The 57,671-nt window shown below is 38.1% G+C and carries 46 protein-coding genes, 2 tRNA genes and 2 pseudogenes (1 of these 50 running past the window's edge); 25 read left to right on the top strand and 25 right to left on the bottom strand.

Annotated elements, in window-relative coordinates:
* The 6 genes from ahcY to HLH16_RS04950 all read left to right on the top strand — a co-directional run.
* On the top strand, positions 1-280 hold the end of the coding sequence (gene ahcY, locus HLH16_RS04975; protein ID WP_171528488.1) for an adenosylhomocysteinase. The gene continues 1,103 nt to the left of window position 1, outside the view; 280 of the gene's 1,383 nt are visible here — the last part of the coding sequence; the start codon falls outside the window, past its left edge; its stop codon occupies positions 278-280.
* A gap of 160 nt (positions 281-440) precedes the next feature.
* A complete protein-coding gene (metF, locus tag HLH16_RS04970) occupies positions 441-1,277 on the top strand; it encodes a methylenetetrahydrofolate reductase [NAD(P)H] (protein WP_171528487.1) in 837 nt (278 codons plus the stop codon).
* Between the two features lie 29 nt (positions 1,278-1,306).
* Positions 1,307-2,023 (top strand): 16S rRNA (uracil(1498)-N(3))-methyltransferase, encoded by a 717-nt coding sequence (locus HLH16_RS04965; protein WP_171528486.1) that lies wholly within the window; start codon positions 1,307-1,309, stop codon positions 2,021-2,023.
* Between the two features lie 171 nt (positions 2,024-2,194).
* The gene (locus HLH16_RS04960; RefSeq protein WP_171528485.1) at positions 2,195-5,056 is read left to right on the top strand and encodes a bifunctional diguanylate cyclase/phosphodiesterase; all 2,862 of its coding nucleotides are present in this window, start codon (positions 2,195-2,197) and stop codon (positions 5,054-5,056) included.
* Between the two features lie 149 nt (positions 5,057-5,205).
* Complete coding sequence (locus tag HLH16_RS04955) at positions 5,206-7,479, top strand: NADP-dependent malic enzyme (protein ID WP_171528484.1); 2,274 nt, start codon at positions 5,206-5,208, stop codon at positions 7,477-7,479.
* An 87-nt stretch (positions 7,480-7,566) separates the two neighbouring features.
* Positions 7,567-8,802 (top strand): multifunctional CCA addition/repair protein, encoded by a 1,236-nt coding sequence (locus HLH16_RS04950; RefSeq protein WP_171528483.1) that lies wholly within the window; start codon positions 7,567-7,569, stop codon positions 8,800-8,802.
* Positions 8,803-8,951: 149 nt separating this feature from the next.
* Here HLH16_RS04950 and epmA read toward each other — a convergent pair whose 3' ends face one another.
* The 4 genes from epmA to HLH16_RS04930 form a co-directional block, all read right to left on the bottom strand.
* The gene (epmA, locus tag HLH16_RS04945; protein WP_171528503.1) at positions 8,952-9,944 is read right to left on the bottom strand and encodes an EF-P lysine aminoacylase EpmA; all 993 of its coding nucleotides are present in this window, start codon (positions 9,942-9,944) and stop codon (positions 8,952-8,954) included.
* 2 nt (positions 9,945-9,946) lie between these two features.
* The gene (locus HLH16_RS04940; RefSeq protein WP_171528482.1) at positions 9,947-11,014 is read right to left on the bottom strand and encodes a 4-phosphoerythronate dehydrogenase; all 1,068 of its coding nucleotides are present in this window, start codon (positions 11,012-11,014) and stop codon (positions 9,947-9,949) included.
* Positions 11,015-11,251: 237 nt separating this feature from the next.
* Complete coding sequence (locus HLH16_RS04935) at positions 11,252-11,401, bottom strand: hypothetical protein (RefSeq protein ID WP_250850228.1); 150 nt, start codon at positions 11,399-11,401, stop codon at positions 11,252-11,254.
* 229 nt (positions 11,402-11,630) lie between these two features.
* Positions 11,631-12,854 (bottom strand): acyl-CoA dehydrogenase, encoded by a 1,224-nt coding sequence (locus tag HLH16_RS04930; protein ID WP_171528481.1) that lies wholly within the window; start codon positions 12,852-12,854, stop codon positions 11,631-11,633.
* A 248-nt stretch (positions 12,855-13,102) separates the two neighbouring features.
* Between HLH16_RS04930 and HLH16_RS04925 the strand changes: the two genes are divergently transcribed.
* Complete coding sequence (locus HLH16_RS04925; RefSeq protein WP_171528480.1) at positions 13,103-14,065, top strand: LysR substrate-binding domain-containing protein; 963 nt, start codon at positions 13,103-13,105, stop codon at positions 14,063-14,065.
* A gap of 327 nt (positions 14,066-14,392) precedes the next feature.
* Here HLH16_RS04925 and HLH16_RS04920 read toward each other — a convergent pair.
* Both HLH16_RS04920 and HLH16_RS04915 read right to left on the bottom strand, forming a co-directional pair.
* A tRNA-Ser gene (locus tag HLH16_RS04920) sits at positions 14,393-14,482 on the bottom strand.
* 90 nt (positions 14,483-14,572) lie between these two features.
* A pseudogene (locus tag HLH16_RS04915) lies at positions 14,573-14,926 on the bottom strand (GreA/GreB family elongation factor); the annotation flags it as partial.
* A gap of 108 nt (positions 14,927-15,034) precedes the next feature.
* On the opposite strand from HLH16_RS04915, the gene gmtY reads away from it, so the two are divergent.
* Genes gmtY through greB form a run of 4 tightly spaced genes read left to right on the top strand, consistent with a single transcriptional unit; the run spans position 15,035 to position 20,179 of the window.
* On the top strand, positions 15,035-16,357 hold the full coding sequence (gmtY, locus tag HLH16_RS04910; protein ID WP_171528479.1) for a gamma-mobile-trio recombinase GmtY: 1,323 nt from the start codon (positions 15,035-15,037) through the stop codon (positions 16,355-16,357).
* Positions 16,354-19,095, top strand: a complete 2,742-nt coding sequence (gene gmtZ / locus HLH16_RS04905) for a gamma-mobile-trio integrase GmtZ (RefSeq protein ID WP_171528478.1) — start codon at positions 16,354-16,356, stop codon at positions 19,093-19,095. Before gmtY ends, gmtZ begins: the two co-directional genes overlap by 4 nt.
* 2 nt (positions 19,096-19,097) lie before the next feature.
* Positions 19,098-19,709, top strand: a complete 612-nt coding sequence (gene gmtX / locus HLH16_RS04900; protein WP_171528477.1) for a gamma-mobile-trio protein GmtX — start codon at positions 19,098-19,100, stop codon at positions 19,707-19,709.
* Positions 19,706-20,179 (top strand): transcription elongation factor GreB, encoded by a 474-nt coding sequence (greB, locus tag HLH16_RS04895; protein WP_171528476.1) that lies wholly within the window; start codon positions 19,706-19,708, stop codon positions 20,177-20,179. The genes gmtX and greB overlap by 4 nt, the downstream gene beginning before the upstream one ends.
* On the opposite strand, the gene HLH16_RS04890 is transcribed toward greB, so the two are convergent.
* From HLH16_RS04890 to HLH16_RS04860, 7 genes and pseudogenes are all read right to left on the bottom strand, one after another.
* Positions 20,167-22,335, bottom strand: coding sequence for a DEAD/DEAH box helicase (locus HLH16_RS04890; RefSeq protein WP_171528475.1), 2,169 nt, complete (start codon positions 22,333-22,335; stop codon positions 20,167-20,169). The genes greB and HLH16_RS04890 overlap by 13 nt on opposite strands.
* Positions 22,335-23,783, bottom strand: coding sequence for a Hachiman antiphage defense system protein HamA (locus HLH16_RS04885; protein WP_171528474.1), 1,449 nt, complete (start codon positions 23,781-23,783; stop codon positions 22,335-22,337). The genes HLH16_RS04890 and HLH16_RS04885 overlap by 1 nt, the downstream gene beginning before the upstream one ends.
* Positions 23,780-24,910 (bottom strand): ComEC/Rec2 family competence protein, encoded by a 1,131-nt coding sequence (locus HLH16_RS04880; protein WP_171528473.1) that lies wholly within the window; start codon positions 24,908-24,910, stop codon positions 23,780-23,782. Before HLH16_RS04880 ends, HLH16_RS04885 begins: the two co-directional genes overlap by 4 nt.
* A gap of 123 nt (positions 24,911-25,033) precedes the next feature.
* Positions 25,034-25,504 carry a transposase family protein gene (locus HLH16_RS04875; protein WP_171528472.1) on the bottom strand — a complete coding sequence of 157 codons (471 nt, stop codon included), beginning with the start codon at positions 25,502-25,504 and terminating at the stop codon, positions 25,034-25,036.
* Positions 25,452-25,709 (bottom strand): helix-turn-helix domain-containing protein, encoded by a 258-nt coding sequence (locus tag HLH16_RS04870; RefSeq protein WP_171528471.1) that lies wholly within the window; start codon positions 25,707-25,709, stop codon positions 25,452-25,454. Before HLH16_RS04870 ends, HLH16_RS04875 begins: the two co-directional genes overlap by 53 nt.
* Positions 25,710-25,834: 125 nt before the next feature.
* On the bottom strand, positions 25,835-27,124 hold the full coding sequence (locus HLH16_RS04865; protein ID WP_171528470.1) for a hypothetical protein: 1,290 nt from the start codon (positions 27,122-27,124) through the stop codon (positions 25,835-25,837).
* Between the two features lie 430 nt (positions 27,125-27,554).
* A pseudogene (locus tag HLH16_RS04860) lies at positions 27,555-27,695 on the bottom strand (transcription elongation factor GreB); the annotation flags it as partial.
* A gap of 364 nt (positions 27,696-28,059) precedes the next feature.
* Between HLH16_RS04860 and HLH16_RS04855 the strand changes: the two are divergent.
* Positions 28,060-29,169 (top strand): MltF family protein, encoded by a 1,110-nt coding sequence (locus HLH16_RS04855; protein WP_171528469.1) that lies wholly within the window; start codon positions 28,060-28,062, stop codon positions 29,167-29,169.
* A gap of 73 nt (positions 29,170-29,242) precedes the next feature.
* Here the strand turns inward: HLH16_RS04855 and HLH16_RS04850 are convergent, their stop codons facing one another.
* Together HLH16_RS04850 and ttcA are read right to left on the bottom strand one after the other, a co-directional pair.
* Positions 29,243-29,626 (bottom strand): SCP2 sterol-binding domain-containing protein, encoded by a 384-nt coding sequence (locus HLH16_RS04850; RefSeq protein ID WP_171528468.1) that lies wholly within the window; start codon positions 29,624-29,626, stop codon positions 29,243-29,245.
* Between the two features lie 216 nt (positions 29,627-29,842).
* Positions 29,843-30,763 carry a tRNA 2-thiocytidine(32) synthetase TtcA gene (ttcA, locus tag HLH16_RS04845; protein ID WP_171528467.1) on the bottom strand — a complete coding sequence of 307 codons (921 nt, stop codon included), beginning with the start codon at positions 30,761-30,763 and terminating at the stop codon, positions 29,843-29,845.
* Between the two features lie 500 nt (positions 30,764-31,263).
* On the opposite strand from ttcA, the gene HLH16_RS04840 reads away from it, so the two are divergent.
* Both HLH16_RS04840 and htpX read left to right on the top strand, forming a co-directional pair.
* The gene (locus tag HLH16_RS04840; RefSeq protein ID WP_171528466.1) at positions 31,264-32,127 is read left to right on the top strand and encodes a lytic transglycosylase domain-containing protein; all 864 of its coding nucleotides are present in this window, start codon (positions 31,264-31,266) and stop codon (positions 32,125-32,127) included.
* Between the two features lie 142 nt (positions 32,128-32,269).
* Positions 32,270-33,175, top strand: coding sequence for a protease HtpX (gene htpX / locus HLH16_RS04835; RefSeq protein WP_171528465.1), 906 nt, complete (start codon positions 32,270-32,272; stop codon positions 33,173-33,175).
* Between the two features lie 86 nt (positions 33,176-33,261).
* Here the strand turns inward: htpX and HLH16_RS15710 are convergent, their stop codons facing one another.
* From HLH16_RS15710 to HLH16_RS04820, 3 genes are all read right to left on the bottom strand, one after another.
* Positions 33,262-33,489 (bottom strand): VOC family protein, encoded by a 228-nt coding sequence (locus HLH16_RS15710; protein ID WP_250850227.1) that lies wholly within the window; start codon positions 33,487-33,489, stop codon positions 33,262-33,264.
* A 149-nt stretch (positions 33,490-33,638) separates the two neighbouring features.
* Complete coding sequence (locus tag HLH16_RS04825) at positions 33,639-34,229, bottom strand: DUF4112 domain-containing protein (protein WP_171528464.1); 591 nt, start codon at positions 34,227-34,229, stop codon at positions 33,639-33,641.
* A gap of 216 nt (positions 34,230-34,445) precedes the next feature.
* Positions 34,446-37,547, bottom strand: coding sequence for a multidrug efflux RND transporter permease subunit (locus tag HLH16_RS04820; protein ID WP_171528463.1), 3,102 nt, complete (start codon positions 37,545-37,547; stop codon positions 34,446-34,448).
* A 405-nt stretch (positions 37,548-37,952) separates the two neighbouring features.
* Between HLH16_RS04820 and HLH16_RS04815 the strand changes: the two genes are divergently transcribed.
* Positions 37,953-38,327 (top strand): diacylglycerol kinase, encoded by a 375-nt coding sequence (locus HLH16_RS04815; RefSeq protein WP_171528462.1) that lies wholly within the window; start codon positions 37,953-37,955, stop codon positions 38,325-38,327.
* 170 nt (positions 38,328-38,497) lie between these two features.
* Here the strand turns inward: HLH16_RS04815 and HLH16_RS04810 are convergent, their stop codons facing one another.
* Positions 38,498-40,099 carry an isocitrate lyase gene (locus HLH16_RS04810; protein ID WP_171528461.1) on the bottom strand — a complete coding sequence of 534 codons (1,602 nt, stop codon included), beginning with the start codon at positions 40,097-40,099 and terminating at the stop codon, positions 38,498-38,500.
* Positions 40,100-40,849: 750 nt separating this feature from the next.
* On the opposite strand from HLH16_RS04810, the gene HLH16_RS04805 reads away from it, so the two are divergent.
* The gene (locus HLH16_RS04805; RefSeq protein WP_171528460.1) at positions 40,850-41,839 is read left to right on the top strand and encodes a LysR family transcriptional regulator; all 990 of its coding nucleotides are present in this window, start codon (positions 40,850-40,852) and stop codon (positions 41,837-41,839) included.
* Positions 41,840-41,966: 127 nt separating this feature from the next.
* Complete coding sequence (gene paeA, locus HLH16_RS04800; RefSeq protein WP_131289896.1) at positions 41,967-43,295, top strand: polyamine export protein PaeA; 1,329 nt, start codon at positions 41,967-41,969, stop codon at positions 43,293-43,295.
* 391 nt (positions 43,296-43,686) lie between these two features.
* Here the strand turns inward: paeA and HLH16_RS04795 are convergent, their stop codons facing one another.
* Positions 43,687-44,196, bottom strand: coding sequence for a hypothetical protein (locus tag HLH16_RS04795; protein ID WP_171528459.1), 510 nt, complete (start codon positions 44,194-44,196; stop codon positions 43,687-43,689).
* Between the two features lie 352 nt (positions 44,197-44,548).
* On the opposite strand from HLH16_RS04795, the gene HLH16_RS04790 reads away from it, so the two are divergent.
* The 3 genes from HLH16_RS04790 to HLH16_RS04780 all read left to right on the top strand — a co-directional run bounded on the left by HLH16_RS04790 (position 44,549) and on the right by HLH16_RS04780 (position 46,101).
* Positions 44,549-45,280 (top strand): hypothetical protein, encoded by a 732-nt coding sequence (locus HLH16_RS04790; protein ID WP_171528458.1) that lies wholly within the window; start codon positions 44,549-44,551, stop codon positions 45,278-45,280.
* 209 nt (positions 45,281-45,489) lie between these two features.
* Positions 45,490-45,575, top strand: a tRNA-Leu gene (locus tag HLH16_RS04785).
* Between the two features lie 106 nt (positions 45,576-45,681).
* Positions 45,682-46,101: a hypothetical protein gene (locus HLH16_RS04780; protein ID WP_171528457.1), complete on the top strand. Its 420-nt coding sequence runs from the start codon at positions 45,682-45,684 to the stop codon at positions 46,099-46,101.
* A gap of 1 nt (position 46,102) precedes the next feature.
* On the opposite strand, the gene HLH16_RS04775 is transcribed toward HLH16_RS04780, so the two are convergent.
* From HLH16_RS04775 to rlmE, 4 genes are all read right to left on the bottom strand, one after another.
* The gene (locus HLH16_RS04775; RefSeq protein ID WP_214646615.1) at positions 46,103-46,417 is read right to left on the bottom strand and encodes a DUF5713 family protein; all 315 of its coding nucleotides are present in this window, start codon (positions 46,415-46,417) and stop codon (positions 46,103-46,105) included.
* Positions 46,418-46,547: 130 nt separating this feature from the next.
* Positions 46,548-47,399, bottom strand: coding sequence for a dihydropteroate synthase (gene folP / locus HLH16_RS04770; RefSeq protein ID WP_214646614.1), 852 nt, complete (start codon positions 47,397-47,399; stop codon positions 46,548-46,550).
* Between the two features lie 136 nt (positions 47,400-47,535).
* A complete protein-coding gene (gene ftsH, locus HLH16_RS04765) occupies positions 47,536-49,425 on the bottom strand; it encodes an ATP-dependent zinc metalloprotease FtsH (protein ID WP_171528456.1) in 1,890 nt (629 codons plus the stop codon).
* 131 nt (positions 49,426-49,556) lie between these two features.
* Positions 49,557-50,207, bottom strand: coding sequence for a 23S rRNA (uridine(2552)-2'-O)-methyltransferase RlmE (gene rlmE / locus HLH16_RS04760; protein WP_131268099.1), 651 nt, complete (start codon positions 50,205-50,207; stop codon positions 49,557-49,559).
* A 195-nt stretch (positions 50,208-50,402) separates the two neighbouring features.
* Here rlmE and yhbY point away from each other — a divergent pair, with 195 nt between their 5' ends.
* Positions 50,403-50,726, top strand: coding sequence for a ribosome assembly RNA-binding protein YhbY (yhbY, locus tag HLH16_RS04755; RefSeq protein ID WP_171528455.1), 324 nt, complete (start codon positions 50,403-50,405; stop codon positions 50,724-50,726).
* A 5-nt stretch (positions 50,727-50,731) separates the two neighbouring features.
* Positions 50,732-51,271: a DOMON-like domain-containing protein gene (locus HLH16_RS04750; protein ID WP_131289914.1), complete on the top strand. Its 540-nt coding sequence runs from the start codon at positions 50,732-50,734 to the stop codon at positions 51,269-51,271.
* A 134-nt stretch (positions 51,272-51,405) separates the two neighbouring features.
* On the opposite strand, the gene HLH16_RS04745 is transcribed toward HLH16_RS04750, so the two are convergent.
* Positions 51,406-51,879: a hypothetical protein gene (locus HLH16_RS04745; protein WP_171528454.1), complete on the bottom strand. Its 474-nt coding sequence runs from the start codon at positions 51,877-51,879 to the stop codon at positions 51,406-51,408.
* A gap of 311 nt (positions 51,880-52,190) precedes the next feature.
* Here HLH16_RS04745 and carA point away from each other — a divergent pair, with 311 nt between their 5' ends.
* The 3 genes from carA (at position 52,191) to greA (ending at position 57,142) form a co-directional block, all read left to right on the top strand.
* Positions 52,191-53,330, top strand: coding sequence for a glutamine-hydrolyzing carbamoyl-phosphate synthase small subunit (gene carA, locus HLH16_RS04740; protein ID WP_131289920.1), 1,140 nt, complete (start codon positions 52,191-52,193; stop codon positions 53,328-53,330).
* A gap of 14 nt (positions 53,331-53,344) precedes the next feature.
* On the top strand, positions 53,345-56,575 hold the full coding sequence (gene carB / locus HLH16_RS04735) for a carbamoyl-phosphate synthase large subunit (RefSeq protein WP_171528453.1): 3,231 nt from the start codon (positions 53,345-53,347) through the stop codon (positions 56,573-56,575).
* 90 nt (positions 56,576-56,665) lie between these two features.
* A complete protein-coding gene (greA, locus tag HLH16_RS04730) occupies positions 56,666-57,142 on the top strand; it encodes a transcription elongation factor GreA (RefSeq protein WP_131289926.1) in 477 nt (158 codons plus the stop codon).
* Positions 57,143-57,671: the final 529 nt, after the last annotated feature.

Raw genomic sequence — 57,671 nt, 5'->3', positions numbered from 1 at the left:
TAATGCAACAGGTCACCCATCACGCATTATGGACGGTTCATTTGCTAACCAGGTATTGGGTCAAATGCATTTATTCGCTGAAAAATTTGCTGATCTTCCTGAAGACCAAAAACAAGCGGCTATTCGTGTAGAACTCCTTCCTAAGAAATTGGATGAAGAAGTGGCTGCTGCGATGGTTGCCGGTTTTGGTGGTGTCTTGACTCAATTGACTCAAGAACAAGCTGACTACTTAGGTGTTCAAGTTGAAGGTCCATTCAAATCTGAGACTTATAAATACTAATTTTTAATCTTTTTCCCTCATCCTAGCCTTCTCCCAGAGGGAGAAGGAACTGACCATTAACTTTAACAGTAAAGTGAGGAGTTCCCTCTCCTTTTAGGAGAGGGCTAGGGAGAGATCTAAATAAATTTAAAAAAAGTATTTATAAAAAAGGATTTGAAAAATGACCAAACGTGTTCCAATTTCGTTTGAATTTTTTCCGACTAAAACCGATGTCGGTGCGGAAAAACTTCGTGTTGTTCATAAAGAATTACAACTGTTAAACCCTGAGTTTTTCTCTGTAACTTATGGTGCTGGTGGCTCTACTCGTGAACGTACACTTGCTGCAATCAATGACTTCAATGGTAAAGGCACTCCCGTAGCCCCTCACCTGTCTTGTATCGGTGATGACAAAGCTCGTATTGCCGAGTTGCTTGATTTGTACAAATCACAAGGCATCAATCGTATTGTGGCACTGCGTGGTGACTTGCCTTCTGGTCAGGTGGGCCTGGGTGAATTGCCTTATGCGCAAGACCTGGTTCGTTTCATTCGTGAACATTCAGGTGATCATTTCCAAATTGAAGTCGCTGCTTACCCTGAAATGCATCCACAGGCAGAAAATTTTGATAAAGACATTCAACACTTTGTTGAAAAAGCCAATGCCGGTGCCAATGCCGCATTAACCCAGTTCTTCTTTAATCCAGATGCGTATTTCTACTTTGTAGATCGTATTCAAAAAGAAGGCGTGAATATTCCGGTTGCTCCCGGCATTATGCCAATTACCAATGCAAGCAACTTAATTCGCTTCGCAGATGGTACGGGCGCTGAAATCCCGCGCTGGATTCGTAAGCAATTGGCCACTTATGGTGATGACACCGCTTCAATCAAGGCTTTTGGTCATGAAGTTGTAGTTAAATTGTGTGAACGTCTGCTTGCAGGCGGTGCGCCAAGCTTGCATTTCTATACCATGAACACTACCGATCCAACACGTCAACTCGTGATTGATCTTGGTTTAGCTTAATTTTTTATCTGATTTGTGAGTAATACTGAATGCCGCGTTTTTATATTGAGGCTGATTTGGCTGTTGATATGAATGTTGAATTAACCGAAACGGTTTTTCATCATTGGGTAAAAGTATTACGTGCACAAGTTGGTGAAAAAGCCACCTTGTTCAATGGACAAGGTGGTGAATACGACGTGACGCTTGTTGAAATTGCAAAAAAATCAGCGAGCGTTTCTGTCGATGCATTCAACCCTGATGATCGCACACCTGCATTCACAGCCTTACTTGGTCAAGTCATGAGTAAAGGTGATCGCATGGATTATGCCATTCAAAAAGCAGTTGAACTGGGGGTATCCAAAATCCAGCTTCTCACTTCTGAGCGTTGCGAAATGCGTCTTAAATATGATCGTGATCAAAAGAAAATTGATCACTGGCAAGGTATTGCCATCGCTGCTTGTGAGCAATGCGGGATGAATAAAGTTCCCGAAGTCTTAGCGCCGATTTCTTTAACAGACTGGTTAGCCAGTGAACTGCCTACCACAAAATTAGTGCTTGCACCCAATAAAGATCAAGTCGATGTTCTAGCCGATGCCACACCTGATATTGCACTTTTAATCGGTCCTGAAGGTGGACTGAGCGAGGCTGAAATACAATTATCCAACGATGCTGGATTCATTAATTGGTGTATTGGTAATCGCGTTTTACGTACCGAAACTGCCCCAATCGTTGCTTTATCTATTTTAAATTATAAAGTAACTGTATAGTTCATCTGATTTTAGATAAATAGTACCTGATTCGATTGATTTTTCTCAATAACATTATTAATCTTGATTTCAACATACAAATGTATATTTAAAATACAGTTTAGTTTTTTTAAACATGATTAATATTTAGAAAGCAATTTATCGCAAAACAAAAATAAGGTTTCTGCTTTTATGTCAGATATTCAAGACGAGTATATTAAACAGCATGTGAGTGCTGCTCAAATTACCAATACGATTCGACTCAGTCGATTCTTTCTTGTCAGTATTCTGATCGTTTCCTTATCTGTTTATTGCATTTACCAATTTTATTTTACAAAACCCTCTTTCTATTTCAATTTATGGTTTATTGCCACTGAACTGTTGAGTTGCCTAAGTTTACTCATCATCAGTCTCTATTTTAAGCCACATCATTTCGCACTAAATCACGCACATCGCTGGCTGCAATTTCAATGTTTGGCAATAGGAAGTTGTATTGCTATTGGTATTGGTCTGATTTACTACTACTTACCGCAATATAACCCTAATTTCAGCCATGTGAATGCTTTAATTCTCTCGGCTTTATTACTGATTGTGAGCCAAGCCTTTGCCCTGACTTTCTTAACCCAACGTCTAAATTATTTTTGTTTGGCCTTTATTCCAGCCATTTTTCCTTATCTTACCTCCCAGTTTTTTGCTACAGAGACCTCGAATTATTTATTCCATTTAACGGTCAATTTCACTGTTATTGTCATTTTACTTTGTGCAAATTCTACCACGCGCATTCATAAACGCATTTCAGCACTGTATTCCAAAAATAATCGCTTGGTTAAAAATGCCGAACAACAGGTTCTCTGGACAGATGAGTTATGTCAGCAGTTACAGACTGAAATTAATAAATCCAAAGATATCGAATTACAACTTCAACTGAACAATCAATTACTTGAACAGAAAGTCAAAGAGCGAACTTTTGATATTGCCAAAATGAATGCTGATCTGGAAAATCAGCAACAAAATTTGATGTTGGCACATGGAGTCGCGGGACTTCGACCTTGGGACTGGAATATTAAAGATCGGGAAATTCTGGTCACCGATTCTAAACACCAAAAGACCCTAAAACCTTCAAAACAGCACCATCATCAGCTACAAAATATTATTCATCCCGATGATCTCGAACACTTCCAAACCTCGATGAAGCAAAATTTACGCGGCCAAACCGATCAGTATGAAGCCACGTATCGAATTAAACACAGTAATGGCAAATGGAAATGGGTCCATGATATTGGTAGAGTCATTGCTCGTAACCCTAACAATAACAAGCCTCTGCGTATGGTCGGGATTCGTCGTGACATCCATCAAGAACGGACCGATCAGGAACGCTTAAAACTTGCAGCCAGCGTGCTGCAACAAGCTGCTGAAGGGATTTTTATTCTTGACGAACAACTTTGCTATATCGACGTCAATCCATTCTATGAAAAATTGACGGGTTTTAGCCACGAGCAAATTATTGGCAAGCATTTATTTGATATCACTTCAAATTATAAACCGCATCAAAGAAACAGCCGTTCTTCCATCATCAATCAACTCGATAAAATGGGTGAGTTTGATGGTGAGCTCAATGAAAAATTTCTTTCTGGTAAAGAACTTACAGTCTGGATGCGGATTAATGCCATTATTGATGAAAAAAATCGTGTCACGCACTATATTGGAATCGTTTCTGATTTAACGGAACGTAAACTGCAAGAACAACGTCTGTCTTATTTGGAAAATTACGACCCACTAACCGACCTGCCGAATCGCTTTTATTACAACTATCAATTACATCAATATCTAGTCAGTCAAAAGGATTCGATTAAACAGCTCGCTGTAATTCGTCTGAATATTGATCGCTTTAGACCTTTGAATGAATTTCTGAGCAATAGTGGTGGTGATGAGCTGTTACGCCAAGTGGCTCAAAGACTACGACTCACCAATGCTGAAGCATTATTGGTCGCCCATTTAAATGGTGATGACTTTGCCATCGTCTACGAAATTTCGCATATTCGTCCATCGATTCAGCACCATTGTGAACGGATGAGCAAAGCATTTTCATTACCCTTTAACATTTTTGGTCAGGACCATATTATTACTCTGTCTATGGGGATTGCTTTCTATCCAGAAAATGGCCGCCAACTGGATTATCTGAATAATTGTGCTGAACAGGCATTAATCGAAGCGAAAAGCTTGGGTGGCAATACCATCCGTTCTTACTCCAATAAAAATACTGCCTTACTTGAGCAAGGGATTTATCTGGAACGCGATTTACGACTTGCGATTAACAACAATGAACTGATTGTTTACTATCAGCCAAAAATTAATTTTAGCGACCAAGACATTTATGGTTTTGAAGCTTTGGTTCGCTGGAATCACCCAAGCAAAGGCATTATTCCACCAAATTTGTTCATTCCCCTTGCAGAGCAAACCAGTTTAATTTCTGATATTGGCAGAATTGTTATACAACAAACCGCTAAGCAAATTAGAAATTGGAATGATTTAGGCTTTAATAATATATGTGTTTCGGTCAATGTAGTCGCACAACAATTGCAACGTGGACAGTTACTCGAAGATCTCGATCATGCCATTCAGACCTACAAAATTTCAGGCTCGAGCCTGGAGCTTGAAATTACTGAATCATCCCTGCTTGAGAACTCGGTTACGGTTAAAAATCTGCTCGATGAAATCAAGAAACGGAAGATCAATATCTCTCTGGATGATTTTGGAACAGGCTACTCCTCCCTATCTTATCTTGCTGATTTTCCGATTGATATATTAAAAATCGACCGCAGCTTTATCTCCAGAATTGGGCAAGACAAACAAGAAGCTATTGTCAGTGCCATGATTGCCATGGGCAAAGCCATGGGCATGGTCGTGGTTGCAGAAGGCATTGAAACCGAGGAACAGCTTCAGTACTTACAGGATCTTGAATGTGACATTGCTCAAGGCTTCCTGTTTTCAAAACCTTTACCCGAAAGTGAAGCAACAACCTTCCTGGAACAACATCGACTTATACCTTCTTAATATAAGTCGACACGTCTAAATATCAGTTTGCTTGAAAATGGTATATTCGCGACTGTGCTAAGGTCGCAACAAATGTTATATTCAGTTGAATTAAGCAAAAAACCACCACCAGCTCGGGCTGGACAACTCAAGTAACAATAGAGATACAGATGGACGATCAATCATTAAAACAGCAAGCTTTGTACTACCACGAATATCCAACACCAGGGAAAATCAGTGTTACGCCAAGTAAACAGCTGGTCAACCAACATGACCTAGCGCTTGCTTACTCTCCGGGTGTCGCAGCACCATGTTTAGAGATTGAACGTGACCCATCAACTGCAGCACTTTACACTGCACGTGGCAACCTTGTTGCAGTGGTAAGTAATGGTACTGCGGTTTTAGGTCTAGGTAACATTGGTCCTTTAGCATCTAAACCGGTTATGGAAGGTAAAGGCGTACTGTTTAAAAAATTCGCGGGTGTAGATGTATTTGACCTCGAAATTGCTGAAAATGACCCAGACAAAATTGTTGAAATCGTGGCTGCATTAGAACCTACTTTTGGTGGTATTAACCTTGAAGATATCAAGGCACCAGAATGTTTCTACATCGAGCAAAAACTTCGTGAACGCATGAATATTCCTGTGTTCCATGATGATCAACACGGTACGTCTATCATTGTGGGTTCAGCTTTACTCAATGCTTTACAACTGACTGGTAAAAAAATTGAAGAGATTAAAATTGTCGCTTCAGGTGCCGGTGCAGCTGCATTGTCTTGTTTAGATTTGCTTTGCGCTTTAGGTGCAAACAAACAGAACATTACCGTTGCCGATTCACGCGGTTTGTTGACGACTAAACGTGACAATCTGGATGAATCGAAAAAACGTTATGTTCAAGATATTGAAGGCACTCAATTAGCAGACGTTATTGCGGGTGCTGATATGTTCTTGGGACTTTCAGCGGCAGGCATTTTAACCAAAGAAATGGTTAAAGTGATGGCTGAAAATCCAATTATTTTTGCTTTGGCAAACCCGGATCCAGAAATTTTACCTGAACATGCACATGAAGTTCGTCCTGACGTGATTATGGCAACCGGTCGTTCGGATTATCCAAACCAGGTAAACAATGCACTTTGCTTCCCGTATATCTTCCGTGGTGCTTTAGACGTTGGCGCAACCACCATTAATGAAGAAATGAAAATTGCCTGCGTACATGCAATTGCACGTATGGCACACATTGAAGCAGATGCAGCATCGTATGGTGAAAAATCTGCATCATTTGGTCGTGATTACCTTATTCCACGCCCGCTTGATCAACGTTTAATTCTTGAAATTGCCCCTGCTGTTGCCCAAGCTGCAATGGATTCTGGTGTGGCGACTCGTCCAATCGAAGACTTCTCTGCATATCGTCAAAAATTGTCTGAGTTCGTATACAACTCTGCATTTATGATGAAACCGATCTTTGCCCAAGCAAAAACAGCACCGAAGCGTATTGCTTATGCGGAAGGTGAAGACCTTCGTGTACTTCGTGCAGTTCAAATTGCGGTAGATGAAGGTTTAGCGTTCCCAATTCTTGTTGGTCGTACTGCTGTCATTGAAGCAAACATCAAAAAATTGGGCTTGCGTCTTGAACATGGCGTGAACATTGAAATTGTGGATCAAGAGAAAAATCCAGATTACGAATTTTTTGCGGATGATTACTACCAAATCATGCAGCGTAAAGGTGTAACGCCTGAATATGCGCATCGTGAAGCACGTCGTCGCTCTACCCTGATTGCTGCAATGTTGGTGAAACACGGTCATGCAGACGGTATGCTTTGTGGTACATATTCAAGCTATGACATTCACCTAGATTTCGTGAAAAACGTGATTGGCTTAAAAGAAGGTCGCAGCACATTCTTTACCCTAAATGCGTTAATGCTTCAAGATCGTAACCTGTTCATTGCCGATACTTATGTGAATACTAACCCAACAGCTGAACAGTTGGCTGAAATGACCATTTTGGCGGCTGAAGAAGTGCGTCGTTTTGGTGTGACTCCACGTATTGCGTTGTTGTCGCATTCAAGCTTTGGTTCTGACCAAACCGATGCAAGCGCACAAAAAATGCGTAAAGTATTTGAAATTTTAAGTGAAATTGCACCTGAACTAGAAGTCGAAGGTGAAATGCACGGTGATGCTGCACTGGATGAAAATATTCGTCATTTTGCATTCCCGAATTCACGTTTCAAAGGTTCTGCAAACTTACTCATCATGCCAAACCTTGATGCAGCAAACATTTCATTTAACCTGTTGAAAGCGACTTCAGGTAATAATGTAACGATTGGCCCAATTTTGTTGGGTGCTGCAAAACCTGTGCATATCTTGACACCGACTGCAACAACACGTCGTGTGGTAAATATGACAGCGTTGACAGTTGCTGAAATTCAACAGTCACAAGAAGGCTAGTATTTAACTTTAGCAAAAAGCTAAGGTTCTTTACTTGAGAAAACCTCTATTCTGTAGCATGATTGCTTGAAGAATAGAGGTTTTTTCATGCGAGTTTATTTAGTAGGCGGTGCAGTACGTGATCACTTACTCGGTCACCCCTATCACGAAAAAGATTATGTGGTTGTTGGTGCGACACCTGAACAACTCCTTGCTCAGGGCTATCAGCCGGTAGGCAAAGATTTCCCTGTTTTTTTGCATCCCCAAACAAAAGAAGAATATGCTTTAGCCCGTACCGAGCGTAAATCTGGTCAGGGTTATCATGGCTTTGAATTTTATACAGATACGAGTGTAACCCTTGAAGAGGATCTGATCCGTCGTGACCTGACCATTAATGCGATGGCGATGGATGAAGATGGCAACGTATACGACCCTTATAAGGGTCAGCAAGATCTAACAGATCGAATATTACGTCATGTATCCAATGCTTTTGTCGAAGATCCGCTGCGCGTTTTACGTATCGCACGATTTGCAGCGCGTTATAAATCACTTGGGTTCACCGTGGCATCTGAAACTTTGGCATTGATGCAACAGTTGGCGGAATCCGGTGAATTACAGGCATTAACGCCTGAACGGGTATGGAAAGAAACCTCTCGTGCCTTGATGGAAAATCATGCCGATGAATATTTCGAAACGCTACGTCGCTGTGGTGCGTTAAAAGTCCTGTTCCCAGAACTAGATGCTTTATACGGTATTCCGCAACGTCCTGAATATCATCCGGAAATTGATAGCGGCATTCATACCATGATGTCGCTACAACAAGCCTGTAAAGCCAATTATTCACTGGATGTACGCTTTGCCGTTCTGGTTCATGATTTAGGCAAGGCATTGACTCCGGCAGATGAATTACCGCGTCATATCATGCATGAAGAACGGGGTGTCAAACCGGTAACCGAAGTGTGTGATCGCCTCAAAGTGCCAACCAACACCAAGCAACTTGCCATTGCGGTCTGTAAAGAACATTTAAAATGTCATCAAGCCTTAAGCTTAAAACCGGGGACTTTATGGCGCTTATTGCAACGACTGGATGTTTTGCGTCGCCCTGAACGTGTGGAAGCTTATGTTCAAGCCTGTGAGTGTGACTCTCGTGGCCGTTTGGGTCTGGAAGACCGTGAATATCCACAATCACAATATGTACTAGATGCCATGGAAGTGGTTCGGGGCATTAAAGCGCAGGATTTACCACCCGATATTAGTGGTCCTGATATCGGTGAAATGTTGATTCAACGGCGTATTCAAGCACTTGAAGAATTAAAAGCCCGGCAGATTATTGCTGCTGTATAGCTCATAGAAAAGCTTCTCGTTTGAGAAGCTTTTTTATTTTAATCCCTCTCCTTACGTAGCAGTGCTAATCATCTTTAAAAAATGAACAACTTTGCTCTCCCTTTTTAAAGGGAGGTTGGGAGGGATTTATAGGATTTTTAAAAATAAAATTAAGAAACATCAGCAGGGAAAGTAATCACTTTTTCCAGTTTCATCTGTTCAGTCGCGACCATTAATAAACGATCAATCCCTAAAGCGATGCCTGAACATTCAGTCATATGTGGTAAAGCTGCCAGTAGATATTCGTCAATCGGCATCACATGTAAGCCAAGCTTTTCACGTTCCAGATTATCGGCTTCAAAACGGGAGCGTAATACTGCAGCATCAATCAGTTCATCATAGGCATTGGCCAATTCCAAACCTTCAATATAAAGCTCAAAACGGGCTGCGACCTGTTCACCCTCTTCATCAACTTTAACTTTGGCAAGCGATGCCATTTCAGGTGGGAAATCGGTTAAAAATACCGGAGTATCAAACCCTAAACTCGGTTCAACCATATGTGAAAATAACAGATCGATATATCCCAAGCGGTCATCACCCAAATCCAGATTTAAACCAACGCGGTTACAGCAGTCTTTGAGCTGTTTTAAGCTGGCTTGTAATGGATTGAGATCCAGACGATCCATAAAGGCATGTTTATAACTTAAAATGGTCGGACGGACTTCGCCAAAACGCTGTGCCAAGGTCACATTAAGCAAGTCGGTGACTTCAAACATCAGCTCTTTCAAGCTTAAATTTGGACGGTACCATTCCAGCATAGTGAATTCACTATTGTGTTTGCGTCCATGTTCATCATCACGAAAGACTTTGCAAATTTGGTAAATTGGACCACTGCCACTGGCCAATAATCGCTTCATGGCAAATTCAGGTGAAGTTTGCAGATAATGGGTATGTTGGCGCCCCCCGAGATGACGCTGAGCCTGAACAGATGCTAGATGTACATCGGTGACACCCGCTTGAGACAATATTGGCGTTTCCACTTCAAGCACATCCCGTTCAGCAAAGAACTGCCTGATTTGCGCATACATTTTGGCACGGGCTTTTATAGCTTTAATATCACAGGTCGGTTGATAATTGATGCTTTTACTTTCAGTATTTGCCATGCTCATGCTTTCGGGCCTCCGTGCGCTGCCCATTCACGGCGTAAGGGATAAGTTTTACGTAAAAAATCAAATGCTTTTTGATCCACTTTACCCTCTTTCAAACAGGCACGCAGGTTGGCATCGTCACGTGCAATATCATAAATGTGAGCAAGATACTGTTTCAGCACCTGTTTTAAATCTTGATCTTGAAAATATTGTTCGCAGACTGGTAATTGGGTTTCAAATTGCTTATTTGCAGTAAAATTAAAGGTTTTGCAGAAAGCATCGTAAATCATTTGCGTGCCACGCGCTTTGCCTTCCAGGCTATAGCCCGCAATATGCGGCGTTACCAAACGAATCAGATTTAAGAGTTGTTCTGAAATTTCCGGTTCATGTTCAAACACATCCAGAACCACCGGGCGCTTAGTCTGTTCAATATCCGCAATCAGTGCCGCTTCCTCGACCACCGGTCCACGTGCTGAATTAATCAATATAGCCTCAGGCTTCATTTGTGCCAAAACATCCGCATTGATCAAATGAAAAGTTGGATGATTCCCTATTTTAGTTAAGGGAACATGGGTGGAAATGGCATCTGCAGTTTTTAACAATTCTGCTAATTCAACTTGCTGGATCTGTTCACGATTCACAAAAGGATCATGACCAATGACATTCCAACCTAACAATTTTGCCATATAGGCCAAACGTGAACCGACATTGCCCAGACCTATAATACCGAGGGTGAATTGTTCATTTTTCTCGATTAAATTGGGTTGTAAATATAACAGTGCGGTAATCACATATTCCGCTACCGCCTGCGCATTACAGCCTGCCGCATTTGACCATGCAATGTTATATTTCTCTAAAGCTGCAATATCTAGATGGTCAGTACCAATGGTGGCACTACCGACAAATTTTAATTTTGTCTCTTGAATCAATTGTTCATTTACTTGGGTCACAGAACGAACCAGCAAGGCTTCAGCATCCTCTACATCGGCATGGGTTAAACTGCGCCCTGCTGCTTGCTGAATTTCTCCAAAATCTGCAAAGAAATATTCGGTAAAGGCCAGATTTTCATCTGCAACGATTTTCATAGCGCGTTCCAATGACATGAAGACCGCTATGATAACCCTTGAAGGCAAATCTGACTATGCACGTTAAGCAAGAAGCAAATGCTTAAAGCGAGATTAAATAGCACTTAAACCTCATTTTCATTCTCCAGATTGTTCGATGCTTTCATCAATGCAATGTTTAACTACCAACTATAAAAAAACCGAATTCTGTAAAAAATCCGGTCAAAACAGGAATCACTAAAACTTCAATCCAATGGATTAAGCCACTGCACCATCAATCACCAGTGAAATAAACACAAAGACAAATGCAATTTTCCAGGTGTTTTTATGAATGCGATGCGCTGTGCCTACATTGGATGGTAATTTTCTGCTGAGCGTTCCTGCTCCAGCCTGTATATCATTATTCATTTCCATATCCCTCATTTTCCCAAATGAGTCATCGGTAATCCTATTATTTCTCTACATTTGCCTTAGGTTCTTTATTGTTTTTCTAGCATTCCGTTTGAACGTTAATCTTGCAAATGCACAGATTTACAAGAATGTTTCACGATGAATCCTTTAATTTAAACTATTGATTTTTTGAGATGAAATATCTTCAGGATGCCCACGAATGAACACCCTGAAGTTAAAAATTCAATTAATTACCGAATGCAGCAATACCGGTCTGTGCACGTCCTAAAATCAAGGCATGCACATCATGGGTCCCTTCATAAGTATTCACCACTTCCAGATTCACCAGATGACGGGCTACGCCAAATTCATCACTGATGCCGTTACCACCCATCATGTCACGCGCAAGTCGTGCAATATCCAGTGCCTTACCACAGTTATTACGCTTGATCAGTGAAGTTCCTTCAACCGAAGCAATGCCTTCATCCTTCATGCGGCCAAAACGTAAAGCGACCTGTAAGCCAAGGGCAATTTCAGTTTGCATGTCCGCCAGTTTTTTCTGGATCAACTGATTGGCAGCGAGTGGACGGCCAAACTGTTTACGGTCCATGGTGTATTGATGCGCGGTATGCCAGCAGAATTCTGCTGCGCCCATCGCACCCCAGGCAATCCCGTATCGGGCACTGTTCAGGCAGGTAAACGGACCTTTTAAACCACGTACTTCAGGAAAGGCGTTTTCTTCCGGCACAAAGACATTATCCATCACGATTTCACCGGTGATTGAGGCACGTAAACCCACTTTACCGTGAATCGCTGGAGCGGAAAGCCCTTCCCAGCCCTTTTCTAAGATAAAGCCACGAATCTCACCGACATTGCCTTCTTTCGACACTTCTTTGGCCCAGACCACAAATACATCCGCAATCGGACTATTAGTAATCCACATTTTTGCGCCCGTTAGGCGGTAACCGCCATCCACTTTTTTGGCACGGCTAATCATGCTGCCCGGATCAGAGCCATGATCTGGTTCGGTCAAGCCAAAGCAACCAATATATTCACCGGTGGCTAATTTTGGTAAATACTTCTGCTTTTGCTCTTCAGAACCAAATTCATTAATAGGCACCATCACCAAAGAGCTTTGTACGCTGGCCATAGAACGGTAGCCTGAATCGACATATTCAATTTCACGGGCAACCAAACCATAGCTGACATAGTTCAGCCCTGCGCCACCGTATTGCTCAGGAATGGTGGGACCTAGCAGACCCAGCTCACCCATCTCACGGAAAATAGCCGGATCCGTTTTTTCATGACGGAATTGTTCAAGTACACGAGATTGTAAACGCTCTTGACAGTAAGCATGTGCAGAATCGCGAATCATGCGCTCTTCTTCTGTCAGTTGCTGCTCAATTAAAAACGGGTCTTGCCAGTTAAATTGAACTTTTGCTGTTTTTTTCGTATTGATCATTTGATTCATCGCTTCCTCTGCTCGATATCATGTTCTATTTATCTGACTCGATGCTAGGGCGGAAAAATGATTCTTTCAAATGATAAATTTGCATACAGATATACCATTTACGCATATCTTATTTTAAGCAGATAGATAACAATGGATTTGGCAACTGTATTTATCAGACATGATTCAATTTTTAGACTAAAGTTGAATAGGGTTCGCCTCTTCATATGCCATTTTAAAATATCTGGTTCAGATAAAAGGATTTATCTATGCGTCGTCATATCCCATCATTACAAGGTTTATTGTGTTTTGAGTCTGCAGCGAAACATGCCAGTTATACTCATGCCTCACAAGAACTGTGTATTACCCAAAGTGCGGTGTCGCGGCAAATTCAACAACTCGAGGAATTCCTTAAACTTGAATTATTCACCCGTACCCGGCATGGAGTTGAACTCACGTTGGCAGGACAGCAGTATTACAGTCTGATCAAACCCTATTTATTGGGTCTGGAGCAAAGCACTTTAGATATCATGGCGCATAAAGGTCTAGGTGGAACATTAAAATTAGGTGTGGTTCCTACTTTTGCAACTTGCTGGCTGCTCCCCAAATTGCACCGCTTTAATGAAATTCATCCTGAAATTACCGTGCATTTGGAAACCAGCACCAAACCCTTTCTATTTAATGAAACCATCTTTGATGCTGCAATATATGCCGGAACACCACAACAAATTGCACACTGGCCTGGCGTACAAACCCATTACCTAATGAAAGAAGACCTGATTGCGGTTTGCTCCCCTCAGCTTATTTTAAAAAATTTTCCGGATGCACAAAGGATTAATGAATATAGCTATGATTTAAGTCCTGAACAGCTCATCCAACTTCCGCTCTTACAACAAACCACCCGTCCGACCATTTGGCATGAATGGTTTAAAACCCATCAAATATTTCATCCAAAATCTGATGCGGGTCATCGGCATGAACTGTTCTCCATGTTGGCCGTTGCAGCCAAGCAATCCATGGGCATGGCGCTCATACCACAAATACTGATTAACCCAGAATTGCACAACAAAGAATTAGTCATTGCCTCAAGTAAAAAACTGGAAGGAAGCCGTTCTTATTATTTAGTCCATTCCAGTCAAGAATCCTCTCCTCTGATCCAAAAATTTATCGATTGGATTCAACAGGAATTGCTGCTTTCATCCACTCATAATGATAGAAATATAGAAGAATAAAACGACTCATCTCTATGCTTTTTTAGTTCAGCTGAGATCTCTATGATGAATTGAAGTCGTGTTTTAAAGTATTTATTTTTAATCATAATAAAAGGTTTATTTGCAGTGCGTGAAGCAATCTTCACTTCTGCAATCATTCGTAAATCTTAATAATCAACGCTCAATAAGTACCCGCTTAAAGACTTTTATATTCAATCTTTGAAATCATTTGTATCCACTAAATATGCACAAATTTATCCAACGTTCTTCTTTATTTATATTTTAGTTTTTTACAAATAAAAAAATTAGGCAATAAAAAACCCCGATCATTGATCGGGGTTTTGAATTTGGCGGAAGCGGTGAGATTCGAACTCACGGAGGACTCACACCCTCGTCGGTTTTCAAGACCGGTGCATTAAACCGCTCTGCCACGCTTCCAATGGCGGCTATGATATAAATAAAAACCCATCTTGGCAAATACTTTTATACTTTTTTCTTGCCGAATGATTAAAATAAAATCAAAATGCATTAATTTGCTGAATTTTCAGGCTTTTCATAACGAATTTGATTGATATACCACTGTTTCTTGCCTAATGGGGTCAGTACTTCAACTTCATCATCAATTTGCTTTCCAAGTAAAGCGCGTGCCATGGGCGAATCAATTGAAATATGTTGTGGATGGTGATCATATATTTCATCTACACCAACAATACGTAAGGTTTTTTGTTCACCTTCATCATTTTCAATATCCACCCAGGCACCAAAATACACTTTTCCCTCTTGCTCAGGCGAAAAATCAATAATTTTAAGCTCTTCTAAACGCTTGCCCAAGTAACGAACACGACGGTCAATCTTACGTAAAATTTGCTTGTTATATTGGTATTATGACCCCATCATTTTCATACTATTAGTTGCAGATTTCACTTGACATAGATTCTTATTCCAATAAGATCAAACAGTAAACACTATTTACTTTATACTAAATATTATATGGCTTTCATAAAGAAAATTTATGTTAATTACAAAGATTGTTCCAATAACTCTTCTTTCACCTTACCTGCAATTCTTACTGATAAAGGTATAGTCATATCTCATGTACGATATTTGGCTTGGAATAATTCAAAAAGTGAATCATGGAAAGAACGTTCATGTTTTGCACTATGCTTATTATTGAAATACATCCAGGCTGTTCCTGACATAAATAATGCCACACAAGTTTTAAAATCATTCACTGAGGCTCTTGTGACTGGCACTATAGACTTAGCAACATTCACTGATCCACTCAATTTATATTGGCGTGCACGAGAAGTTAAAGATGCAAATAATCTTTTATTTCACATTACAAATTATACTGATTTCTTATCTGCACAAGATGGACATTTATCAAATAGAGTGAACCCTTTTAGGAAAGCTACTTCTTATGAGGAACGCCTCAATTGGTGTGCTTATTACCATAAACAGGCTAATGTCTTTTTGAATCATTTAAGTAACACTTCAGCAGTATCTAAACAATTGTCCTCTACTCGAACTGTACAGCCTCATATGGCTCCTAAAATTGAAAATGAATATGCGGTACGTTTTCCTGAGGAGCATCTAGATCGTTTACTTTTCTTAGGCTTTGCTAAAAAAGATAGTTCACATGACTACAAATCACAAGCAATCACAATGTTGATGAATTATGGCGGACTTAGAAAAAGTGAGGTTTTTCATATTTTTGTTTCTGATATTACTCTTCATCCTAAGTATAAAAATGAAGCGATGGTTCGCGTTTATCATCCAGAATTTGGTGCTGCACCTGACCCTAAGTATAAAAATAGAAAAGAATATCTTTTAGCTCAGACTTCCTTCAAACCAAGAAATAGGTATTTAGCTTCAGAACGTCTATTTGCTGGATGGAAAAATCCATTACTGAACTCAAAATATAATTATTTCGATGTAGTATTTAATCCACCTGAAAAAGCACGTGATTTTCTTGCTATATGGGCAAAATATCTTAAATATCAGAGAGTCGAACCACCACCTAATAACCCACACCCTTATGCTTTTACTAACTCGCTCGGACTTCCTGAAACAATAAAAAACTTCCAAAGGTTGCATCGCAATGCTGTGGAACATATTGGTCTTGAGGTTAGGAAATCATTAGGAACTACTGAACATGGACATAGACATGCATATGGATTTAGAGCTAGAAAAGCAGGTTTAGATCAAATCGCTATCCAAAAAATAATGCATCATAAAAACCCAAATTCATGCCTTGTATATATCAAACCAACTACAGATGAAGTTATTGACGTTTTAAGAGGTATTAAATGACTATTTCAGAATTAAAATTTGATAGCTCTATAGAAAGCATCGATACTTCAAATTATGAAGATCTCAAGGCATTGTGTAAAAAGCTTGGTATAACCAACTCTGTCCTATACAGACAAAAATATCGTCAATATGGGTTACCTGCTAACCCGCAGAGAACTTGTAAAGTTTGGAAAAGCTACAAAGATTTTTTTGAGATTCCTGAATTTATTAAATATCATGAGCTTAAAGAAAAAGTACAATCCTTAGATATTAAAAATGCTACTGAATACAAAAATAAGATATCAAATTTTAAAGATCCAACATTACCTCTTGATCCGGAAAGTGTTTATGAAGAGGAATGGGAAAATTGGTATAGATTTTTAGGGAAAGAAGAACCGTATAAGCCTGATTTTATACAAAAAGATTACCTTGCTTGGGCTGAAACTATCAAAAAATTTATGACTCAAGCTAGAGGTGGTAGTACGAAGGAGACGAATTTATGTAGATTTGTTCGTCTTTATATTATTCCATTTGATAAAAGTAAGTCACCTTTTGAGTTTTTAACACAAGAAAAAGTTGATATTAGACCTTTGCGGAATATATTAGATAATATTGATTCTGAACATATGAAAGGCAAATTAATCAAAGCAGTTAATGAATTTTTAGATTATATAATTAATAACTACTTGACTATGGAAGACGAAGAAACTGGGGAAATTGTACGTGTTGCAGATGCAAGAAATCCATGTGCTTTACTAAGCAATAATCCAAATTTAGCTACCAACATGAACAGATCAGAAACTACTAAACCTTGTTTACAATATTTTTTTGTAAAAAAAGCTCAGGAATGGATTATTCCGGCTAATGCCAAATCATTTCAAGAACTTGAACACCTCCATAAGTATGATGCAGATTGGGTTAAAGTAGATTCAACCCTAATTGATCCTTACGATACTGATTGCGTATATAAAACTATAGATAACCAATTTTATATGTGGTGTCCTATGGATTGGATACATACATATGCTTTGACTAAGATACCTCTTAGAGGAAGACAAATTGCATATAATGATTCTGGTGAAGGAGATGAATATATTGCTGACGTAGATTCTAGTGGAAAAATAATTTGGAAAAAAAACAAAAGTCCTTTTGCTGGAATGACCCGTAAGCAATCTTTTATATCTCAATTAGCAGACGGGCAAATAGGTATTTTTACAACTACTAATAAAACAAATAATAATGGTAATGGCTATACAATTCCATGGATACCTGAAGATCTTGCTTTTTGGTTAGTAAAATTGCGTAAATGGCAGCAGAAATATAATCCCATTAATGCTCCTAGTGCATGGATAGAATGTAAACGTACTAACCTAAATGAGCTCCAAAGAAAAGCTAAAGGATTAAATTGCTTTCTCTTTAGACGTTTTAATGATTTTGAACCTGCTGCAGTTGGAAATGCTCTCACCCCTCGTTTAGCTGCTACCCTTTTCCATATACAGCCTACAAACTTAGCTCTAGCTACATTAGAAGGAAATCCTGCGACATTAGGTTCCTATAAATCCAAATATACTCCCCACAGCATGAGAGTCAGTCTCATTACAGCTTACGTTCTTGAAATGGGAATGCCTCTAGAAATAGTAATGAAAATTGTTGGGCACAGCTCAGTCATTATGTCGATTTATTACTGTAAAATTTCTAATGACCAAATACGAACGCGCCTTGAGGAAGGTGAAAAAATTGCTCTAAAATCGGAAGTAGATACCGTACAAAGAATAATTGAACAAAATAAAATAGAAGATATTAAAAACCAACTTGTAGGTAGCAACACTGAATTATTGGACAGTCTTACAAATTCAGTACCTGCAGGTAATTATGTTTTCCGAGATTATGGCATTTGTCCATATGCAGCTACTAGATGTGAAGATGGTGGTCCCATTATTCAAACAAGTAGTTTTAATGCTCCCACCCCACATGGTTATTTAGGGGTACAAAATTGTCTAAGATGCCGTCATTTTATAACCGGACCTGCCTTTTTAGGGGGATTATTAGCTATTACAAATGAAATTTTACTGCAATCTAACTCCCAATCTGAAATTTGCTTCAAATTACAGGATCAAATAAATGAAGCTAATAATAAAATTCACGAAATTGAAAAAGAAGAATATGAATCCAATATAAAAAGAATCCCCTTTACTAAAGGGAATGAACGCAATAAATTCGAAACAGAATTAAGGAATTATCAATCTGAATATGAAACTGCTGCCAAGAAGCTTGATATGTTATTATGCGACATTCAATCAGCTTATAAACTAATAAAACAATGCCATAATTTAATAAATAATTCTGAAGTTATTCCTTCATCAGATAAACTAGCATTGATTTCAATGCAAAATGCAGAGCTTAAAATTGAAGTTGAAGAAGTTAGTCATTATCAACAACTACAAGAAGTTTGTGAAAATGCCATAATTTATACGTCTTGTAATGCTGAAAATGCAATTTATCCACGTACTCAACTTCTTGACAGAATGGCAATGTTTAACGAAATTATGCCTCAACTCTTTATCCTTAATAAGGAACAGCAACTAATAGCAGGTCATGAAATACACAAGCTACTAATTTCGAGGTTAAAGACTTGGGAAAAAATTCAACAAGTTATAGATTGCAAAGTAAAGTTCCAAGAACTCGAATATTCTGAGCGAATAACCAAAGCTGACATAGAATTAATTTTGTCTCGTTCCAACAATTTAATTGAAGGTTAAACATGCAATTAGAAGATCTTTTAAACCAATTAAAAAAGGATTCTTCCAGCAAGGTACAACAATCTTTGGATGCAATTTTCGAGGTTTGTAAAGAACAACAAGAAAGAGGAATCAATGATTTCTCAATAAGTACTATTGCTCACTTAGGATATAAACGTGGTGTACCCAAAGCACAAAGTATCAGAAATAATACGGGTAAAAAATACAAGACTTTAATCCAAGCTTTTGCCAATACTGCTCAACAAAGTAAAACTAAATACGACATTAATAAGTCTGATGAAGATTGGATTTCTGAAATTCAAAATCCTAAACATTTACTCTTAGTTAGAATTCTCGCTTCAGAATTGAAAGAAGCTAGACAAATGCTTCAAGAAATTATCCCTCCAAAGCAAAGGATAGATATTTATGATCATAAATCTTCCTTAGTTATGGGAGATATGAAGTTTACAGAGCAAGAAGAAAGAGCTTTAAAATACTTATTATCTGGTGAATTTCAAAAAAAATGGAACTTAAAGCCCACCACATACGGAGAACTTATCGATGAAGATCAAAAACCCGTATTTAAAATGGCAACTTTAGATGCAATACGTAAAGCATTGGAATATTTGACATGAATCGTAAATTGCTAACTGTAGAAGGTTATCAACGTTTGCAAGATGAGTTAAATGATCTTGTCCGAAAAGAACGTCCAGAAATAACCAAAATTGTATCCTGGGCAGCAAGTTTAGGGGATCGCTCAGAAAACGCTGATTACCACTACAATAAAAGAAAGTTACGTGAGATTGATCGAAGAATTAGATTTTTGACTAAACTTTTTGAAGTTGCTCATAAAGTTGAGTATAGCCCTGAGCAAGAAGGAAAAGCCTACTTTGGTGCTTGGGTTGAACTCGAAAATGAGGAAGGAGAAACTATTAAATTTCGTATTGTAGGAGATGAAGAAATATATGGGAGAAAAGACTATATTTCTCTTCAATCTCCTATGGCAAAAGCTTGTCTAGGAAAATCAGTAAATGATGAAATTCAGGTTCAGACACCAAAAGGGAAAAAAATATGGTATGTAAACCAAATAAATTATATAAAATAACTAAAGACCCGATTTAACAGTTTATTTTCAAAATCATCTAAATATTCAAATTTTTCCTTATCTCTTGATTTAAGGAAATCTAAAACATAATCTATTTCATCAGGTTTTTCTATAGTGTTCCTTTCAAATATTTTTTTAGCCACTTGATTTGGGAGACCAAATTCTTCAAGCCCATTAAGTGCAGATGGATAATAAAAATTTTCAAGATTTGCAGCAAAACTTTTATAGTCTCCGGTTGAATAATTATAGAGGTTGAAGATATATTCTTGAATATCATTTAATGCATAAATTAATCTTGGTAGATTGTAACCAACTAAGTTCTTTTTAAAAGAAAAAATAGATTGAATGGAATCATCAATAGTGAAATTTTTATATTTTTTTGACCCATAATTATAATCATTGATAATAAGTTGTTTATCATCTACCTTTTGCATTACTGCTTTTATCTTTCTTTCTAGTTGACTAGCTGAGTAAACACTACCATTCCCCATTTTTTTTATATTAAAATGTTCATATAAGAGTTCACAAATATGTAATAGTTGAGGATAAGCAGGATAAGCCGTTGACCAACTCATAATTTTATTCCAATCCTTTGCATGGTTCTTAATATCTTCAGCTAATCCAATCAGATCATTCGGATTAATACTTTGATGTTTTAAAATAATATGCAAAGGAAGTATACTTTGCTCATAAAATCTCTTCACTTTTTCTTTATTATTTTCATTTATATCATCACCTAAACTTAATAATAAAATATCGGAAGCTTTTTCACTTTGAGTAATAATAGGCATATCAATAAATGGAAGTTCCAGCTCTGGTTTATCTCCTAATATATAAACATTACCTACATAGTGTTTAAACATTCTACCTGAGCGACCAGATATATTATTAAAAGTAAACATATCTAGTTTTTTCTTACCAGTAATACAATCATCATAAATGATTATATTTTTTGCATTTGTATTTACACCTTCAATAAGGGTAGATGTACATATTAAAATATTAATTTTACATTCATTGAATAAGTCAACTATTAGTGCTGCAACTGATCTAGGTATCTGTCCATGATGAAAAGCGATTCTATGCTTAATCCCCTTTACAAGTGACCAGTCAGGATGGAAGTTTTCTGATAACCAATGTGCAAAATCCTCATTAATTTTTGATTCTTCAAAAATATTGAAGTTAAGAATTTTCTTTAATAAATTACAAGCACGTTGTGGTGATTTACAAAAAATTATAGTCTGCTCTTTACTACTTAAAGAGTTTAAAATCTCTAAAAGAATCTTGTCTCTTTCAATATCTATTTCTTCATCTTTTCCCTTAGTATTTAACTCATGATAATGATAATTGGTAGATACCGTTATATAAGAGTCAAACTGGAGAAATTTACAACGTAATTCTTGCTCAATACCCTCTACTAAACCATTGATTCTTGGACCAAGCATATAGAATCGCTGACATTTAGAATATAGTTCTTTAAATGCAATATTTAGACGATCACTTCTAACATCAGAATCTGAAGTTGGTTCAAGTTTATAAAATTCATCAATAATAAAAAAATCAACTTTAAGTCGCTCTTTAAACTCTAAAACTCTTTCTTGAGTAAGAATAAATATATTTTTACTTTCTAAATTTTGATTAACTTGAGAAACAATTTTATAATGATCTTTATATTTATAAAATTTCTTTTTTAATTCATCAATTAAAGCAATAGTAGGAACGACGATTACTATATTATCAAATTCAAAACTAGCAATAAGTGCTTCTATAATTAAACTCTTTCCGAAACTTGTAGGAGCACTAAGCACAATATTTTCACCATTCATAATACGGTGAAAAACTTCAGCTTGTTTTATATGAAATATTTTTTCTTCATCTTGCGGCGTACCAAATAAAATATTTCTAAAAGTATCTTTACTAGAAATATTTTTATTACATATATATGGAAATAAACCAAGTTCACCTAATAGATGATCCAATATAAAGGATTTATCAATCTCACTTCGTCTTTCAAGACACCTAATAACAATATCTTGAACTAAAAAATTTTTTTCATGTTTATTAAACTCATTAATTAATAAAATTAGTAGTGAATCCCACTCATTGAAATTTGGATTTTCTAAATTATTCTTAGCAATTGTATACCAGTCACTCATTAATTTATCTCCTCCATAAAAGCCTCATTGATTGCTTCTATATCAGAAACAGGAAAACAAAAAACTCTTAGATCAATTAAATTAACATCATCTTCTGTAATATTATTTTTGATAACACCTCTACAATCATTTATATGCAGTTTAAATAGATCCAGAAATGCAACTTCGTTATAATTATTAATTAAATCACTATCATGCATAATGAAGACAGGTATTATAATTTTGTCGAATCTTTTATCTAAAGGAATTGTTGCATCAGATAATCTTTTTAATTTTTCTTGATAAGGCCAAGAGCTATCTATTTGGTTAGTTAAAGCATAAATCCTATTTTTTAAGGAGGATATATCTAATATATATTTAATATTTTCAATAGAGTTTAAGACTGCTTCTTCCATAGTTCTATTAACAGAAGATGCACCTATCCAGAGTTCTAATTGACCCCCATTTAATACAGCATGAGTACATGAAAAAGTTCTATTATTTACATCAAAAATTTTATTCATTACAGGAATAGTTTTATATGATTCACGAATAGCCACATGAAGACATAAATCAGCTAAAGCATTTAGATCTCCAATTGGATAATGTGATCTCGCAAGTTTAAATAACTGACGATCCCCACCAGTGAAGCTCGAACGTTCTTTTATAGAAAGACAATAATCGATTACCCAATCATACAAAAGATCAATAAGGTTGGTTAAATTCCATTTATTAAATGAAAAACCTATATCAACGCCCTTAATATTTGGCTCATCTTCGATACAATTAATACAATAGTTAAATGGTGATTTTGGGTATTTAGGAGGTTTATAGTCAAATCCCTCTTGATTGATAATTTCAACCCCAAGCTCTTCTAATTTAGAGCTTATATTTTTATTATCTAAAATATCTTTAATTGAAATAGCATATAATGTATTTTGTCCTTGTTGGACAATTAATATTCCTATACATTTTTTATCATAAAGAACTGGTGCCCCAGACATTCCCTCATAATTAGTAATAGTATTTGACTGTGATATTTCAAAACTATATGGACTAGTTTTAATATTTTCAAAACTATTTGTAATTTTAACTTTAATTAAAGCATCATGATATTCTTTTTCACATGGATATCCACATGATAAAACTTCACTATCTAAATTTACACTGGCTACATATAAATCAATATAATCTTCAATTTGATTATCAAATATTTCCAATAAAGCGATATCTAATTCATCATCATTAACTATGCAATTGGCCTCAAAATATTTATCTTCATTAAAATTATCAGTTGATACATAAACTCTAATATTTTTATAATTTTCCCCAATATTATGATTAGCTGTTAATATATTTTTTCCTGAGATTGCAAACCCTGACCCTCTAATTGTATTTCCATCATCATCTGTACTTTCAACAATGAAAATTGAGTTTAGTCTATATTCTTCATGTTTAGTTACAATCACAAGTCAATCTCCTCTACGCCCATCATGATCTTGATATTAGAGTAACTATTATTAATTTCCTCTAAAAACCATGCAGGAATATTTTTAATCTCATAATTTAAATAGATAAAAGTCTCTTTACTTTTATTGACTTTAGTAATTTTTGCTAATGTTTCTAAATCAGGATGATTATGTATATTTCCATTTGTACTTATATAATAATTTTGACAATTGATCCTATTTAGCAAACTCAAACTAGTATTATTTTTACTACCATGATGAGAAATTTTAACAAGATCGACATTTATTACATCTACCCCTATAGAATCCAGCCATGATTCTACTGTTTCTACATGACAGTCCCCTAAACAAAGTATTTTTTTTTCGTCATATTCTATAAGAAAGGATAGACTACTTTTATTTGGTAAGGATGGATCAGTAACAAATTGAGAAGATGCTAATGCATCAATAGTATTAAATGTAGTAGAAGATATTTGCTTATTAAGATGATTACCTTGTTCTAAGGAACTTAAATAGGTTTCAAACGCTTTCGCATATTTTTTGCTAATAATTCTTGCTTTAATATTTTTTTGACGTAATTTGTCTTTCCACTTTTTTCTTAATTCATTAAGATCTTCAGAAGTTGGGCCGATGAGATTAAATTTAATATCCTTACTATAAAATTCTGCAACTTTTTCTCTAAAAATAGCTTCACCAGCAACGATAGGATTACAATTTATATTTTTTGACTTTATCAAATATGATAGAGATGTTCCTTCGGAATATCCTATTTGTATATTTTGATTTATAGTTGATAATTCAGCTTTTAACGCTTCTAATCTTCTATCTAATTTGTCTTCACTGTCCACACAAATATTTGACTCTAATAATTGTTCGACACCATTGAAATAAATTTCGCCAATTTCAGGACATTGTGGATGCTGTAGTAATTTAATAATGCCATTTACATGATCATTATCTATATGTGTAATGATCAATGTGTCAATTTTTTTAATTACACCAATAACTTGAGTCTTCCAATCATCAAAGGAATCGGCTGTACCTCCATCTATTAGGATAAAGTGGTCCTTCACCTGGATAGAGATACAATCTCCGTTACCTGCTTTGTTGACTCTTATTGCGATCATAAAAAATTCAAAACCACTTTCATCCCCAATCTCAATAATACTATACTTTTCATTATGTTATTCCATATAGTTTTAATTTCCAAAACATACTTATATTACTAAATAGTAGACCTCTTTCATAAATCATTTTTTGCTCAGTTCCAAATTGTAGATTCCAGCGATTAAATTGAATCTCAAACCCAATCGCTTACCTCTATTTCGGTAACGTTCAGCAAGGATTTTGAAGGTTTTCAGGCGACCAAATACATGCTCAATAGCTATTCTTCTTTTATTGATTTCCTGATTATAGATTTTGAGTTCAGGATCCAATTTACAGTGTCTTTTGGCTTTTAATGGCAACAGGCTATTGGGATACAATGCATAAATTTCCTGATAGCCTTTATCTGCAAGGATAAAAGCCCCAAAAGGAATCTTCTTTAAATTGCATTTGAACAACTCGAAATCATGCACTGTACCGCGACTGGTACACAAACTCAGAATTTGCTGAGTTTTGTAGTGAATCATGGCCTGTACTTTAAAGGTGTGAGTCTTTTTCTTGCTGCTATAGCTTTTCTTCTGTTTTTTTAGGCCTTTGTATTGGAATTTCTGTAGCATCTACGATCACCACATTCCAGTCTATGCCTTCGCCTTCGGACAAATTCTTCGGTAAATTAAAAAGATTAGACTGAATCAGGCAGTCTTCAACGTGACGTACAATTCGTGAGGCTGTTGGCTCTGAAACTCCATAACTCGTAGCAACGTGAAATAAAGTTCGGTATTCACGCCAATAGCTCAGACAGAGCAGAACCTGATCCTCCAAGCGCGGCTTAGTTTGGGTGCTACAGATAGTTGAAGATATCCGAAATCAAAACTTCTAATATGATAATAAGCCAAATTGACTATCAAAAATTCTTTATTTAGCACCTAATATTGTCTTTAAAGGATTTAATCCAAAATAAGTTTTTTAATTCTCATTTTATCGAAGATCATTTGGATAAATTCCTCCACAGTTGAGTCCTCCCATAATTGATCTATATCCAAGAAGCGCTCAAGAAATAAAATAACATGTGATTTACTATAATTTTTTGGTAAATAACTTGCTTTAGTCCAAACTTTCCTTTTATTACTAATAATACAATTTTTATATACAACATTTTTTAGGAACTTTCTTTTCTCATCATCAAAATAATCTAACTGATACAAAGCCACATTTACTGAATCGGAAAGATACCCATAAATTGATTTTAAATTATAGTTCTGACAAAGTTCCTCAATTTGCAATTCAACAGCATTGTTTAATTTAAAACTAAAACCAGTATTATATTTTATGGTTTTTTGCAATCGCAAGACCTCATACAATCTATGATTTAATAAAAAAGATGAAATCATACTTAAATCATTTAAATTTAATTTATAGCTTTCAATTTTATTTATTATAAGTTTACAAAAATCTTTAACTTTAATAATTTTAGGAACCCATACAATTGGATGTATTTCCATACTATCATAGCCAGAACTTCCATAAATGTCTTTTAAAACCTCAGAAACTAAATTTTTTCCAAATACTCTATTTAAAAAGACAAGTTCATCACTTTCGTCATCTTCTTCACCTTCTGTATAAGGAAAAGGATGGTAGAAAATTTTTTTATTAATTAATTTATTCAGAAAATCATTCTTATTAAAATTTTCAACATATAAAAATCTCTTAAAATTAAAGAACTTCAACTTCCCAAACATATTTACATTATAGCCTGTATATATTTCATACAAATATATTAATTCAAGAAAACTTAAGCTATTTAATAAATCCAAATAATTATATATAAAAATATTTTTATAATTATTATTGAATATGTCAGTAAAATTAGCCAAACTTGGCAGTAAACTACCATACTCCAAAACAATCCTATCTTTTAACTGATTATTTTCGCATTCTTCACAGTGATCATTATTACGCAGTAGATGCTCTGCCAATTCTTTACGTGTAAATATTTTATTTTCATTCTCACATTCTGGACAAGTTCTACATTTATTAACTAAAACATAGCCTATTTGTTTTAAAGTGACTTCTAATTGAGGTATAGAATTTTTTAAATTATATTTTTCAAAAATTTGCTTATATTTGTATTTATATGCTTCTTTCTTATAATTATAATAATCTGCTTCATCTAAAACAGACCAATAATCGCGAAGTAAACCTTCACTAGCTTCATCACAGGAGATAATTTCTAACATAATAATCGAAAATCAATAACACTATTAGATATCTTCTTTCTTTTTTTATGACCAATATATGGCAAGATATTACAGAAACCTGACTTTATCTGATTAAATTTTAATCGCATTTATTAGAAATTTTTTCCAACTTAACCACAGAATTATATATTCAATCAAAGGTTCTGAAATAGCTCCCTTAAGGGAGCTATATATTTATTTCGTAGGACATGAATCTTTATACTTATGATAAGCAGGTGCAATATTTTTAAACCAATCAGCAGTGAAATTCGTTGCTGTAGCTAAAGCACCATAATGCTGTTCATTTACTCTCGCAATTTTTAATCATTTAATTAATAGTATACTCAATAGAGTATGCATACTATTTATAATTATATGTTTTTAAAAAATATTTTTTTATTTAGTATGAATAAAGGGGTTATAATTTTAAATCCGCGTTTTCCGAACGATCGCCGAGACTCGCTGCCCAGTTCACTTTTCGGGTAATTTCTGGTCGTTCTTCATGCCACAAATGCTGCAATTCTGCGACCAGTTTGTCATGTCCAGAACGTGTAATTAAGTTAGATTTCATAGTATTTTTTGATGTTCTGCTTACAATTTATTTACAAGAATGGGCTATTTTATCCGCTATTTACACACAACTAAAGTTTATAAAATTAATTCTTCAATTAAATTAATTCTTTATGCTACATATCTCTAAAAAGTTTAGTACAAAATTTGACAAGTTTATTTTTCATGCTTATTATTCGCGCATGTTTTTAAATCGCTTACTTTTTAATCTATGTAGAAATTCTACATTATTCTCCTTTTAATCTAATGTCATTTTGAATGACGTCATGCCTGCCCAACCCTTATTGAATTTATCAAACTTGAAAAAGCTTGAGGCATGTGCGCCTTTGCTTTTTAGGGCATAAATTACTTGTAGCGGAGACAACATGCACAGTAGTTCAACTTCTGGGGTGAGGCTTTGCCTTAACTCTTTAAAATCTTCTTTCTCCTTAAAAATTCTTGCTTTTAGTACGTTGTTAATTCCGTTTCATAGTATTAATGCAAGTAAATCGTACCAATACGATTCTGTCGTCAACGGCAAACAACTCACTGTTGTTTCAGTTGAAAATTCGACCACAGTATTTAAAGATGGTACGCATCTACATGGGTTTGGTTATGACCTCGCGCGTAACTATGCCAACAGCTTAAACGTCAAACTGGTGTTTAAAACTGTGCCTGATAATGCGACCGCACTAAAATGGGTATCGCAAGGTAAAGCCAATTTTGCCATGACCACCGCAGATGTAAGTTCAATTGAACAGAAGCGTTTGACTTCTTTTTCAGCAACCTGTGGTGATATCGGCAGCCTGCAACAAAATGGCTTAAATACAAACCTGAATTGGGTATTTAAACATGCGGATGATCCACTGACACAAACCGCAAGTGGTTTTGTGTGTAAGGGGAAACAGTCCGGTTCGATTCGACAACTTGCATCATTTTATAATCAGAATGCTGTAAGAGAAGAATCATGGGATAGCATTCAGCGTGATTTAAATCAGCGTATGCCTATTTATAAAGCCAGCTTTAAAAATACCGCTGCAAAATATGATTTAGATTGGCATCTATTAGCAGCTATTGGTTATCAGGAATCGTATCTGAAACCGAATTCTGTATCGCCTACCGGTGTGCGTGGTTTGATGATGCTGACCAACAGTACGGCAAAAGCTATGGGGGTAAGTAACCGAACTGACCCGGCTCAAAGTATTGAAGGTGGCGCGAAATATTACGACCAGATGTTAAGTCGCTATGAAGATGTTCCCTTTCCTGATCGTAACTGGTATGCGCTCGTGGCCTATAATATGGGACCTGGCGCGGTAAATCAGATTCAGAAACGAATTCAGGCACAAGGTAAAAATCCAAATAATTGGGTCAATCTGTATAGTTATTTAGATCGTAACAAAGCCAGCAATGGCCGTTACCGTCAAGCGGTACAGTATGTAACGCGTATTCGCTCTTATTTAGAACATATTAAAACTACACAGTTAGTGAATATTTAATCTCTTCTAAATATAAAAAAAGCTTACCCAAGGGTAAGCTTTTTTTATGCTTAAAATGAATTAAGCAAAATTCTTAAGTCGTTTGTTCAAGTACTTTCTTGAACAAATCTTTTTGTTCTTGGCTTGGCTTGGCAGTTTGTAAAGCCATCAATTGCGACATATCACCTTGAACTTTAATTTTGCCGGTCATGAATGCCTGCATAGCAGCTGCCATATCAAATTCCAGGAACACTTTACGAAGGGTTTCACCATCCATGTTCAAAGTGGTTTTAGCATTTGGAGACAGACCTTTTTTGATTGTACCACCATCCAAAGACAATTCTGTATTGCCTTGTGAATCTGTAACGACTAAGTTAATTGCTAAATTTGCAAGTGCAGGCGCCAAGTTTAAGTCACCTGCTTGAGCAGTTAAGCTTTCTACATTTGAAAACCAATCATCAGTTAAAAAGGTAGGCATGATCTTTCCTCAATTTATTCGTTCATTTGTGTCGCCTATCCAGACAACATCTTTGTGAAGCTATTTGTGCTTGACGCTTGTTATAGCATGTAAAATTGTTTTCTGCTTAACGTTTTTTGCACGACACGTTCAATTTTTATATTTTTAATACATTATTTAACTAAATCAAATATATAAAATAGACACCAATCCTAAAACTGGTGCCTACCGTAACCATTATTCAGCAGCAAAACCTAAATTCACCATATTGATGCGTTTGCTCTGTGGTTCATCTTCTGTTGAACAGCTACCGGTGAAATCAAGTTCACGTTGTTCATCTAAAGCTTCAAAGTCAAACAATTCACGATCGGCCAATTGTGAAGGCGATACGTTTTGCATGGCACCAAAAATACTATGTAAACGCTTCGGATATTGAGCATCCCATTCACGCAACATATTATTGATCATCGCGCGCTGTAAATTTTCCTGTGAACCACACAAGTTACACGGAATAATCGGGAACTGACGCATTTCTGCATACTTGATGATGTCTTTTTCTTCCACATAAGCCAGTGGACGAATCAGGATATTCTTCTTGTCAGATGACAAAAGTTTTGGTGGCATGGCTTTCAAGCTGCCGCCATGGAACAAGTTCAGGAAAAAAGTTGCCATAATGTCATCACGGTGATGACCCAAAGCCACTTTAGTCGCGCCAATTTCTTGTGCAAAACCATATAACGAACCACGACGTAAACGCGAGCACACTGCACAATACGTTTTACCTTCAGGGGTCAATTTTTTGGTAATGCTGTAGGTGTCTTTTTCCAGAATGTAATATGGAATGTTATTTTCTTCTAAATAACGTGGCAAGACATCTTCAGGGAAACCCGGCTGCTTTTGGTCAAGGTTCACCGCAACGACATCAAAGTTTATTGGTGCAATGCGTTTAAACTGCAACATAATGTCCAGCAAGGTATAACTGTCTTTACCACCAGAAATACATACCATCACCTTGTCACCTTCTTCGATCATTTTAAAATCACGAATGGCATGACCGACTTGGCGGCGAAGCTTTTTCAACAAACGGTAATATGCCGAACTTGTTGGCAGTTCTGGTTTGAAATTAAATCCTTGTTCGGACTCAACTGGCGAGTACATAGACGAGATTTACCCATAAATAAAAATACCGCGCAATTTTATCCGATTCAGTCTCACATCGCACCAAAAGAATGTAATTTCTGAAAATTGATTATTGTTGTCATTTTCATGTAATCAACCACATGTTATTTTGGACGGTACAGTTCAAATTTTAGCCACAATGCTTACCAATTGTACTTTTCCACAGTTGTCCACAAAACCTGTGGATAACTTTGTGGATTTCAAAAGGCTTGACAAGGTGTCCGACCTATTATTTAAGGCTTCTATTTAAATTGATCATTTTTTGATCAATTTTATTTTTAATAGAAATCAACAATTTAATAGTGTCAAGTTATCCTGATTAAAAAAAAATTAAAATATTTTTTGATTACTATCTCTGCAATTAGCACTTGCTTTTTACAAACTTGCAGAGAAATTAGTTCCAGAATACTTTTAATTGTGTTTTTTTTTGTTAAACTCCTGTTGAACTGTCTGGAGCAGATTTTTTTCTATATAAAAAAATGAAAAATAACATTGTAAGCATGGGACTTTATTTTTTGGGGTGTGTAACAGTTGGTTCTGTTGCATCGACCAGTTATGCCGGTCAAACCATCTACCAGTTAAAAGAATCGAATGGCACCACCCTACTCACCAATAAAAAGGCTCGCTATAACCATTTAAAAGTGGAAAAAAAGACCTATTACCCGGACAGTAATATCCATAGTTATAGCAATTGGGGCAGCTCTGAGGCTTCGGTATTGCCTAGCTATAGCCGTAATAAAAATGCCTTTGACTCGATTATTAAACAAGCAGCATCACAACACGGTATTTCTGAAGGCTTAATTAAAGCAGTCATGCATACTGAATCTGGGTTTAATGTCAATGCACGTTCACCGGTCGGTGCACAAGGACTGATGCAACTGATGCCTGCAACGGCGCGACGCTTTAATGTTTCCAATGCATTTGATCCGCACCAGAACATTATGGGTGGGGCAAAATATTTATCTTGGCTGATGAAACGTTTTAACGGCAATACTTCACTGGTTTTAGCCAGCTATAATGCCGGTGAAGGGAATGTTGCAAAATATGGTGGCATTCCCCCGTTTAAAGAAACCCAAGATTATGTCAGACGGGTCAGCAGCCGTTATAGCAACTTATATTCCAATGGTCTGGGTAACAGCTCAAGTTCAACCAACCCGAGTTCTGATGCTGGAAAAATTGTTGCTCAATCCAACAATTATGAAACAGCCTCATCACATGCAGCGCCTCGTTATAGTTCGCAGCGTCAAATTATTGTGGCATCCGATGGCAGCTTCACTGATGCTCCCGGCTCGTACACCACGGCACATGCCACGGCTTCAGCAAAAATTTCAATTACCGACTAATAAAGTCATTTTTTGAAATCTGCATCATCCAACAGAATTACTTATTTTTCTTCTTGAATTTTTAAGACTTACACCTCATATTTAGTAGATGATTTTTGATTCATAAATCAGATTATTTTTTTATTATAAGAGGATTCTCTCAATGATGCGGATTGGTTTGTTCTTGCTTACCAACCTCGCGGTACTGGTTGTAGCTGGCATTATTTTGTCACTCTTCGGTGTCGGTAGTTACCATGGCGCGGGTGGCTTAAATCTAGGCAACCTATTGGTCATCTGTTTTGTCTTTGGTATGGTTGGTTCTATCATTTCCCTGTTCATGTCAAAATGGATGGCGAAAAAAACCACTGGGACAGAATTAATTGACCCGAATGCGCCTCGTAACCAAGCCGAAGCATGGTTATTACAAGAAATTGCACAATTGTCGCAACGCGCTGGTATCAATATGCCAGAAGTGGGTATTTTCCCTTCTTATCAGTCCAATGCTTTTGCAACAGGTTGGAACAAAAACGACGCTTTAGTAGCCGTTTCAACGGGTTTACTCGAACGAATGAACAAAGACGAACTTCGTGCGGTACTTGCGCATGAAATTGGTCACGTTGCCAATGGTGATATGGTGACCCTTGCCCTGATTCAAGGTGTCGTCAATGCCTTCGTGATGTTCTTTGCACGTGTCGTTGGTGATTTTATTGACCGTAATGTGTTTGGTCGTGAAGATGGTGAAGCACCGGGTCTAGCTTACTTCGGTATTACCATCGTACTGGATATCGTGTTTGGTATTTTGGCATCTTCTATCGTGATGTGGTTCTCACGTCAACGTGAATACCGTGCCGATGAAGCTGGTGCACGTTTAGCCGGTAAACAAGCCATGATTTCAGCCTTGTTACGTTTACAGGCAGAATCAGAACTACCTGATCAAATGCCTAAAGAAATGAAAGCGTTTGCAATTGCGGAAGGTAAAGAACAAGGGTTCAGCTTGGCGGCTTTGTTCCAAACTCACCCAACCATTGAGCAACGTGTAGCAGCATTACATCAGTTAAACTGCCCATAATATGGTTTGATTAAAAATACCAGTTGATTAAATTGAATATCAAAAAGCCTCCACGTGGAGGCTTTTTTAATGCTGTTGAATGCAACCTAATAAGCTGCCGTTGATCTCATGACACAGAACATTTCTATTTCAACCAAATGTTCTATCCCAGTAATTCGCGCTGGTGCAAATACAGACCAATTTAAACCCTGCCATGCGTGATAAAGTGTTGCCAAATTCTCAACCTGAGTACACGCACTATGCCAAGAGCATTTAGGATCGAGCTCGGAATGATGAAAAAATTCCAGACTTAAACTGCCACGGTGTAGAATCATCCCCCCATACATTCATCCATTGATTGGATTGATAGGTAGATTGAAAACCAAGCATGCGATAAAAATCACATGTCGCGTCAAAATTGATTGCGGGTAAATTCGCAGCAATATAATCCATGATTCTTATCCATAAACCTTATCGAGTAAAATCAAAAAGCACTCAATCCTTGAACCCATTGCCATAACCAGCTCAAACCGAACCACATCGCAATCAGCATCAGTACCAAAACGATTGCCCCCAGAAGATCTGGAATATGTAACCACAGCCAAGTCACCACAGGATTTCGCCAAAAGGCTGAGCTCTGCTGTTTATTTTCCAGGCTTTCATGCAAAAATGGATGAACCACATGTGAATCACTGTGAATCTGATATTCCTCTCGAATATGCTCATGCACAATGGTTAAGGCTTTACGGCTTGGACGTATAAAGATATCAAAAACGGTTCCAAGCACCGGAATAAATCCGACCACAGCATCCACTATGGCCAGTTTCATCACCGAATTGAGTTTGCTTTGTGGCACCCCTATTTGCTTGGCTTTATAAATTGCATAACAGGTCAATACAAAACCTGCGACATCACCAACCACAGGAATCGTACTCAATGCGGCATCTGCCCCGACCCCTTGCTTGGTGAATGGGATACGCACCACCGAGTCCATCATATTGGCAAACTTGGCTAAATCCCGCTCTAGACGCACCACTTCTTGCTGGCTGAGTTTTTTTTGTTGTTGCTCTGGCATAGGCCTCAATTCCAAGGAAAGCATTATCTAAACACTTGAGATTAGACCATATCTTTTCTACACGCTGTGTATCGTTATGATAAGTAAAGCAGTTAACTGATCTGCCAGAACAAATCAAGATTTAGAGTGAGTACATTTTTTTGGTTCATAAAATGCAGCGATCAATTAATGACTCGACAGGCCTCCTGAAAATACCGATGAGGTGAGTGTGATTACTCAAGATTTCTGTTGAGCTTTACCCTTAAATACAGTTCGGATCAGGACATACATAAATGGAATAAAAACCAGTACCAACAAGGTCGCAAATATCACCCCTCCCAGCACACTGACGCCAATTTCTTGACGACTGACTGCTCCCGCACCAAAGGCAAAGACCAATGGAATCACACCTGCTCCAAAAGCCAATGAAGTCATGAGAATCGGGCGTAACCGCAGGCTTGCCCCTTCCAGAGCCGCTTCAATAACACTGCGTCCTTGTGTCTGTGCAAGTGATGCAAACTCCACGATTAAAATGGCATTTTTACATGACAAGCCAATGGTGGTCAGTAACGCAATCTGGAAATAAATATCGTTGGGAAAGCCAGCAAAATAACTGAACAGGATATTGCCGCCAACCCCCAAAGGAATAGCACTCAATACCGCAGTAGGAATCGACCAGCTTTCATATAAAGCAGCCAAACACAGGAAAATGAAGCCAATTGAAATCAAATAAAGTAATAGTGCCTGATTACTTGATTTCCGTTCTTCGAAAGACACACCGCTCCAGGCTAAATCAATTCCGGAAACTTTGCTGACCAGCTGATCAATATCCCGCATTGCTTCCCCGGAACTTGCATTAGACGCTTTATCAGCTTCGAGTTCGATAGCCGTATAGCCATTAAACCGGTTCACAATTTCTGGAGCACCCGACCAGTTGACTTGAGAAAAATTGGTGAATGGCACCATTTCATTATTGCTATTTCTGACCGACCAATATTGCAAATCTTCCGGTTTGGCACGATAAGCCGCATCACTCTGCATAATGACTCTTTTAATTCGTCCGCGATCAATAAAGTCATTAATGTACTTGCCCCCCAAAGCTGCAGACAGGGTACTGTTAATATCTGTTGGAGTTAAACCGGAAGCCATCGCGGCTTTTTGATCAATCGTCACTTTAAGATTGGCTTTTTCAGGTGCGGTTCGTTTATCCAAGTTTTCAAATGATGAATACTGTTTCGAATCTTCTTTGAGCTGGTTAAATTTTTGCGTTAAAACTTTGCGACCTTGACCATCAATATCGCGAACCCAAAGATTTAAGCTACTGGTGTCTCCCAGACCATTGACCACCGGTGGCATGGAAACAGTAATACGTGCATTCTGGTTTTTACGGAAAAATTGGGTCGCACGCTCCTTGATTGCATCTGCGGTATTTACTTTGCCAGAACGTTGATCCCAGGGTTTTAATTTAATAAAACCCTGTGCCAGATGCTGCCCAGTCCCGCTACGGTTTCGACCATAACGCAGCATCACCAAATCCACATTGTCTGTTTCATTTTCCAGAAAATAGCGACGCACCGTTTCCCCCATTTCAATGGTTTTGGTCATTGGTGCATTGTCTTGTAAAGTCACTTGCAGGCTCAGTGAACCCTGATCTTCACTGGGTAAATAGCTGGTGGGCAATGCACGGTAAAACAAGGCAAAAACACTGACTAGAGCCAAAGCAACGACCAAAGTAATCAGGCGGTTTTGAATGGTCAAAGAAGACAGTTTAAGATATTTACCTTTCACCTGATCCAGCAAATGGTTAAACCGGTTTGCCCAGCCATAAGGTTTTTCGATCGGTTTTAACACCAATGCACACAATGCCGGGGTCAGAATTAAAGCAACGGCCAAGGAAATAGTCATCGCCGTAACTAAAGTTATGGAGAATTGACGGTAAATCACTCCTGCTGAACCACCAAAAAATGCCATCGGAATAAATACCGCAGTCAGCACCAGAGTAATCCCGATCAATGCGCCACTGATTTCCTGCATGGACTGGATCGATGCCTGCTTGGCGTCCAAGCCTTGTTCATGCATCAGCCGTTCAACATTTTCAACCACCACGATGGCATCATCCACCAGCAAACCAATCGCGAGCACCAAGGCAAACAGGGTTAAGGTATTGATACTCAATCCCAGCACATATAACACTGCCATGGTACCCAGAATCACCACGGGTACAGTAATCGCAGGAATAAAGGTCGCACGCCAGTTTTGCAGAAAAATAAACATCACCACGATCACCAGCAAAATGGCTTCAAACAAGGTCTTTACCACCTCATGAATGGATTGCTGAACGAAAGGTGTATTGTCATTTGGATAAACCAGTTTATAACCTTTAGGCAGTGTTTTGGAAATGTGGGCGACCGTTTCATTAATCAGTTTTGAGGTTTGAATGGCATTGGCACCGGATGCCAGGGAAACCGCCATACCGGCTGATGGATAGCCATTGGTGGTATTATAGGATTGATAATTTTCCGCCCCAATTTCTACACGGGCAACATCCTTTAAGTAGACATATTCCCCGGCCTGGCTAGACTTGATAATAATATTGTTAAATTCATCAACCGTTTTTAAACGTGTTCCTGATGTGACTTTGGCATTTAAGTATTGTTCTTCTAGTCCCGGCAATTCACCTATTCCACCCGCTGCAACCTGGGTATTTTGTGCTTCTACTGCTTTCTGAATATCGCTGGGCATCAACTTATACTGTTTAAGCTTATTTGGATCCAGCCAGATGCGCATGGCAAACTGTGAACCAAATACATCAACTTCACCTACGCCCTCTACACGGGCAATTTCCGCCTCTAAATAACTTAACAAATAGTCGGATAATTCAATATTGCTGCTTTTTCTAGTTTCATCATATAAGCCAATCACCATATGGGTATCACCCAGAGATTTGAATACATTGACTCCTTGGCGCTGTACATCTTCAGGTAATCGGCTCACGACGCTATTAATGGCATTTTGTACCTGAACTTGTGCAGTATCCGGGTTGGTACCATTTTCAAAGCTGATATTAATCCGGCTACGACCGGTGGAGTCACTGCTAGAACTAAAGTAAAGCAAGTGGTCTAAACCTTTAATTTGCTGTTCTAAAATCTGGGTGACACTTTCTTCAACGGTCTCGGCATCCGCGCCGGAATAAGTGGCGCTAATCGCAATTCTAGGTGGAGCAATGTCTGGATAACGCTCTACCGGTAAATTAATGACTGCAAAAAGTCCCAGTGCCATAACAATAATGGCCAATACACCGGCAAAAATAGGTCGTTGAATAAAATATTTCGACAGCATATGAGGTAATCGCAGTATAAGTAAGTGGAACTAGGCAATAAAAACTGGTTCTAAAATAGCAAATTAAAGCGGCTATACAGTAACTAAAAGTTAAAAACACACTATCATAGATATGAAATCTTATTTTTCTCCCTAAATAAGGAGAAACTATGGAGATACACCGCTTAATCAAGCGCTAAGCGTATGCTTCCTCCCGCATCTTTACCATTAGACTGTGAATAGATTATTTTACAAAGTCATTTCATTAAAAAGAAAAGACTGGGCTTTGCATAGGGCAATTTTATTTAACTAAAATTCAGCAATTTTTTTTGTAATATAAAAATATAACTTTCAAGTTTTTTAGAATTAAGCCATATTTAAGCCTTATGATCTATCTTTCCTGAAATTTAGCAAAAAAATTAAGTCATGAATCAACCCTCTCCATACAAAGGCAAAACCGGTTTTAAGCGTGTGATGAATGCAACCCATTATTCTATTTCAGGTTTTAAAACTGCATTTATCAATGAAGCTGCATTTCGTCAAATTGTATTCATAAATTTAATTCTGATCCCTGCCAGTTTTTTTCTGAATGTATCCCGTGTAGAACAAGCCGTGATGATTGCGGTGTGTTTACTGGCACTGATTGTTGAATTATTTAATTCAGCGATTGAAGCTGTCGTAGACCGTATTTCTTTGGAAAGACATGAACTTTCAAAAAATGCCAAAGATATGGGTAGCGCTGCGCAATTTGTCGCACTGGCAATTATTTTCTTTACATGGCTGATTATTTTAGTGCCCTAAGCTTTATCTTTCTTCAGTCATTAAAATAAAGAGATTATTCATTGCGATGCAATTCGCTACATAAAATGAAAAAGGGAACATAAAAATATGTTCCCTTTCTTATATTCTGTTTTGATCAGCCATAAAAAAACCCTGCTTTCGCAGGGTTTTTTTTGAATCACTCGGGAGGATTAACCACCGAATTGGTTCATTGTGTTTTTAGCATCATCACCAGCTTTAAGGGCATTGTCACCAGCGAAGATTTCTTTGTGGTCGTCACCGATGTCAGAACCAGCCATTGCTTGGTGTTTAACACATGCGATTGTACCGCGGATTTCTTTACGTTGTACGCCAGCAACATAAGCAAGCATACCTTCTTCACCGAAGTAACCTTTAGCAAGCTCGTGAGTAGAAAGAGCAGCTGTGTGGTAAGTCGGAAGTGTGATCAAGTGATGGAACACACCCGCTTCACGAGAAGCATCTGCTTGGAATGTACGAACTTTTTCATCAGCGTCAGCAGCCAATTCAGTTTCGTCATACTCAGCGCTCATTAATTTAGCACGGTCGTAAGCAGAAACATCTTTACCTTCAGCAACATAACGGTCATAAGTTTGTTGACGGAAGTTTAAAGTCCAGTTGAACGATGGAGAGTTGTTATAAACAAGTTTCGCATTTGGAACAACTTCTTTAACACGGTTAACCATGTGAGCGATTTCGTCAACGTTTGGAGTCGCAGTTTCGATCCAAAGTAAGTCAGCACCGTTTTGAAGGCTAGATACACAGTCAAGTACAACACGATCAATTTGAGTGTCAGCACGGAACTGGTAAAGACCAGAAGGTAAACGTTTAGGACGGTGTAATTTACCGTTACGTTTGATCAGGATTTCGTCTTCTTGTGCTTCAGAAATATCAATTTCAGAAGTTTCTAAGTAGCTGATGTACTGAGAAGCGATGTCGCCTGGCTCTTTAACCACTGGGATTTTTTGAGTCAAGTCAGCGCCTTCAGAGTCAGTACGCGCAACGATGATACCGTCATCAAGACCCATTTCCAAGAATGCATAGCGAAGTGCGTGGATCTTAGCGATGAAGTCTTCGTGTGGAACGGTTACTTTACCAGCTTGGTGACCACATTGTTTCGCGTCAGATACTTGGTTTTCGATTTGTAGTGCACAAGCACCCGCTTCGATCATTTTCTTAGCAAGTAAGTAAGTCGCTTCTTCGTTACCGAAACCAGCATCGATATCCGCAATAATTGGAACGATGTGAGTTTGGAAACCGTCGATTTGCGCAGTGATTTCAGCCGCTTTAGCAGTATCACCCGCTTCGTTTGCTTTTTTAAGCGCACGGAACAAATCGTTTAATTCTTTTGCGTCAGCTTGACGAAGGAAAGTGTAGATTTCTTCGATCAAAGCAGGTACTGAAGTTTTTTCGTGCATAGACTGGTCAGGAAGTGGACCGAATTCTGAACGAAGTGCAGCAACCATCCAACCAGATAAGTAGATGTAGCGTTTGTCAGTTGTACCGAAGTATTTTTTGTTCGCAATCATTTTTTGTTGTGCGATGAAACCGTGCCAGCAACCCAAAGATTGAGTGTATTTGCTAGAATCAGCATCATATTCAGCCATATCACGACGCATAATAGCAGCAGTATATTTAGCAATGTCTAAACCAGTTTTGAATTGGTTTTGCATTTGCATACGCGCAGCATCTTCTGGGCTGATATCTCGCCAAGTGTTGCCGAATTTTGCTTTTAATTCGCGGATTGCGTCAATCGCTGTTTGGTATGTAGTCATGATATTTTCCTGTATATAATTTTAGGACTTCATCAATCAAAGGACTAAATCTGCAAGATATTAATTTGTTCAGATTTAGAGCGCTTCGTTGCAATGGACACAGCTTAGTTTGACTAAAAAAATTAATCCAATAGTCTGCAAGAATCTTCAGTATTTATTTAAAAAATATGTAGATTAAAGTCTAATTATAATTGTCGCTAAATTTTATAAGTTAATGATTTTTAAAATTATAATAAAAATATAAAAAGTCTTTTTTTGTATAACAAATAATCAATATGCTGTTTTATTCTTCATTAGACCTAAGTATAGGGTCTAATAAAAAAGACTCGTCTTTTCGTTTTTATCTCGTTTTTCTTATTTTATCGTCATTATTTTAAAAATGTAATTGCATTTTATTTCACCAAATAAAATGCCTTTACCTTTTTCTGCATTCAAATCCTGAGCTGCAAAAACACCATTCTATTTATGGCAATTCAATATAATTAAAAAACCGTTTATGTGATGTAATTGCATGAGCCGCAATACGAGCTTCAAATTACAGTATTGAAGATAGGAAAATCATCAAATTCATATTTCAATCTGTTTAAAACTCAATGGATAATCACAGAGAATTCACAACTGATAAGAATAGCCAATATCGTAAAAAACCACTTTTAGGGCGGCTTTTTTTTCATCATATTTCCTACACAAGCCTTACTGCTTATGGCATAATCAATATAATTTCATGGTTTTATTGTTGGTATTTTTTATATGAATCTGGAGCGGGTCGATCTCAATCTATTAATTTACCTTGATGTTCTTTTACGTGAAAAAAATGTTACCCGCGCAGCAGAACAATTGGGTGTTACCCAACCCGCTATGAGTAATATTTTACGTCGTCTACGTAATTTATTTAATGATCCGCTTTTAATCCGTTCTTCTGAAGGCATGACACCTACAGAACGTGCTTTAGAATTACAACCTCGTATTCGTGATGCGCTTTCTGATTTGTCGATGATTTTAGAACCTCGTACAGAATTCCGTCCTTATACCTCGAATCGTGTTTTCCGCATTATGACCTCTGACTATGCCGAAGCGACTTTAGTTCCTCGCCTGGTTAAAGCATTGCGTTCAGAAGCTCCGAATGTCGTTCTCGACTTTTTAACCCCAAGTGACGTGTCTTACCGCGACATGGAACAAGGTAAAGTTGATTTAGCCATTAACCGATTCAATGAAATTCCACAAAGTTTCCACCAGGTCTTGGTTTGGCGTGACAGTTTTTCTTGTTTGCTGAACAACAAACACCCTGCCAGCGCCAACTTAAATCTTAAAAGCTATTTAGATGCACAACATATCTGGGTGTCTAAAACTGGTATGGGCGTTGGCTTTGGTGTCAATCCTGATAAACAGGCAGGTCTGGGCTGGATTGATCAAGCTTTAGAACGTATTGGTCAAAAACGTAAAATTTCGGTTTTTACCCGTCATTATCAAATGCCTGCACTTTTGGCATCCAATGTTGATTTGATTGCAACGCTGCCAAGCCGTATTGCAAGACTGCAATCCAACAATCCAAACCTGCTGATCAAAGACCCACCGTTTTATATTCCTGAATTTGAATTGAAAATGGCGTGGTGTCCGTTGTTGCATCATCATCCTGCACACCGTTGGTTACGTCAGCTGATCCTGTATGTAGCCCGTCAAATGATTGAAGAAGAAAATCGCGAATTTTTAAGCAATAACTCACAATTTTCTCACTATTAATCGTAAAAATTCTTAAATTATTCTTTTTTAAGATTATACTGTGCTCATCAAGGTAGTAATTGCTTACTACCTTCAGTTCTTTTGTGTTAAAAATATTCCATAATAATGATGATCTACAGGTGGATTCGTGAGCCTTTTCCAGAATATCCTCATCATCGTGATACTGATTGCCGGAGCCGGCTTTCTCTCTTTAACTGAGATTGCCCTTGCCGGTGCACGTAAGGTCAAACTTAAAATCCTTGCAGAATCGGGCGATGAACGCGCTCAAAAAGTTTTAGACTTACAAGAACAATCTGCTGATTTCTTTGCGGCTTCGCAAATTGGCTTAAACGCGGTTGCCATTCTCGGTGGTATCTTGGGTGAAGCAGCATTTCGCCCCTATATCGTAAATTTTGTGAATCGCATTTATCAAGGTCCATGGACTGAAAACATTGGCTTTATCCTCTCCTTTAGCTTAGTCACCTCGCTGTTTATTCTTTTTGCAGATTTAATGCCAAAACGCATGGCCATGATCGCACCAGAAAAAATTGCGGTTTCTGTTATTAACCCGATTCAAGTTTTTATCAAAATTTGCAAGCCACTCGCCTGGGTGATCAATGCCATCGCGAATTTGCTGTTCCGTTTGTTTAAAATCAACACCATCCGTGATGACAATATTACTTTTGCCGATATTTCTGCAGTGATGGATGCGGGTGCACAAGCCGGTGTACTACAAAAGCAGGAACATCATTTCATTGAAAATGTATTTGAACTTGAAGAACGCAATGTCCCTTCAAGCATGACCACACGTGAAAACGTGGTGTTTTTCACCTTAAAAGAATCTGAAGCCAGTATTCGCCAGAAACTCGCAGAATATCCTTATTCCAAGTTTTTGGTTTGTAGTGAAAATATTGATGATGTGATTGGCTATATTGATGCCAAGGATATTTTAGTCCGTATTCTGAATAACCAGTCTTTACTGCAACTGAATGAAAATACCATTCGTAGTGTACTGACCATTCCAGATACGCTAACGCTTTCTGAATTACTGGATCGCTTCCGTTCAACCAAGGAAAAATTCGCGGTTGTCATTAACGAATATGCGCTAGTTGTTGGTGTGATTACCTTATCCGACATTATGATTACTGTAATGGGCGACTGGGTGACGACGATTGAAGCCGATCAGCAGATCATCAAACGTGATAATAATTCATGGCTGATTGATGGCAGCACGCCGATTGAAGACATCAAGCATGCGCTTGAAATTGATGAAATGCCGGATGATGAAAACTATGAAACCATCGCTGGTTTCATGATGTATAAATTACGCAAGATTCCACGTCCTGCAGATGCAGTGATATTTGGTGCTTATAAATTTGAAGTGGTGGATGTCGATCATTTTAAAATTGACCAATTACTGGTGACACGCCTACTCGAAAGACCAGCAGAAAATGATAGTCAGGAACAAGCAGAGTAATCTGCTTTTTTTCTTTTTTATTGAATATACGATCACTACTAAAAACAATAAAACTGGATAACGATAATGAATATTTCCTTGTCAGTATTACTCTCCTGCTTAAGTTTTTATTCTGGCATTTATATGATTTACTATTTTTTTGCAAAACAATAACAGCCACTGATCATTCTCATTGCGATTGCCCTGCTGATTTTCGCCTGGTGGATTACACCTCATAGCTATGAATGTGATCGGAAAAGTTATGATTCAACCCTGCGTATGGGAGAGTTTCTCTGGAATCCATTCATTACAGGTGGAGACTTTTTATTTAGCCAATCAGTCTATTACTGGCTTGACTTTATCAATAAAAAAAGCACCAGTTGAATGGTGCTTTTTTTAATTTGAATGAAGATTATTTAAAGTTTTCAATCAAGTTCTCGATCACGAGAGCATAGTGAATACTAATATCGTCTTCTAAAATATTGTATGCATTATCAAACTGAACCATAGGCCAGCCTTCTTTCCAGAATGGGAAAATATTGTGTAGATCATGCGTTACAATTGCATCTTCACGCAAAATTGCTTGCGCAATCTGTGATAAAACTTGAGCTGTTTCAGCGCCATCAATCGCCATATAATCAATACCACGTACTTTTAAAATACGAATACGATCTTTTTTATATTTAATTTTTTTGGCTTGTCCGGCATTTAATCCCAATGCCAAAGTCACTGCTTCAACAAAGTTTTTTTCAAAAGCATCATGCAAAGCAACAATTGCCTGTTTATGTGCTTCTTGACGACCAGCTTTACCACCATTACGGATAATCTCTTTCGCTTCAGTATTCAGCACATCGTCTTTCATGGACTGTAAAATGTCTAAAATTTCGATATCGCTTAAAGATTCAGGAGATTGATCAGTCATGAACTGTCCTTGGACAAAAATAATAAAGGTCTATTTTCGCATAATTCATCATTTAATACAGGAATAAAATCTGCTTCAGCACATTCTTCGTTAACTACTGATCGAAAAACAATAGTTGTAAATAGCGCTATTGATATAACAACATTGAAATACCTTTAGCGACTAAAAATTTATAATTTTGTGAGAACACAGCAATGGATCTATCTAAAAAGCTGAACTCGACTTAAATAGCCAAAAGTTAACAGGAAATACTTTTCACTGCTCATTCCTAAAAGATAAGCTTACTTTTTTTCTGTCATATTCTGTTAAATCATTTATATTACATTTACTTTTTATGCCCCCTTTAATTCTTATGATCAGCAATAAACAAACCGTCCTTTTTTTAAAACAAATGCGGGAGCAACACCCGACAGCATTTAAAAGAAATTATTTGTTTTATAGCATGATCAAAACCAAGGGCATTTTAGATGAACTTAAAGAACTGATTCCGTGGGTTCTTGCAGCGATGATTTTTGTATCACTTTCGATGAGTTTGGGTCATTTTATTTCGATTCAATTCCCCCAATTTGATACTTTTCGCTCGCATGGCATTGCTGTTTTAGCCATTATGTTGCTGTTTATGCTCTACACTCCACTCGTCATCAAGCAAATCAAACATAGTTCAACCTCCCTGTATCAACATCTACGTCACACCCCGATTAAACTCGCTGTGCTGATTGTGCTTCAAACCATTAATATTGCTTATATTGAAAGTACTTTTTTAGAAGTCATTCTGTTTTTCTTTGCCTTAAGTTTTGGTTTTGTACGCTTTTATAAGGAAAATATGTTCCGTCAAAATACTCAAAATGAGCAATATTTTTATCTGCAAGAAACACGTCGCATTTGCTTTTGGTCATATAAACAAATTTTAAAAATTAAATTTAAAATTTTATGGAGTGCAAAAAATTCAAAGGCACACCACGCCCTTCAACAACAAGAAAAAAAGTTTATCGAGCTCCATATTCAGCTTATTCGTTATGAAAATGAATTGTGTAAAACTCATAAACATGTTGATGTTGAAACCTATTTAGATAGCTTGATGTAAATATCAAAAGCTGTGTTCCATCATCTAGATTTCATTCAGAAAATGATTATTTTACATCCCCTCAATCAATAAAAAAAATAATCATGATCTCGAAAACTCGTAAAAATGAATTATTTTATAGCGATAAATACATGAATTGATTGAAAAGAAAGCAAACACACCGAAAGATACTTGCCAAGTTTTATTTCGTCCTCTATTATTGCGCACATGCCCGAGTGGTGAAATCGGTAGACACAGGGGATTTAAAATCCCCCGCCCACAAAGCGTGCCAGTTCGAGTCTGGCCTCGGGCACCATTTTAATACTTCTTAAAATGGTGCAATAAAAGACCCAGCGATAAGCTGGTTTTTTTATGCCTAAATTATTAAAATACAATCAAACCAATAAAAAGAAATAATAAAAATGAACACAAATAACTTACAACCCATGCTGTATTCCAGCCTGTTTATATTGCTCACCTCATCCTTTTGTTATGCAGCAGAGCCAGAAGTTAAAGCACCGACTCAGGTCATTTATTCTTTATTTTCTGGAACGATTACCCTAGATAAAGATCAGCTGATTTTACATCACTGCACTTTAGGCAAAGATCCCTACCTGCTTGAGTTTAATCATGCACAAGATGAAAAACGGATTCGTACACTCTTGCAACAAGAGCCAAATTTTTGGCTTAACTTAAAAGCAAGTGCTTATCTGAAAAATGAAAAACGCTACTTAAGTGTGGATGGAATAGCAGAGATTCACCCCAAAGAAAGCTGCCATCTTTCCAAACTGTTGTCTGATTTAAATAAATCTTCGAATATCAAGCTAACCAATAGAGAGTGACTTACCACTCTCTATTGGATACCAATTCTTCCATTTCAATATCCATATAACCGTTATCTTGCACCACCATCATCATGGCTTCAGCAATATAATCCGCTGCAGTATCATCTAATGATGAATCAAGGTCCTCAAACTGGGGTTTCATCTTATTAATTAAAACCACTGTTTCGGCAGCAAAACGATAAATTTCCACTTCAGACAAATCAGACTTTGCTACTTTCTTCGCAAACTGTTTAATGGTCTGTTTAACTTCAGCCACCAGAATATCGGGATAATATTCGTCATCAAACATCGGGAGAAGTAAATCTTCAAACATACAAAACTCAAAAAAGATACGCATTAAAGCGAGCCTGTATAACACAAAGCAACAAAATTACCAAACCAAGCCACAAAAAAGCGAGGGGATTTTACCACCACTCTATTTTATGCAAACTTCTTGCATGCCATTAAGCTTGGCTCATTGCATTCAAAACTTTAATTGCATCCGACATCGCTTTAACATCGTGTGCACGCACCATAGAAGCGCCCTGTTGAATACTCATCAAATGCGCTGCTACCGAGCCTATAGCACGATTTTGTGCATCAGCTCCACCCAGTGCTTCGCCAATAAAACGCTTCCGAGAGAGTGCAGATAAAATGGGATACCCCATATCATTTAATTTATAAAATTCATTTAATAATTTTAAATTTTGCTGTGCATTTTTAGCAAAACCAAAGCCCGGATCAATCATGATATTTTCAAGTTTCACCCCTGCTTTTAAAGCATCATCGACACGCTGCTGTAGCTCTTCAATCACATCCGTCGTTACATCATTATATTGATCTAAATTATTCATGGTCGTGGGTTCACCACGCATATGCATAATAATCACGGGAATATTCAGTTCAACTGCAGTTTCAAGAGCCTGGGGACGTGTTAATGCACGGACGTCATTCCAGATATGGGCTCCAGCTTTTACTGCAGCTTTCATTACTTCTGGTTGTGAAGTATCAATCGAGATAATGACATCATGCTTTGATAATTCTTCTACCACAGGCACCACACGACGTATTTCTTCATCCACTTCTACCACAGATGCCCCTGGACGTGTGGATTCACCACCTACATCAATAACAGTCGCTCCATCAGCAATCATTTGCAGTGCATAGGCTACGGCTTGATCTTTTGCATTATGCTTTCCACCATCACTAAAAGAGTCTGGAGTGACATTCAAGATACCCATGACATGCGGTTGAGATAAATCCAGACTTAGCCGTCCACATTGTAATACTCGTTTTGGTAATGGCATCAACCGCATAACAACTCTCCTTAATATCTAACCCATAGTGTATCAAGAGTTGCTTTTACTCTTACTAAAATATTTTCAAACTCTAAACTTTTAAGTATAAAAAAGAGCCTCAATTGAGACTCTTTTTTATACCGAACCTAAACAATTAGTTTGCAGGTAATGGTGGTGGTGTTGCTGGACCATCAGTTGGTGTTACATCAATTACTGGATTATCAGCAATATACACTTTAGGTGGTTGAGGTTCACGACCTTCCATGATGTCACGGATTTGATCACGATCAATCGTTTCCCATTCCATCAACGCTTTAACCATCGCATGGGCAACATCTTTCTTACTTTCCAAGATATCGCGTGCGATTTTATATTGCTCATCTAGAATTCGACGAATTTCACGATCCACTTCTAGTTGCGTAGTTTCAGAAATACTGCGACTACCAATACTGCCCATGAAAGATTGCTGTGCATCTTCTTCATAGACCATCACGCCCATTTTTTCAGACATACCATATTTGGTCACCATTGCACGTGCCATTTTCGTTGCACGTTCAAAATCGTTTGATGCACCTGTAGACATTTGATTAATGAATACTTCTTCAGCAATACGACCACCAAACAAAATTGAAAGTTCATTTAACATTTTGTCTTTGTAATGGCTGGTCTGATCAAATTCAGGTAACTGCCAAGTGACACCCAAAGCCCAACCACGCGGCATAATCGTTACTTTATGCACAGGGTCTGTACCCGGTAAACTTTCGGCAACAATCGCATGACCGGCTTCATGGTAAGCCGTAGCTCGACGCTCTTCATCACGAAGCACCATCGATTTACGTTCAGGCCCCATGTACAACTTATCTTTTGCATCTTCAAAGTCATGCATATCGACCGTGTTCTTGTTACGACGCGCTGCAAATAATGCCGCTTCGTTTACAAGATTTGCCAATTGCGCACCTGAAAAGCCAGGCGTACCACGTGCAAGAACTTTTACGTCTACACCTGTGACTGAAGGCAATTTTTTCATGTGAACATTCAGAATTTGTTCACGACCTTTAATGTCTGGCAAGCCAACCATCACTTGACGGTCAAAACGACCCGGACGAAGTAAGGCTTTATCCAGTACATCTGCACGGTTGGTTGCAGCGATAACGATAATACCTTCGTTACCTTCAAAACCATCCATTTCTACAAGCATCTGGTTTAGTGTTTGTTCACGTTCATCATGACCACCACCAGTACCTGAACCACGATGACGACCGACTGCATCAATCTCATCAATAAAGATGATACATGGTGCGTGGCGTTTTGCTTGTTCAAACATGTCACGGACACGAGACGCACCCACACCCACGAACATTTCAACAAAGTCAGAACCAGAAATACTAAAAAATGGAACTTTTGCTTCACCAGCAATGGCTTTCGCAAGTAAAGTTTTACCGGTACCTGGAGGACCCACCATTAGAACACCACGAGGAATACTTGCACCGAGACGTTTAAATTTGGTTGGATCTTTCAGGAAATCGACAATTTCGACAACTTCTTGTTTAGCTTCATCACAGCCCGCAACATCAGAAAAAGTGACTTTAATTTGGTCTTCAGAAAGCATTTTTGCTTTTGACTTACCAAAACTCATTGGGCCGCTTTTGCCACCTGCACCACCACCCATGTTTCGCATAAAGAACATGAATAACAAAATGATTAAAAGTACAGGGAAGCTGGCGATAAGAAGTTGCATCAACAAGCCTTGACGTTGAGGAGCAGTACCCTCTACGACAACACCATGTTTAATGAGGCTTGGCATAAGTTCTGGGTCTTGAATCGCAGGACGAATACTCTCAAACTCTGAGCCGTTTGTTTTTTCACCACGAATTCTTTCACCATCAATTGTGACTTGCTTAATTTGACCAGCATTCACCGCTGAAACAAACTCTGAATAATTCATTGCAGTCGGTTGATTGCGGTCACTGATGTTGCTGAAAATCAGAATCAGCACACCAAGTATAACCAGCCACAATACGGCATTCTTGAAGAGATCGCTCAAAGCTTTATTCCCATATCAATCTAATTTGATCATGCCCAAAACGGGTGACCTTAATTTAAGCTGAAGATCAGCTTTGCAATATTTTAAAAATGTACAAAATGCACAATTTTTAACGTCTTGGCAAGTAAACTTTATTTAGAAGCCTTCTTGCGCCCTTGTCCGATCAAAAATACTTCTTTAGAACGGGCACGTGAAGCAGCAGGTTTTGCTGTCTTTAATACATCAAAGCTATCTACGACTTGTTTACGGAATTCATCAAATCCTGTGCCTTGGAAAACCTTGACCACAAACTGCCCTTTAGGTCCTAAAACCTTGTTGGCGAAATCTAAAGCAAGTTCACACAAGTAAATTTGACGTGGTTGATCTACAGCCTTATTACCTGATGTATTGGGGGCCATATCTGAAATTACAACGTCTACGGTCCGTCCGTTTAAAAGATTTAACAATTTTTCGAAAACTTCTTCTTCTCGAAAGTCACCTTGTAAAAAGGTGACATCAGGCAATGCATCCATTTCCAAGATATCTGAAGCAATCAGCAAACCTTTATCGCCGACCAATTTTCCGGCAATTTGCGACCAGCTTCCTGGGGCAGCACCCAGATCGACCACGGTCATGCCTGGCTTAATAATTTTATATTTTTCTTGCATTTCAAGAAGCTTATAAGCAGCACGCGCACGATAGCCTTCCTTCTGTGCTTTTTTCACAAACGGATCGTCTAGGTGCTCGCGCATCCAATCTCGACTGCTTTTCGATAACTTTTGGTTGGTAATGCGTGTCGCCATAACTCTCTAAATAATAAAAAACTTCTAATTCATGATTGTACGTGAAAAACACAGACCTTGCAGTATACATCTGTATCTAAATCCGATCTTTGGTATGTTTTTTTCAATAATGGAAATTGATTTTTTCAACAGAATATAAAGCGTTTAAACCCGACATTTGCTATACTAAGCCGTTTTTAAAATTAGGTTATCTTTATGGCGGCTTTATCAATTCAGGAACGCAAGCGTTTGCGTCAAATCGGACATGCACTTAACCCGGTGGTTATGCTTGGCGGTCAAGGTTTGACTGAAAATGTCATCGAAGAAACAAACCGTGCTTTAAATGATCATGAACTGATTAAAGTTAAAATTGCCGGTGAAGATCGCGAAGTACGTGTTGCGGCAATTAACGAAATTGCTCAAGTGACTGGCGCTGAAATTGTACAAACGATTGGTAAAATTGCATTGCTTTATAAAAAAGCTGCAAAACAAAATCCAAAACTTTCGAACCTTGTACGCCACGCACATTTGTCTAACTAAGCTGTATGGCCAGTTACGAACTTAACGCTTTTGATCGTCGCTTTCAATCTATCTCTTTAGTGGGCGCGATTGAACAACAAGGCTCATATGGTTTAAATGTGGGCTATTGGTTACGTGATCCAAATCAACTCATGCAATGGCCTGACTTGATACAAGGTAATCCACGTCAAGATTTCTTATGGGAAAATACCTGTTATGAAATTTTTATTGGCGTTCACGGTGAAGATTTTTATCGAGAAATCAACCTCTCCCCTTCACAAGCTTGGCAGGTCTATCAATTTGAGGAATATCGTTATCCTGAAGATATGCCTCCGCAAGCTGCGAATGACATTGAACTCAATCAATTGAAACGCACACATTATGGTTTGAATGTGAGCCTGGATTTGACCGAGTTTATGTTAAAGCACAAATTACAATGGTCGAATATGTTCTTAGGTTTAAGTGCTGTACTTAAAACCTCGCAAGGTCATCAATACTATGCGATGCAACACAGCAGTCCTAATGCAGACTTTCACAACAAACGTGACTGGCTACATCAGTTCTAAAACGTAGCACCGATATTCGACAAATAAAAAAGTGAGGCATACGACCTCACTTTTTTATGCTCTCAATACTTAGATTGAGGAAATATTGCATATTTCCTGCCCCCTAGTCTGGCAGTTACGCCTTGAATAATAAATCAGCTTTTTACTGTTGGTTTTTCCTCAGCTTTCTCTGACACTTTTTTCCAGACATCTAAAGTATGTTCTTTTGAACGTTTGAAGGTTTCAGTTAAATGATCTTTATGCTTAACAGAAATTTGACTGACATCGTCTTTCAACTCTTTACCTAATTTCGATAAATCATCAATCACAGCATTGAATTCAGATTTCACAAACTCCTTCAATTCACTTAAGTCTTTTTGTGAAAAATTGAGTTGTTTCTTAATGGTGTCAATGCGCTGAAGAATATCCTGTTTCAGATTTTGCACTTGATCTTGTACATTTGCCTGCAGTTCTTTCGCTTCAGCTTTAACATGTTCAGCCGATTCAGTCACCGCTTCGGTTACTTTTTGTTGTGCCTCTTTAGATGCTTGTTCCAACTTTTCAGCACCCTCAACAACCACCTCTTTTAAGGCAGGTTTAGCTTTAACTTGTTTTTGTTCTGTAGTCATGGCCTTGTTCCTAGAGTTATTACATGAGAGATACAGACTAGTCGATTCGATAAAATTTAAGTTTTGATTTGTCTGACAATTATCATTTGCTTACATTTTACATACACTGTCTCAAAAACAGACTTTCGTTCAAAACACAAGGTATTTATCTTACATATTCGGCATAAATAGAATGGACTTCAAACTACTTCCTCCGTATAATGCCGTGTTAAGTTCAAGCGAGCAGACATAGGGAGGGTAGGTTAAAAAAATAGCCTTCCTTTTTTTTCGTCTTCTCGCTTTTTTACAGCCTAAATTTCAGGAGCTTTGGTTTGAGCACTCCCGCCATTTTAGCCCTCGCAGATGGAACGATCTTTAAAGGTACGTCTATCGGTGCATCGGGTAGTACGACTGGTGAAGTCGTTTTTAATACAGCAATGACTGGCTATCAAGAAATTTTGACTGACCCAAGTTATGCACAGCAACTTGTGACTTTGACTTACCCGCATATTGGTAATACAGGTTGTAATGATGAAGACGCTGAGTCAGGTCGAATTCATAAAGTATGGGCCAACGGTTTAATTATCCGTGACCTTCCTTTATTGCATAGCAATTTCCGTGCGAATCAATCTTTGGGTGAATACCTTCAACAACACAATGTTGTTGCGATTGCCGATATCGATACACGTAAATTGACACGAATTTTACGTGCGAAAGGTGCGCAAAATGGTTGCATCCTAGCGGGTGACAACATTACAGAAGAAGAAGCTTTAGAAAAAGCACGTGCCTTTGGCGGTCTGAACGGTTTAGACCTGGCGAAAGAATGCTGTGACCCAGAAGGTTTTGAATGGACTGAAGGTTCTTGGACACTTGGTCAAGGCTTCTCTCAACCTGAACTTAAATTCCATGTTGTTGCATATGATTACGGTGTCAAAACCAACATCTTACGTATGCTGACTGATCGCGGATGCAAACTAACTGTAGTTCCAGCTCAAACGCCTGCAGAAAAAGTTCTTGCATTAAATCCGGACGGTGTGTTCTTGTCGAACGGTCCTGGCGATCCAGCTGCATGTGATTATGCAATTGAAGCTGTAAAAACAATTGTTGAAACAACTGAAATTCCTGTATTTGGTATCTGCTTAGGTCACCAAATCCTTGCGCTTGCTTCTGGTGCTAAAACTGTGAAAATGCCTCACGGTCACCACGGTGCAAACCATCCTGTACAAAATCTTGAAGATGGTACAGTGATGATTACTTCTCAGAACCATGGCTTTGCAGTGGACATTGATACCTTACCTGCAAACCTGAAAGCGACGCACATCTCATTGTTCGATCAAACCCTTCAGGGTATGCATCGCACGGATAAACCAGCATTCAGCTTTCAGGGTCACCCTGAAGCGAGTCCTGGTCCACATGACTGTGCCCCTTTGTTCGATCATTTCATCGAACTTATCGAAGCGTCTAAGAAGTAATTAAGGAAGCGATCATGGCTAAACGTACAGACATTAAAAGCATCTTAATTATTGGTGCGGGTCCGATTGTGATCGGTCAAGCATGTGAGTTTGACTACTCAGGTGCGCAAGCATGTAAAGCCCTTCGTGAAGAAGGCTACCGTGTCATTTTGGTAAACTCTAACCCAGCGACCATTATGACCGACCCGGCAATGGCTGATGCAACGTATATCGAACCGATTACTTGGCAGACTGTTGCACAAATCATCGAGAAAGAGCGTCCAGATGCTGTCCTTCCAACTATGGGTGGTCAAACAGCATTGAACTGTGCGCTTGCACTTGATGAACATGGCATTTTAGAAAAATTCAATGTTGAATTAATCGGTGCAAGTAAAGATGCCATTGAAATGGCTGAAGACCGTAAATTGTTTGATGACGCAATGCGTCGTATTGGTCTTGAATGCCCACGTGCTGCTGTTGCAAGCACCATGGAAGAAGCATTCGAGATTCAGGCAAAACTCGGCTTCCCTTCTATTATTCGTCCATCATTCACCATGGGTGGTTCAGGCGGTGGTATTGCTTACAACCGTGATGAATTCATTGAAATCTGTGAACGCGGTTTCGATCTTTCGCCAACTCACCAACTGCTAATCGATGAATCATTGATTGGTTGGAAAGAGTACGAAATGGAAGTTGTTCGTGACAAAAACGACAACTGTATCATCGTATGTGCGATCGAAAACTTCGACCCTATGGGCGTTCATACAGGTGACTCAATCACTGTTGCTCCTGCGCAAACATTGACAGACAAAGAATACCAGTTGATGCGTAATGCTTCGATTGCAGTTCTACGTGAAATTGGTGTGGAAACAGGTGGTTCGAACGTTCAATTCGGTATTAACCCGAAAGACGGTCGTATGGTTGTAATCGAGATGAACCCACGTGTATCACGTTCATCTGCACTTGCATCTAAAGCAACGGGTTTCCCAATTGCACGAATTGCAGCGAAATTGGCTGTAGGTTACACCCTTGATGAATTGAAAAATGACATCACTGGCGGTGCAACACCTGCGTCATTCGAACCTGCAATCGACTACGTGGTCACTAAGATTCCTCGTTTTAACTTTGAGAAATTCCCACAAGCTGAAGCAATTCTAACTACACAGATGAAATCTGTGGGCGAAGTCATGGCCATTGGTCGTAACTTCCAGGAATCTATGCAAAAAGCGCTTCGTGGTCTTGAAGTTGGTGCTTCTGGTTTTGATGAAAAAATCGAAGTCGGTGCTGATGGTGCGAAAGATAAAATCCTTCAAGAACTTAAAGTTCCAGGTCCAGAGCGTATTTGGTATGTGGCTGACGCATTCCGTCACGGCTTCACTTTAGATGAAGTTTTTGCTGCGACCAATATCGACAAATGGTTCCTGATCCAGATCGAAGACATCATCAAAACTGAAGAACAAATCAAAACGCTTGGTTTCGGTGATTTGAATGCCGACAACATCCGTTCGTTCAAACGCAAAGGTTTATCGGATCTTCGCATTGCACACTTGATGGGTATTTCACAAAAACAATTCCGTAAACACCGTTGGAACTTGGGTGTGACCCCGGTTTACAAACGTGTCGATACTTGTGCAGCAGAATTCGAATCGGATACTGCTTACATGTACTCAACTTACGATGAAGAATGTGAAGCTAACCCTTCAACTCGCGACAAGATCATGGTAATCGGTGGCGGTCCTAACCGTATCGGTCAAGGTATCGAGTTCGATTACTGTTGTGTACATGCTGCACTTGCTATGCGTGAAGACGGTTATGAAACCATCATGGTGAACTGTAACCCTGAAACGGTTTCTACCGACTATGACACATCAGATCGTTTGTACTTCGAACCAATTACTTTGGAAGATGTACTTGAAATCGTGCGTATCGAGAAGCCTAAAGGCATTATCGTACAATACGGTGGTCAAACACCTTTGAAATTGGCTCGTGCTTTAGAAGAAGCTGGTGCTCCGATCATTGGTACATCTCCTGATGCGATTGACCGTGCAGAAGACCGTGAACGTTTCCAGCAAATGATTCAACGTCTGCAACTTCGTCAACCAAGCAACAGCATTGTTAAATCTGCTGAAGAAGGTATGGCTGAAGCGTCTAAAGTGGGCTACCCGCTTGTGGTACGTCCTTCATACGTGCTTGGTGGCCGTGCGATGGAAATCGTCTATAACGACGACGAATTGAAACGATACTTGCGTGATGCTGTTCAAGCCTCTAACGAAGCGCCTGTATTGCTTGACCACTTCCTTGATGATGCAACTGAAGTCGATGTTGACTGTGTATCTGACGGTAAAGATGTGGTGATTGGCGGTATCATGCAGCACATTGAACAAGCCGGTATTCACTCTGGTGACTCAGCATGTTCAATTCCTCCTTATTCTCTATCTCAAGAGATTCAGGACGAAATGCGTCGTCAAACTGTTGCCATGGCGAAAGAGCTTGGCGTAATTGGTTTGATGAACGTACAGTTTGCAGTTAAAGGCAACGACGTTTACATTCTGGAAGTGAATCCACGTGCATCACGTACTGTGCCTTTCGTTTCTAAATGTATCGGTGAGTCTTTAGCGAAAGTAGCTGCACGTTGTATGGCGGGTCAGTCTTTAGTATCTCAAGGATTTACTAAAGAAATTATTCCGACTCACTTCGCTGTTAAAGAAGCTGTGTTCCCATTTGCGAAATTCCCTGGTGTTGACCCAATTCTTGGACCTGAGATGAAATCTACAGGTGAAGTGATGGGTGTGGGTACAACTTTTGGTGAAGCATTCTATAAAGCTGTGTTAGGCTCGAATGATCGCTTACCAGGTAAACCAACTGAAGGTGAAGTAAAACATGCATTCTTGTCTGTACGTGAGTCAGATAAACCGCATGTTGCACGCATTGCGCAACAACTTGTTGATTACGGTTTCAAACTTGTAGCAACAAGTGGTACGCATAAAGTGATTACTGAAGCGGGTATTGCATGTGAACGTGTGAATAAGGTAACTGAAGGTCGCCCTCATATCGTAGATCGCTTGAAAAATGGCGAGATTCACCTCATTATCAATACATCTGAAGGTAAACAAGCTCAGCAGGATTCGTTCTCAATCCGTCGCTCTGCGCTTCAAGGTAAAGTGTATTACACCACAACCTTGAATGGTGCTGATGCTGTATGCCAAGCTTTAGCAATTAAATTGCCGATGGATGTATATCGCTTGCAAGATTTAACAGTAGGTTAATAAATTACCGATAAGTCCCGTCACCTTATTGGTGGCGGGATTTTTTCATTTATAAACCATTATTTTTTATACTCACTTAGAGGGACAACAATGCAACGTTATCCTATGACTCCCGAAGGCAAAGAAGCCCTAGAGAAAGAATTACATCAGTTAAAAAGTGTTGATCGTCCACGTATTATTGCGGCAATTGCTGAAGCACGTGAACATGGGGATTTGAAAGAAAACGCGGAATACCATGCGGCTCGTGAGCAACAAGGTTTCTGTGAAGGCCGTATTCAAGACATCGAAGGTAAACTTGGTGCAATGCAAGTGATTGATGTTAAAACACTTGAGCAAAACGGTCGTGTCGTTTTTGGCGTAACAGTAACGATTGAAAACCTGGACACCGAAGAACAAAAGACTTATCAAATTGTAGGCGATGATGAAGCAGACTTTAAGATCAACAAGATCTCTGTGAACTCTCCTATTGCTCGTGGTCTTTTGGGCAAAAGCGAAGGTGACGAAGTGAAAATCGTAACGCCTCAAGGTGAAGTGGAATACGAAATTGTAAAAGTTGCCTATCTTTAATTTTAAAGATTGAATACTTTTAAAGCCCCTCACTTGAGGGGTTTTTTATTGCAAAATTTTCGATTTATCTTTAACTTATAAACCAATAATAAAATTGATAATTAAAAATGGATGATCGCGTCATACAAGCTTTTTACTATGCAATAGGTGGTTTGGTACTTGGTATTACCATCGCAATAAAGTGGTCATATTTCATAGACACGCATACCAATTCTGCACTTATTATCTTTATCACCACAATCAGCTCTGCAATTTTAGGTTTTCTTTTTCCTAATAGCATAAAAGGGTTATTTATGAGTTTGTGGAATTTTTTTAGATAAAATTTTTCATAATTTTAATCTTCTCCCTCACCCCAACCCTCTCCCTGAGGGAGTAATCATTACAAATCAAAATTCACAATGGAAGTTCAGAGGTGGTCCCACATGTTTGAACAACTAAAAGCTTATTTATAAGTGATACTCTGCTCTAGTTAAGCTACCTTATTTTGTTGTGGTAGCTGGTCATAGTAAAACTCATCTGGAGTCATTTT

This window comes from Acinetobacter sp. ANC 5378 (genome assembly GCF_013004315.1).
Taxonomy (GTDB): Bacteria; Pseudomonadota; Gammaproteobacteria; order Pseudomonadales; family Moraxellaceae; genus Acinetobacter.
The sequence above is the reverse complement of the archived record's forward strand: the minus strand, read 5'-3'. Positions and strand labels throughout refer to the sequence as shown.

Coding starts and splice junctions, on each gene's coding strand:
- epmA (WP_171528503.1), bottom strand. CDS start 9,944: ATGGCAAATACTGAAAGTAAAAGCATCAATTATCAACCGACCTGTGAT.
- HLH16_RS04875 (WP_171528472.1), bottom strand. CDS start 25,504: ATGCTACAGAAATTCCAATACAAAGGCCTAAAAAAACAGAAGAAAAGC.
- htpX (WP_171528465.1), top strand. CDS start 32,270: ATGATGCGGATTGGTTTGTTCTTGCTTACCAACCTCGCGGTACTGGTT.
- HLH16_RS04965 (WP_171528486.1), top strand. CDS start 1,307: ATGCCGCGTTTTTATATTGAGGCTGATTTGGCTGTTGATATGAATGTT.
- gmtY (WP_171528479.1), top strand. CDS start 15,035: ATGGCTTTCATAAAGAAAATTTATGTTAATTACAAAGATTGTTCCAAT.
- HLH16_RS04745 (WP_171528454.1), bottom strand. CDS start 51,879: ATGACTACAGAACAAAAACAAGTTAAAGCTAAACCTGCCTTAAAAGAG.
- HLH16_RS04775 (WP_214646615.1), bottom strand. CDS start 46,417: ATGTTTGAAGATTTACTTCTCCCGATGTTTGATGACGAATATTATCCC.
- HLH16_RS04955 (WP_171528484.1), top strand. CDS start 5,206: ATGGACGATCAATCATTAAAACAGCAAGCTTTGTACTACCACGAATAT.
- HLH16_RS04805 (WP_171528460.1), top strand. CDS start 40,850: ATGAATCTGGAGCGGGTCGATCTCAATCTATTAATTTACCTTGATGTT.
- HLH16_RS04960 (WP_171528485.1), top strand. CDS start 2,195: ATGTCAGATATTCAAGACGAGTATATTAAACAGCATGTGAGTGCTGCT.
- carB (WP_171528453.1), top strand. CDS start 53,345: ATGGCTAAACGTACAGACATTAAAAGCATCTTAATTATTGGTGCGGGT.
- HLH16_RS04780 (WP_171528457.1), top strand. CDS start 45,682: ATGAACACAAATAACTTACAACCCATGCTGTATTCCAGCCTGTTTATA.
- HLH16_RS04820 (WP_171528463.1), bottom strand. CDS start 37,547: ATGCTGTCGAAATATTTTATTCAACGACCTATTTTTGCCGGTGTATTG.
- HLH16_RS04880 (WP_171528473.1), bottom strand. CDS start 24,910: ATGATCGCAATAAGAGTCAACAAAGCAGGTAACGGAGATTGTATCTCT.
- HLH16_RS04935 (WP_250850228.1), bottom strand. CDS start 11,401: ATGAATAATGATATACAGGCTGGAGCAGGAACGCTCAGCAGAAAATTA.
- HLH16_RS04750 (WP_131289914.1), top strand. CDS start 50,732: ATGGCCAGTTACGAACTTAACGCTTTTGATCGTCGCTTTCAATCTATC.
- gmtX (WP_171528477.1), top strand. CDS start 19,098: ATGCAATTAGAAGATCTTTTAAACCAATTAAAAAAGGATTCTTCCAGC.
- ttcA (WP_171528467.1), bottom strand. CDS start 30,763: ATGTACTCGCCAGTTGAGTCCGAACAAGGATTTAATTTCAAACCAGAA.
- HLH16_RS04810 (WP_171528461.1), bottom strand. CDS start 40,099: ATGACTACATACCAAACAGCGATTGACGCAATCCGCGAATTAAAAGCA.
- HLH16_RS04825 (WP_171528464.1), bottom strand. CDS start 34,229: ATGCCAGAGCAACAACAAAAAAAACTCAGCCAGCAAGAAGTGGTGCGT.
- HLH16_RS04925 (WP_171528480.1), top strand. CDS start 13,103: ATGCGTCGTCATATCCCATCATTACAAGGTTTATTGTGTTTTGAGTCT.
- HLH16_RS04855 (WP_171528469.1), top strand. CDS start 28,060: ATGCACAGTAGTTCAACTTCTGGGGTGAGGCTTTGCCTTAACTCTTTA.
- HLH16_RS04950 (WP_171528483.1), top strand. CDS start 7,567: ATGCGAGTTTATTTAGTAGGCGGTGCAGTACGTGATCACTTACTCGGT.
- folP (WP_214646614.1), bottom strand. CDS start 47,399: ATGCGGTTGATGCCATTACCAAAACGAGTATTACAATGTGGACGGCTA.
- HLH16_RS04815 (WP_171528462.1), top strand. CDS start 37,953: ATGAATCAACCCTCTCCATACAAAGGCAAAACCGGTTTTAAGCGTGTG.
- HLH16_RS04865 (WP_171528470.1), bottom strand. CDS start 27,124: ATGTTAGAAATTATCTCCTGTGATGAAGCTAGTGAAGGTTTACTTCGC.
- greB (WP_171528476.1), top strand. CDS start 19,706: ATGAATCGTAAATTGCTAACTGTAGAAGGTTATCAACGTTTGCAAGAT.
- HLH16_RS04850 (WP_171528468.1), bottom strand. CDS start 29,626: ATGCCTACCTTTTTAACTGATGATTGGTTTTCAAATGTAGAAAGCTTA.
- HLH16_RS04840 (WP_171528466.1), top strand. CDS start 31,264: ATGAAAAATAACATTGTAAGCATGGGACTTTATTTTTTGGGGTGTGTA.
- HLH16_RS04930 (WP_171528481.1), bottom strand. CDS start 12,854: ATGAATCAAATGATCAATACGAAAAAAACAGCAAAAGTTCAATTTAAC.
- gmtZ (WP_171528478.1), top strand. CDS start 16,354: ATGACTATTTCAGAATTAAAATTTGATAGCTCTATAGAAAGCATCGAT.
- rlmE (WP_131268099.1), bottom strand. CDS start 50,207: ATGGCGACACGCATTACCAACCAAAAGTTATCGAAAAGCAGTCGAGAT.
- HLH16_RS04890 (WP_171528475.1), bottom strand. CDS start 22,335: ATGAGTGACTGGTATACAATTGCTAAGAATAATTTAGAAAATCCAAAT.
- yhbY (WP_171528455.1), top strand. CDS start 50,403: ATGGCGGCTTTATCAATTCAGGAACGCAAGCGTTTGCGTCAAATCGGA.
- metF (WP_171528487.1), top strand. CDS start 441: ATGACCAAACGTGTTCCAATTTCGTTTGAATTTTTTCCGACTAAAACC.
- HLH16_RS04795 (WP_171528459.1), bottom strand. CDS start 44,196: ATGACTGATCAATCTCCTGAATCTTTAAGCGATATCGAAATTTTAGAC.
- greA (WP_131289926.1), top strand. CDS start 56,666: ATGCAACGTTATCCTATGACTCCCGAAGGCAAAGAAGCCCTAGAGAAA.
- HLH16_RS04940 (WP_171528482.1), bottom strand. CDS start 11,014: ATGAAAATCGTTGCAGATGAAAATCTGGCCTTTACCGAATATTTCTTT.
- HLH16_RS15710 (WP_250850227.1), bottom strand. CDS start 33,489: ATGATTCTACACCGTGGCAGTTTAAGTCTGGAATTTTTTCATCATTCC.
- HLH16_RS04790 (WP_171528458.1), top strand. CDS start 44,549: ATGATCAGCAATAAACAAACCGTCCTTTTTTTAAAACAAATGCGGGAG.